The organism is Salinivibrio sp. ML198 (assembly GCF_001996015.1).
Taxonomy (GTDB): Bacteria; Pseudomonadota; Gammaproteobacteria; order Enterobacterales; family Vibrionaceae; genus Salinivibrio; species Salinivibrio siamensis.
The window spans coordinates 1-57,671 of sequence record NZ_MUEZ01000014.1 but is presented as its reverse complement, the minus strand read 5'-3'; the positions used below and the strand labels follow the sequence as shown (position 1 = coordinate 57,671).

General features: G+C 51.3%; 45 protein-coding genes, 1 CRISPR repeat array and 1 riboswitch. Of the genes, 25 read left to right on the top strand and 20 right to left on the bottom strand.

Translation table 11 applies throughout. The annotated features are described in order from the left end of the window. Positions 1–96: 96 nt before the first annotated feature. Genes BZG25_RS11095 through BZG25_RS11085 form a run of 3 tightly spaced genes read right to left on the bottom strand, consistent with a single transcriptional unit; the run spans position 97 to position 5,054 of the window. Positions 97–963 (bottom strand): peptidoglycan binding protein CsiV, encoded by an 867-nt coding sequence (locus BZG25_RS11095; protein WP_077639072.1) that lies wholly within the window; start codon positions 961–963, stop codon positions 97–99. A 28-nt stretch (positions 964–991) separates the two neighbouring features. Continuing rightward, positions 992–4,456, bottom strand: coding sequence for a transcription-repair coupling factor (gene mfd, locus BZG25_RS11090; protein ID WP_046073135.1), 3,465 nt, complete (start codon positions 4,454–4,456; stop codon positions 992–994). A gap of 4 nt (positions 4,457–4,460) precedes the next feature. Beyond that, a complete protein-coding gene (locus tag BZG25_RS11085) occupies positions 4,461–5,054 on the bottom strand; it encodes a hypothetical protein (protein ID WP_046073136.1) in 594 nt (197 codons plus the stop codon). Positions 5,055–5,248: 194 nt separating this feature from the next. Here BZG25_RS11085 and BZG25_RS11080 point away from each other — a divergent pair, with 194 nt between their 5' ends. The 3 genes from BZG25_RS11080 to lolE are packed head-to-tail and all read left to right on the top strand — an operon-like array spanning position 5,249 to position 8,353. Beyond that, a complete protein-coding gene (locus BZG25_RS11080; RefSeq protein ID WP_077639071.1) occupies positions 5,249–6,436 on the top strand; it encodes a lipoprotein-releasing ABC transporter permease subunit in 1,188 nt (395 codons plus the stop codon). Continuing rightward, positions 6,429–7,118 carry a lipoprotein-releasing ABC transporter ATP-binding protein LolD gene (lolD, locus tag BZG25_RS11075; protein ID WP_046073138.1) on the top strand — a complete coding sequence of 230 codons (690 nt, stop codon included), beginning with the start codon at positions 6,429–6,431 and terminating at the stop codon, positions 7,116–7,118. Before BZG25_RS11080 ends, lolD begins: the two co-directional genes overlap by 8 nt. Further along, positions 7,115–8,353, top strand: coding sequence for a lipoprotein-releasing ABC transporter permease subunit LolE (gene lolE, locus BZG25_RS11070; RefSeq protein ID WP_077577742.1), 1,239 nt, complete (start codon positions 7,115–7,117; stop codon positions 8,351–8,353). Before lolD ends, lolE begins: the two co-directional genes overlap by 4 nt. Positions 8,354–8,557: 204 nt before the next feature. Here lolE and BZG25_RS11065 read toward each other — a convergent pair whose 3' ends face one another. Next, positions 8,558–9,115, bottom strand: a complete 558-nt coding sequence (locus tag BZG25_RS11065; protein ID WP_046073140.1) for a DUF2062 domain-containing protein — start codon at positions 9,113–9,115, stop codon at positions 8,558–8,560. Positions 9,116–9,231: 116 nt separating this feature from the next. Between BZG25_RS11065 and BZG25_RS11060 the strand changes: the two genes are divergently transcribed. From BZG25_RS11060 to kdsB, 5 genes are read left to right on the top strand one after another with little or no spacing between them, the layout of a single operon-like run. Continuing rightward, the gene (locus BZG25_RS11060; protein WP_158010257.1) at positions 9,232–11,442 is read left to right on the top strand and encodes a DNA internalization-related competence protein ComEC/Rec2; all 2,211 of its coding nucleotides are present in this window, start codon (positions 9,232–9,234) and stop codon (positions 11,440–11,442) included. Positions 11,443–11,485: 43 nt separating this feature from the next. Then, on the top strand, positions 11,486–13,240 hold the full coding sequence (msbA, locus tag BZG25_RS11055; RefSeq protein ID WP_046073142.1) for a lipid A ABC transporter ATP-binding protein/permease MsbA: 1,755 nt from the start codon (positions 11,486–11,488) through the stop codon (positions 13,238–13,240). A 2-nt stretch (positions 13,241–13,242) separates the two neighbouring features. Then, positions 13,243–14,238, top strand: coding sequence for a tetraacyldisaccharide 4'-kinase (gene lpxK / locus BZG25_RS11050; protein WP_077639069.1), 996 nt, complete (start codon positions 13,243–13,245; stop codon positions 14,236–14,238). Between the two features lie 9 nt (positions 14,239–14,247). Continuing rightward, positions 14,248–14,430 carry a Trm112 family protein gene (locus BZG25_RS11045; protein WP_046073143.1) on the top strand — a complete coding sequence of 61 codons (183 nt, stop codon included), beginning with the start codon at positions 14,248–14,250 and terminating at the stop codon, positions 14,428–14,430. After that, positions 14,427–15,194, top strand: a complete 768-nt coding sequence (gene kdsB / locus BZG25_RS11040) for a 3-deoxy-manno-octulosonate cytidylyltransferase (protein ID WP_046073144.1) — start codon at positions 14,427–14,429, stop codon at positions 15,192–15,194. Before BZG25_RS11045 ends, kdsB begins: the two co-directional genes overlap by 4 nt. A gap of 86 nt (positions 15,195–15,280) precedes the next feature. Here the strand turns inward: kdsB and elyC are convergent, their stop codons facing one another. Beyond that, entirely contained in the window at positions 15,281–16,054 is a 774-nt protein-coding gene (elyC, locus tag BZG25_RS11035) for an envelope biogenesis factor ElyC (protein WP_046073145.1), read from the bottom strand. A 115-nt stretch (positions 16,055–16,169) separates the two neighbouring features. Here elyC and cmoM point away from each other — a divergent pair, with 115 nt between their 5' ends. Genes cmoM through mukB form a run of 4 tightly spaced genes read left to right on the top strand, consistent with a single transcriptional unit; the run spans position 16,170 to position 23,500 of the window. Further along, positions 16,170–16,979: a tRNA uridine 5-oxyacetic acid(34) methyltransferase CmoM gene (gene cmoM / locus BZG25_RS11030; protein WP_046073796.1), complete on the top strand. Its 810-nt coding sequence runs from the start codon at positions 16,170–16,172 to the stop codon at positions 16,977–16,979. Then, complete coding sequence (gene mukF, locus BZG25_RS11025) at positions 16,976–18,340, top strand: chromosome partition protein MukF (RefSeq protein ID WP_046073146.1); 1,365 nt, start codon at positions 16,976–16,978, stop codon at positions 18,338–18,340. The genes cmoM and mukF overlap by 4 nt, the downstream gene beginning before the upstream one ends. Then, positions 18,321–19,052 carry a chromosome partition protein MukE gene (mukE, locus tag BZG25_RS11020; RefSeq protein WP_046073147.1) on the top strand — a complete coding sequence of 244 codons (732 nt, stop codon included), beginning with the start codon at positions 18,321–18,323 and terminating at the stop codon, positions 19,050–19,052. The genes mukF and mukE overlap by 20 nt, the downstream gene beginning before the upstream one ends. Continuing rightward, a complete protein-coding gene (gene mukB, locus BZG25_RS11015; RefSeq protein WP_077639068.1) occupies positions 19,049–23,500 on the top strand; it encodes a chromosome partition protein MukB in 4,452 nt (1,483 codons plus the stop codon). Before mukE ends, mukB begins: the two co-directional genes overlap by 4 nt. A gap of 55 nt (positions 23,501–23,555) precedes the next feature. Here the strand turns inward: mukB and BZG25_RS11010 are convergent, their stop codons facing one another. The 3 genes from BZG25_RS11010 to BZG25_RS11000 form a co-directional block, all read right to left on the bottom strand. Next, on the bottom strand, positions 23,556–25,871 hold the full coding sequence (locus BZG25_RS11010; protein ID WP_046073149.1) for a methyl-accepting chemotaxis protein: 2,316 nt from the start codon (positions 25,869–25,871) through the stop codon (positions 23,556–23,558). Between the two features lie 185 nt (positions 25,872–26,056). Next, the gene (locus BZG25_RS11005) at positions 26,057–28,372 is read right to left on the bottom strand and encodes a methyl-accepting chemotaxis protein (RefSeq protein WP_077639067.1); all 2,316 of its coding nucleotides are present in this window, start codon (positions 28,370–28,372) and stop codon (positions 26,057–26,059) included. Between the two features lie 100 nt (positions 28,373–28,472). Continuing rightward, positions 28,473–28,970: a GNAT family N-acetyltransferase gene (locus tag BZG25_RS11000; RefSeq protein ID WP_046073797.1), complete on the bottom strand. Its 498-nt coding sequence runs from the start codon at positions 28,968–28,970 to the stop codon at positions 28,473–28,475. A 289-nt stretch (positions 28,971–29,259) separates the two neighbouring features. Between BZG25_RS11000 and BZG25_RS10995 the strand changes: the two genes are divergently transcribed. Further along, positions 29,260–30,120, top strand: coding sequence for an aldo/keto reductase family oxidoreductase (locus BZG25_RS10995; protein WP_046073798.1), 861 nt, complete (start codon positions 29,260–29,262; stop codon positions 30,118–30,120). Positions 30,121–30,405: 285 nt separating this feature from the next. Here the strand turns inward: BZG25_RS10995 and BZG25_RS10990 are convergent, their stop codons facing one another. Then, positions 30,406–30,903 (bottom strand): MarR family winged helix-turn-helix transcriptional regulator, encoded by a 498-nt coding sequence (locus BZG25_RS10990; protein ID WP_046073151.1) that lies wholly within the window; start codon positions 30,901–30,903, stop codon positions 30,406–30,408. A 413-nt stretch (positions 30,904–31,316) separates the two neighbouring features. On the opposite strand from BZG25_RS10990, the gene BZG25_RS10985 reads away from it, so the two are divergent. From BZG25_RS10985 to BZG25_RS10965, 5 genes are all read left to right on the top strand, one after another. After that, a complete protein-coding gene (locus BZG25_RS10985) occupies positions 31,317–32,573 on the top strand; it encodes an imelysin family protein (RefSeq protein WP_077577750.1) in 1,257 nt (418 codons plus the stop codon). A gap of 60 nt (positions 32,574–32,633) precedes the next feature. Then, positions 32,634–34,031: a di-heme oxidoredictase family protein gene (locus BZG25_RS10980; protein ID WP_077639066.1), complete on the top strand. Its 1,398-nt coding sequence runs from the start codon at positions 32,634–32,636 to the stop codon at positions 34,029–34,031. 25 nt (positions 34,032–34,056) lie between these two features. Continuing rightward, the gene (locus BZG25_RS10975; protein WP_158010256.1) at positions 34,057–35,070 is read left to right on the top strand and encodes an imelysin family protein; all 1,014 of its coding nucleotides are present in this window, start codon (positions 34,057–34,059) and stop codon (positions 35,068–35,070) included. Continuing rightward, positions 35,060–36,157, top strand: a complete 1,098-nt coding sequence (locus BZG25_RS10970) for a DUF1513 domain-containing protein (RefSeq protein WP_077639064.1) — start codon at positions 35,060–35,062, stop codon at positions 36,155–36,157. Before BZG25_RS10975 ends, BZG25_RS10970 begins: the two co-directional genes overlap by 11 nt. Before the next feature lie 150 nt (positions 36,158–36,307). Further along, positions 36,308–38,080: a murein L,D-transpeptidase gene (locus BZG25_RS10965; RefSeq protein WP_198535222.1), complete on the top strand. Its 1,773-nt coding sequence runs from the start codon at positions 36,308–36,310 to the stop codon at positions 38,078–38,080. 71 nt (positions 38,081–38,151) lie between these two features. Here BZG25_RS10965 and BZG25_RS10960 read toward each other — a convergent pair whose 3' ends face one another. Then, a complete protein-coding gene (locus BZG25_RS10960; protein WP_077639063.1) occupies positions 38,152–39,900 on the bottom strand; it encodes a GNAT family N-acyltransferase in 1,749 nt (582 codons plus the stop codon). 210 nt (positions 39,901–40,110) lie between these two features. Here BZG25_RS10960 and BZG25_RS10955 point away from each other — a divergent pair, with 210 nt between their 5' ends. Further along, positions 40,111–40,755: an MBL fold metallo-hydrolase gene (locus tag BZG25_RS10955; protein WP_077639062.1), complete on the top strand. Its 645-nt coding sequence runs from the start codon at positions 40,111–40,113 to the stop codon at positions 40,753–40,755. A 55-nt stretch (positions 40,756–40,810) separates the two neighbouring features. On the opposite strand, the gene BZG25_RS10950 is transcribed toward BZG25_RS10955, so the two are convergent. Further along, positions 40,811–41,497: a DUF2982 domain-containing protein gene (locus BZG25_RS10950; RefSeq protein WP_046073158.1), complete on the bottom strand. Its 687-nt coding sequence runs from the start codon at positions 41,495–41,497 to the stop codon at positions 40,811–40,813. 263 nt (positions 41,498–41,760) lie between these two features. On the opposite strand from BZG25_RS10950, the gene BZG25_RS10945 reads away from it, so the two are divergent. Together BZG25_RS10945 and BZG25_RS10940 are read left to right on the top strand one after the other, a co-directional pair. Then, positions 41,761–42,126, top strand: a complete 366-nt coding sequence (locus tag BZG25_RS10945) for a hypothetical protein (protein WP_046073159.1) — start codon at positions 41,761–41,763, stop codon at positions 42,124–42,126. Positions 42,127–42,418: 292 nt separating this feature from the next. Continuing rightward, entirely contained in the window at positions 42,419–42,850 is a 432-nt protein-coding gene (locus BZG25_RS10940; protein WP_077639061.1) for a hypothetical protein, read from the top strand. A gap of 35 nt (positions 42,851–42,885) precedes the next feature. Here BZG25_RS10940 and BZG25_RS10935 read toward each other — a convergent pair whose 3' ends face one another. Beyond that, a complete protein-coding gene (locus tag BZG25_RS10935; protein ID WP_131825382.1) occupies positions 42,886–43,284 on the bottom strand; it encodes a hypothetical protein in 399 nt (132 codons plus the stop codon). 207 nt (positions 43,285–43,491) lie between these two features. Here BZG25_RS10935 and BZG25_RS10930 point away from each other — a divergent pair, with 207 nt between their 5' ends. Then, entirely contained in the window at positions 43,492–44,112 is a 621-nt protein-coding gene (locus BZG25_RS10930) for a thiopurine S-methyltransferase (RefSeq protein WP_046073162.1), read from the top strand. A 124-nt stretch (positions 44,113–44,236) separates the two neighbouring features. Here BZG25_RS10930 and BZG25_RS10925 read toward each other — a convergent pair whose 3' ends face one another. The 6 genes from BZG25_RS10925 to BZG25_RS10900 form a co-directional block, all read right to left on the bottom strand. Then, positions 44,237–45,136, bottom strand: coding sequence for a DMT family transporter (locus tag BZG25_RS10925; RefSeq protein ID WP_198535221.1), 900 nt, complete (start codon positions 45,134–45,136; stop codon positions 44,237–44,239). Positions 45,137–45,234: 98 nt separating this feature from the next. Beyond that, positions 45,235–46,125, bottom strand: coding sequence for a cytidine deaminase (cdd, locus tag BZG25_RS10920; protein ID WP_046073163.1), 891 nt, complete (start codon positions 46,123–46,125; stop codon positions 45,235–45,237). 202 nt (positions 46,126–46,327) lie between these two features. After that, positions 46,328–47,062 carry an ABC transporter substrate-binding protein gene (locus tag BZG25_RS10915; protein ID WP_077577756.1) on the bottom strand — a complete coding sequence of 245 codons (735 nt, stop codon included), beginning with the start codon at positions 47,060–47,062 and terminating at the stop codon, positions 46,328–46,330. Positions 47,063–47,153: 91 nt separating this feature from the next. Further along, a complete protein-coding gene (locus BZG25_RS10910; protein WP_077577757.1) occupies positions 47,154–47,657 on the bottom strand; it encodes a hypothetical protein in 504 nt (167 codons plus the stop codon). Positions 47,658–47,927: 270 nt separating this feature from the next. Further along, complete coding sequence (gene sbcB, locus BZG25_RS10905; protein WP_077577758.1) at positions 47,928–49,349, bottom strand: exodeoxyribonuclease I; 1,422 nt, start codon at positions 49,347–49,349, stop codon at positions 47,928–47,930. 280 nt (positions 49,350–49,629) lie between these two features. After that, positions 49,630–50,214, bottom strand: a complete 585-nt coding sequence (locus tag BZG25_RS10900) for an FMN-dependent NADH-azoreductase (protein WP_077577759.1) — start codon at positions 50,212–50,214, stop codon at positions 49,630–49,632. A gap of 323 nt (positions 50,215–50,537) precedes the next feature. Here BZG25_RS10900 and BZG25_RS10895 point away from each other — a divergent pair, with 323 nt between their 5' ends. After that, positions 50,538–51,212, top strand: a complete 675-nt coding sequence (locus BZG25_RS10895; protein WP_231637370.1) for an HAD family hydrolase — start codon at positions 50,538–50,540, stop codon at positions 51,210–51,212. A 125-nt stretch (positions 51,213–51,337) separates the two neighbouring features. Here the strand turns inward: BZG25_RS10895 and BZG25_RS10890 are convergent, their stop codons facing one another. Continuing rightward, the gene (locus BZG25_RS10890; RefSeq protein WP_077577760.1) at positions 51,338–52,756 is read right to left on the bottom strand and encodes a sodium:alanine symporter family protein; all 1,419 of its coding nucleotides are present in this window, start codon (positions 52,754–52,756) and stop codon (positions 51,338–51,340) included. 73 nt (positions 52,757–52,829) lie between these two features. Next, positions 52,830–52,923: riboswitch (glycine riboswitch) on the bottom strand. Between the two features lie 342 nt (positions 52,924–53,265). Between BZG25_RS10890 and BZG25_RS10885 the strand changes: the two genes are divergently transcribed. Further along, positions 53,266–54,432, top strand: coding sequence for a J domain-containing protein (locus tag BZG25_RS10885; protein ID WP_046073169.1), 1,167 nt, complete (start codon positions 53,266–53,268; stop codon positions 54,430–54,432). Between the two features lie 194 nt (positions 54,433–54,626). Further along, positions 54,627–55,790 carry an amidase family protein gene (locus BZG25_RS10880; RefSeq protein WP_158075447.1) on the top strand — a complete coding sequence of 388 codons (1,164 nt, stop codon included), beginning with the start codon at positions 54,627–54,629 and terminating at the stop codon, positions 55,788–55,790. A gap of 335 nt (positions 55,791–56,125) precedes the next feature. On the opposite strand, the gene BZG25_RS10875 is transcribed toward BZG25_RS10880, so the two are convergent. Next, positions 56,126–56,392: a TIGR03643 family protein gene (locus BZG25_RS10875; RefSeq protein ID WP_077577762.1), complete on the bottom strand. Its 267-nt coding sequence runs from the start codon at positions 56,390–56,392 to the stop codon at positions 56,126–56,128. A 215-nt stretch (positions 56,393–56,607) separates the two neighbouring features. Continuing rightward, positions 56,608–57,475: direct repeats of the CRISPR family, unit length 28 nt; unit sequence GTTCACTGCCGCACAGGCAGCTTAGAAA. Between the last annotated feature and the right edge of the window lie 196 nt (positions 57,476–57,671).

Sequence of the window (57,671 nt, the reverse complement as noted above, 5' to 3'; positions counted from 1 at the left end):
ATTGATATCTTTATCTTTTACATGAAAGTGACGAATAGAAAAGCGCCTTGTCATCGTGAGTGATGACAAGGCGTGAGCGGATATCTGGTGAGCAGGCTAGTTCGCTTTGCGTACTTGAATAATCATTCCCATCATGGGGTTATCCAAATAGTGAATTTCGCCACTGCGCATCCGTCGTTTGTGCGTGAACGCGTAAGGCTGCAAAAAGCGCTCGATGTGGTACTGCTTCTTCACCTTTTCTAGGCCCGCGACTTGTACGTTATTCGTGTTTGATGAGGCCCCTTGCTGCGCATCTGTGGTTTGCAGTGGCATATTGACCACGTCTTCCACCAGTGCGCGCCGCTCGCTTGGCTCTCGTAGCACCATGTCGGCCTCGACGAACAAGTAATGCTGGACGTAGACGCGCAGTGTGCCATCTAGCTCATAGAGGGGCTGGCGAGGGGGCGCGGTTTCAAGCGCCTGCTCATCCCACGCTTGTTCGCTATCTGACGCTGTATTGCTTGACGGGGTGGCTTGCGCTGTCACCGGCGTACCGTCTGGATTAAAACGGTCGCGATAGTCTTTTCCGGCACTGACACGCAGCAAAGGCAGGGCAGCGCGGCCACTGTCATCTTGACGCCATGCAACATGCACCATGGGCGTAAAGCCCGCATGGTTAGACAGTTTGTTGTAGGCATTTGTCAGCTGCCATTGACTACGAGGTAGTGGGGTCAGTCCTGCATTTTGTAGTGCGCTGTTGTTCGTCACTGGCGTTGCACGACGTACCGATCCCATATCGGTTTGTGCTGGCCAGCTTTCCTCCACGCTAGCAGGGTCTTGGTTGCGCTTAAACACAATCAATTCGACATCATAAAGTCGCTTAGCTAAAACCGTTTGGCTAAGTGAGATCAGTAGCAACGCCCAAAGGCTCTGCTTGGTATAGCGTGCTAGCCAGCCTGGTGGGTGACATGAATGATTTTTCACAGGTTACTCCGTTTTCTTTGGCAAGCCATTATGCGACCAGTTGGTGACTTGCAAATTGAGTCAACAGCTCATCAATAAAGTTCATCCGCTCCCGTCGATCGGTGAGACTTTCGATAAACTTAATTTTGGTTGGCCCGTCAAATTTATACTTGTCTGGCCGCGATTGTAACAGCCCGACCAAGAATCCGGGATCAATTTGCGCGTCCTCATGAAACTCGACCATGCCGCCACGATCACTGGCTTCGATCTTTTTCACTCCTAATGCCGCGGCGCGTATCTTGAGCTGCTGGATATGAAGGAGGTTTTTGGTGGCGTCAGGCAGCAGGCCAAAGCGGTCTATCAGCTCAACTTGCAGCTCATTAATATCATCGTTGGACTTAGCGCTGGCAATGCGTTTATACATCGATAAACGCATATTGATATCGGGAATATAATCATCCGGTAACAGCGCAGGCAAACGCAGCTCAATGTCTGTTTGTTCATTCAGCAATACATCTAAGCTCGGCTCTTTGCCTTCTTTTAGTGCCTCGACGGCCTGCTCAAGCATATCCATGTACAGGGTGAAACCGACCGATTGGATTTGACCACTTTGCTCGTCACCGAGTAGCTCACCGGCGCCGCGTATTTCTAGATCTTGGGTCGCGAGGGTAAAGCCAGCGCCAAGGTCTTCGAGCGAGGCAATGGCGTCCAGTCGTTTCACCGCATCTTTGGTCATCCGTTTTGGATGGGGGGTCAGCAGATACGCATAGGCTTGGTGGTGCGAGCGACCGACACGGCCACGCAGTTGGTGGAGTTGTGCGAGGCCAAAGTGATCGGCGCGATCAATAATAATGGTGTTGGCTGAGGGAATATCGATACCGGTTTCGATAATGGTGGTACATACCAGCACGTTGTATCGTTGATGGTAGAAATCGCTCATGATCTTTTCTAGCTCACGTTCGCGCATTTGGCCATGGGCCACGGTCACGCGTGCTTCTGGGATCATTTCACTGATTTCATTCGCCGTTTTTTCTATGGTCTCGATATCATTGTGTAAAAAGTATACCTGGCCACCGCGCATAATCTCACGCAGCAATGACTCTTTAATTAGGGTATCTTCGCGTTCACGGACAAAGGTTTTTACCGCGAGGCGGCGTGACGGTGGGGTGGCGATAATCGAGAGATCGCGCATGCCACTCATCGCCATATTCAGTGTTCTGGGGATCGGCGTAGCGGTTAATGTGAGAATATCGACGTTGGCTCGCATCGCCTTAATTTTCTCTTTCTGGCGAACCCCAAACCGGTGCTCCTCATCAACAATCAATAAACCGAGGTCGCGTAGCTTCACATCCGATTGCAGTAACTTATGGGTGCCAATCAGAATATCGACCTTACCCGCTTCACAATCGGCCAAAATTGCTTTTTGCTCTTTTGCAGACTTAAAGCGTGACAACACCTCCACTCGGACGGGAAGGTTAGCAAAGCGGTCGCGGAAATTCTCGAAATGCTGTTGCGCCAGCAAGGTGGTGGGGACTAACACGGCAACTTGCTTGCTGTTATTGACCGCTAAGAAGGCGGCACGCATGGCCACTTCGGTTTTACCAAAGCCGACATCGCCACATACCAAGCGATCCATGGCAATGGGGCGACACATATCCGAAAGTACCGCGTTGATCGCTTGTGATTGATCACTGGTTTCTTCAAACGGGAAAGTCGCCCGGAAAGCGCGATACGCGTCTTTGTCATGGCTAAACGCAAAGCCAGGCTTGGTCTCTCGTTTGGCATACACATCGAGTAGCTCAGCGGCGACATCACGCACTTTCTCTGCGGCGCGGCGGCGTGCTTTCTCCCAGGCTTCTCCGCCAAGCTTATGCACGGGAGCGGCATCTTCTGCGCCGCCAGAATAGCGACTAATCAGGTGTAAGGCGCCAACCGGAACATATAACTTGGCGCCTTGCTGGTATTCGAGCGTCATGTACTCGGTTTTGAGCCCGCCCGCTTCCAGAGTTTGTAAGCCTTGGTAGCGTCCAATACCATGCTCGAGATGGACAACGGGCTGGCCGGGTTTTAGCTCCGCCAAGCTTCTGATCACCGCATCGCTGCTGACACTTTGCTTGCGTTTATCGCGCCGGCGCTGCTGCACCGCGCGCTCACCAAACATGTCGCTTTCACAAATCAGGGCAAATTGTCGGGTGTTATCAATAAAGCCTTGGTCTACCGGGCCGATGATTAAGCCAAATCGACCGGGTTGCGACAAAGCTTCTTGCAAGCCGTCGGCCACCATGGGACGAATTTTGGCTTGGGCGAGAAGATCCAGCAGAGCCTCGCGTCGTCCTTCCGATTCGACCGAGAAAACCAAGGTGCCGCTAAATTGCTCACTAAATTGGCGTAGCGCCGCGAGGGGCTCCTTGGCTTGGTGATTGACCGTCAACGTTGGCAGCGGCGCAATGTCGAGGTTTTCTCGCCCCGCTTTTTCTGTGACGCTGTCACTTTCTAGCTTTAAGCGAGGGTACTGCTTTAAGGTGGTGTGTAAGCGCTCTTTACTGAGCCACAACGCCTCGGGGGGTAACAGTGGGCGAAGCGGGTCGACACGTCGTTGATCATAGCGGGTTGCCACGTCGGCTTGGAAATGGTCAATCGCACTGTCAATATCCCCGACCGATAAAACCAAGGTGTTGTTCGGTAAGTAATCGAACAAGGTTTCGGTGTGTTCAAAAAACAGTGGCAGCCAGTATTCAATCCCAGCCGGCCAGGTTTTTTTACTCACTTGTTGGTAAATAGATTCTGGCTCTCGGCGCGCCTCAAAATGCTCGCGAAAACGGCCTCGGAAATATTCCACTGCCGCGTCATCGGTGGGGAATTCATGCGCGGGTAATAGCTGGATCTGTTCTAGCTCACCCGTGGAGCGTTGGTTTTCTGGATCAAATTGGCGAATGGTATCGACTTCATCATCGAAAAAATCGATCCGGTAAGGTTCGTCACTGCCCATTGGGAACAAGTCGAGAATCGAGCCTCTGCTCGCAAACTCGCCATGCTCCATCACTTGGTCAACGTGGCGGTAGCCGGCGTCTGTCAGCTGATCACGCAACTTCTCAAGCGATAAGATATCGCCTTTTTTCACCATTAAGGCATGTTGATGGAGAAAATGTCGCGGCGTCACGCGCTGTAATGCGGTGCTCGCGGGCGCAATGAGTACCCCGTCTTGTTGATGAGGAAGCTGATACAGGCAAGACAAACGCGCGGAAATAATATCCTGATGGGGAGAAAAACTGTCGTAAGGCAGGGTTTCCCAATCAGGCAGGAGGTCGCAGTTACCCTGGGTAAATTGACGAATGGCGGGCTGCAAACGCACCGCAGTCTGGTTGTCGGGCACCAAAAGGAACACCGGACCGGCGTGTTGCTGGGTGAGCGTCGCAATGGCTAGCGGTAACGCAGCCCCTGATAAATTGCCAAGATGTTTGACGTCGCCTGGCCCTGAGGGCAGGGTAAAAGCATAGAGCGGTTGTTGGGTCATGAGTTTAACTGCTTGATTGTTTTCGGTTTCGTGCACGCTTTTTTAGTAGTTTTTGCTGATGATGCAGCGCCGCACGAATGAGCGTGTCGCGGTCTTCTTCCAATAAACGCGTGTACTGAATTTGGATCACATAGTCAGGGTTTTCTTGATCGCTGTCGGTGTGAGGCTCGCATCTCGTCACGACGCCGTAGCAATAGATGGCCGTTGGCGGATAATCGAGAAACAACTTCACGCGCGCGTGCACGCCTTTTTTAAGCGGCGAATGACTATGATAAGAAAAACTGCTCGCCCCAAAGGCGTGTGTCACAAAGCGATGGTCGGGCTGATCTTCGTGGCTGAGCATATAGCCCATCATCAGTGTCATTTTTTCGTTTTGCGCCTGCAGCACCCGGAATAACGCAGAGGCATCCTCCGGATCGATCGCTTTAAGATCTTTTTCTACGTCGCTATCGAGCTGGCCGCATTGACTCGCCAGGCGAAAAGGTGCCGGGATTTCGGCGGTAAAAGCCTGCGCATCTGGCTGGGCTTGATTGTCAGCAAGAGGCTCAACATTAATGCGAATCGCCGCTCGCACAGAAAAATATTCGTCTTGGCTCATCACTGTGCCTTAGATTGCAGTTGTATTAATGATTATCACGCACCCTTGGCAAGAGGTAAAGATCAGTCGCAGTTTCTGGGGGCGGTGAGGCGTTAATTGGGGTGACAATGGTGCCTTTCGTACAAGGTCGGCTTGGCGTCCCCCCATTGGACAGGTATGCTTGCAGCGAATCAAAACAATAAGCTAGGTGCGCTATGTTTCAACCCTTGTCGGTGTTTATTGGCTTGCGATACTTACGCGGCCGCTCAGCCGACCGTTTTGGACGCTTCGTCTCCTCGATGTCGACGGCAGGCATTGCCATTGGCGTGATGGCGTTGATCACCGTCTCGTCGGTGATGAATGGCTTTGAAGCTCAGCTGAAAGGCCGAATTCTCGGCGTGTTGCCTCACGCGATTATTGCCAACGGGCAAGCAAACCCAGATCAAACCGCGATTGAGCGTTGGCCTCACGTGATTGATACGGCGCCGATACAAACCACGGATGCCGTGATTCAAAGCCGCAAAGGCTTAAGCGCCGGCTTGTTAGAGGGCATCGACCCCAGTGCACATGAGCCCTTGGCTTCCCACCTATTGCAAGGTGAACTGTCGGCACTGGCAGCCGGGCGCTATCAAGTGATCATTGGGCGTAGCATGGCCACTGAGTTACAACTTCGCGTCGGGGATGCTGTCCGCGTGATGGTAACCAGTGCGAGTCGTTTTACACCGATAGGTCGGATCCCCGCACAGCGCTTATTTACGGTGGCGGGTATCTTTCACACAGGGACGGATGTCGACGGGCAATTAATGCTGGCTAACATCGACGATGTGGCGAGACTCAGTGGGGTGTCACCGTCTCAAGCCAACGATTTACGCCTGTTTTTAGATGATCCATTTGCCATTACCCAATTAAAGGCAAACGCTGAACCCGATACATGGACGGATTGGCGTGTTTGGCGCGGCGAGCTGTTTCAAGCGGTAAAAATGGAAAAGAACATGATGAGCTTGATGCTCAGCCTGATTGTGATTGTCGCCGCGTTTAACATTATTTCCGCGCTGATCATGGTGGTCATGGAGAAACAATCTGAGGTCGCGATTTTAAAAACTCTTGGGATGCAAGATAAAGACATTGTTGCTGTCTTTATTGCCCAAGGCAGTTTGAGTGGTGTGCTGGGCGCCGCGGTAGGTGGCGTGCTCGGTGTGATCCTATCGGCATACATCAATGAAATCATGTCTATTTTTGGTGTGAGTCTGCTGGGTAACGGCCTAGCGTTACCTGTGGTTATTAATCCTTTTCATGTGGCGATGGTATTAGGCTTAGCGGTCGTGCTAAGTGTGCTAGCCACGCTATTTCCTGCGTTTAAAGCGGCATCTGTTCACCCTGCTGAGGCACTGCGTTATGAGTAAATCTTTGTTGTCCTGTCACCGCGTCAGTAAAACGTATCAAGAGGGCGGACAGCCGACCTGCGTGTTAAACGATGTTTCCTTGACCATTGCCCCGGGAGAGCTGGTGGCGATAGTGGGCTCCTCTGGCTCGGGGAAAAGTACATTATTACACACCTTAGGGACGCTTGATTTGCCCTCGGAAGGTGACGTGTGGATTGAGGGTGAGGCGGTCAATGCGATGACGGCCAAGCAGCAAGCAAAGCTGCGCAATCAAACGCTTGGGTTTGTGTATCAATTCCACCATTTGCTCGCCGATTTCACCGCGCTGGAAAATGTGATGATGCCGCTTTTGATCAACAAAATGAGCCACAGCGCCGCGTCTGAACGTGCGACGGCCATGCTCAACGCGGTAGGGGTCGGACACCGGCTCAGCCATCGCCCGGCAGAGCTATCAGGTGGCGAACGGCAGCGTGTGGCCATTGCACGTGCATTAGTCAATGAACCCAAGTTGGTACTGGCCGATGAGCCGACCGGCAACTTGGATCATACCACTGCGCTCGAAATCTACGATTTGATGCGCCAGTTAAATGCCCAACATGGCACGGCCTTTTTAGTGGTAACCCATGACGGTGAGCTGGCAGCAAAATTGGATCGTCAACTGACCATGCAAGACGGTCAGTTGCTGGGGCAGGAGGGAGCATGAAGCCTTTATCGTTGGCCATCGGTCGTCGTTTTAGTCGCGCCAGACAACGCAATCGCTTGGTCTCTTTTATTTCCTTATCGTCAGTGATCGGGATTGCGGTGGGGGTGATGGTGATCATTGTGGGTCTGTCTGCGATGAACGGCTTTGAGCGCGAACTGAATCAACGTGTGCTGTCTGTGGTGCCGCATGCACAAGTGTTTGGTGTCAATGGCCCTATCGATAACTGGCAACAGGTCAAACGTCAGACTGAGCAGCATCCCGATGTCGAGGCTGCGGCTCCCTATGTTGAGATGACGGTGTTGATGGAGCATGGCTCTGCGCTGCAACCTGCGCAAATTCGCGCTGTCGATCCGGATGATGAGCAAACCGTGAGTCGTATTGGTGATTATATTGAAGGTGGCTGGGAGAGCTTGCCAGCTGGGCAGTCGCAGATTGTGTTGGGACAAGGCGTGGCGGCGAAGTTGGGCGTCAGTCAAGGAGATTGGTTAACGGTCATGGTTCCCGCGGCGGATAGCCAGCTTGCATTGCGCGCCCCGAAGCGAGTGAGAATGCAAGTGGCTGGACTGTTGCGTCTCGGTGGACAAATCGACCATTCATTGGCCCTGATGCGACTTCAGGACGCGCAAACTATTATGCAAATAGGACAGTCAGTGACCGGTGTGTCTCTAAAGGTGTCTCCAGTGTTGCAGGCCCGTCAGATTGTGCATGAAGTCGGCCAAACGCTAACCACCTATGTGTATCTGAAAGACTGGACGAGTGAGTTCGGTTATCTATATCGGGATATTCAGTTGGTGCGAACCATCATGTATTTGGTGATGGTGTTAGTGATCGGCGTGGCCTGTTTTAATGTGGTTTCAACCTTGATGATGTCGGTAAAAGACCGAGCTGCTGACATTGCTATTTTGCGCACCATGGGGGCGGACGATCGACTGATCCGCCGCATCTTTATTTGGTATGGGCTCTTTTCTGGTGCCTTAGGCAGTGTGTTGGGCAGTCTATTGGGGGTCACCCTCGCCACTCACCTCACGGCGATATTGTCTCAGGTCGAACAGTGGCTCGGGCATCGCTTTTTATCAGGGGATGTGTACTTTATTAATTTCTTACCCAGTGAGCTGCATGCCGCCGATGTCATACTGGTGAGTACCACGGCCATACTGCTTAGTTTGCTTGCCGCATGGTATCCAGCCCGAAGAGCCTGTCAGCTCGAGCCAGCCGCGGTGTTGAGTGCCAAATAGTGGCCATATCGCTTGGTATGCTTTGGTCACTGATACGCTTTATTTTATAAAAACCAAGAGCCCGACAATGGGCTCTTTTTGATCTGCCTCGTTGAACCCTGCAGGGAATATCATGTGTATACGCGGCGCTGACGCCTGCATCGCACTTCTGCCTGACGGCGTTTGGACGCGTTTGGTGCCTCGCGTAGATTAAATCAGGACGATTTAAGAGGGCTTGTTTGGGTTAGGCAACACTTCTTTAATTTTCTTAGGCAAGCGTAACTTACGTTTTTCCCAGCTTCTGACCACAGAATAGCGCCAGATACCGCGTACGGTGAAATAGCCGATGACAGCCATCACCAGTCCGCTGGTGGCGCAGCCTAATAAAAACGGTGGGCCGATGTGGCTCATTTGCTCCGCCAAGTAATGCCACGATAGTTCAAAGTGGAACGGGTATGGGGGACTGTTCATCATCCAGGTGCCGAGCTTATAAGCAAGATAAAAAAGCACCGGCATGGTGATGGGGTTGCTTACCCATACTAACGCGACGGCAAGCGGCAGGTTGACCCCAAACAGAATCGCTAGGCCGGCAGCCATGATCATTTGGCTTGGTAGGGGGACAAATGCCATAAACAGGCCGACGGCAAAGGCACCGGAAGCCGACCGGCGGTTAAGGCACCATAAGTTGGGATCATGCAACAGGCTACCAAACACCCTGAGTGCCTTATTGTCGCGCAATGTTTCACGCTTGGGCATATAGCGTTGGAAAAACTTCTTAGGCATACCTGTTTACATTACCTGGAAATTACGCAATGACGCTGACCTTTACATTGACTGCCGCACTGGCCGTGCTGTCGCTACCTTGGTGGCCAATATTACCGCCAATTTGGGTCTGCATCATGACAGTGATCGTCTTCTTTGTTGGGTGGAAAAGACGTTGGTGGTGGCTTGCTGGAAGCGCGTTAGGACTCACTTGGACTGTATTGTCCGCAAACTTGTATCAAGCCGACGTGATCCACGTCATTTCACACCAAGAGGATACTACAATCAGTGGGACAGTGGGCACCCTTTTCAGCGCAAAAAAGGGGGCGCAAGCGATTATTTTTGACGCCGATAAAATTAATCACACAAGATTGCCGCCTTTTCGCTCAGCCCGAGTGCGTGTTTATTGGCAATCTCCCCCGTATCCTAAGCAAGGCGAGCGCTGGCAATTGGTGGTAACGTTTAAGCCGCCTTATGGGCGATTAAACGAGGCAGGTTTTGATGCTGAAAAATATTATGTTGCACGGCGAGTACATGCCAAAGCTCGGCTAAAAGAAGCAACGCAATTGACTGAGCAAGTGACTTGGCGTCAACAACTACTCGATACGCTTAGTCCCGCTTTATCAACACTGTCCTATGGGCCGCATTTATTGGCATTGAGCCTTGGCGAGCGAGGGTGGTTAACCCCAGCGCACTGGGACACGCTGACGCACAGTGGTTTGGCGCATTTGATGGCTATTTCAGGGTTGCATATTGGTTTGGCCTACGGAATAGGGTGGCAAATCGGCCGTTGGGCGCGCGTCTTTCTCCCGGAACGACGCCTGTTTTTATGGTTGCCTTTGTACGTTGCAGTTGGGGTGGCGTCGCTCTATGCGGCATTAGCCGGGTTTGCACTGCCCACTCAACGCGCGCTCATTGCCTTGATGCTGGTCTCGATCAGTAAACGCTTGGGAGCGCGGATTTCGCCGCTGAATCTGTTGCAGTTAACCTTATTATTGGTATTGCTCCGCGACCCTTTCGCCGGTTTCTCAATGAGTTTTTGGCTCTCATTTGCCGCCGTGGGGGCCTTATGCATGGCGCATTACACACTTGCTCACACCACCGAGGGTCGAAAACAAACACGGTCTTGGCTTCGCCCTATCAAGCAGCTTATCGGTATACAGTTGATTCTATTGGTAGGAATGCTTCCTTTGCAGCTAGGGTTATTTGCAGGGATCAGCGCCGCTGCCACGCCCATTAACCTCGTGGCGGTGCCTTGGGTGGGTATGGTGACCGTACCGCTGGTCTTTGTCGGCCTGCTGAGTGAGAGTTTATCGCTTTCCCGTGTCGCAGATTGGGTGTGGGACGGGGCAAATGCCAGCCTTCAACCGGTGATGGCACTGGCCGATCAGGCGGCGGACACCTGGTTACCCGCCCCAGTCGCTTCGGCAGGCTGGGCAATATCGGCGATGGTGCTCGCTTGGGGACTCTACGGGTGGCATTGGCATCGTTTAAAGGCGGTGATGCTGGTCCTTGTCGCAGCCGTGGTAGCTTGGCGAAACCCCAAACCGGTCAACTGGCAAATGGATGTGTTGGACGTCGGGCATGGGTTGGCGGTATTGATCAGTAAGAATAACCGCGCGGTGCTCTATGACACTGGCAACCGCTGGCAGGTGGGTGGCATTGCTCAGGCGGTTATCGCGCCGATTCTGACACATCGGCAAATCAGGCAGTTAGATGGCCTCATTCTCAGTCATGGCGACAGTGATCACGATGGTGGCGCGACGTTTATGTCTGATACCTATTCACCACAGTGGCGCCGCGCCAGTGAGCGGCGCGTTGGGTATCAAGCCTGTGTGGCCGGCGAGCGTTGGCGCTGGCAAGGACTCACCTTTTCGGTACTCTGGCCTCCGGCACAAAAGCGGCGTGCTGATAATGATGATTCCTGTGTGATCCGAGTGTCTGGCGATGGGCGTAGCGCGTTGCTCACTGGCGATATAGAAGCCAGTGGGGAGGCTGATTTGTTGGCGTCTCTGACCGACAAAAAGGCACTTGATAGTGACATCATTTTGGTGCCCCACCATGGTAGTGCGTCTTCATCTTCCTCCGCGTTTATTCGCGCCGTTGATCCGGTTTGGGGCGTGGCGTCAACTGGGCTTCTCAACCCATGGCAGCTTCCGTCACCAGAGGTGAAATTGGCCTATCAAAACGCCGGTATCACCTGGCTTGATACGGCGGCGAATGGCCAAGTGCGTTGGCAGAGTGTCGGCTCTGGTTGGCAGTTAACACGTTGGCGGCAGGATCGCAGCGATTATTGGTATCGTCAGATGTTTAAACGTCGGCCAGTATATTTGGACGCGGACTTGTAAAAGAGTAGAATGCCCGTCTGTTTAACACATCTAAACGATTTTAATGAGCGAATATCAAGATAAAACGACCTGGCAGACGTTTAAGCAGCTGTGGCCCTACATTGCCAACTATAAAGTAGGGCTCATTGTTGCCATTATCGCCTTGGTGATTAATGCCGCCAGTGACACCCTGATGCTCTCAATGCTGAAGCCGTTGCTTGATCAAGGCTTTACCTATGATGATGTCAAAGGCGATTTCCTCAAATGGATGCCTGTCTATTTGGTCGCACTCATGGTGATACGTGGCTTGTCGAGCTTTGTGTCCGCTTATTGCTTATCTTGGGTGTCGGGTCATGTGGTGATGACCATGCGCCGCCGGATGTTCAATCACTTTATGAAAATGCCCGTCAGCTTTTTTGACCAAGAGTCGTCCGGGGCACTGCTTTCTCGGATTACGTATGACTCAGAACAAGTGGCGTCAGCGACCAGTAGCGCGTTGGTCAGTTTGGTGCGCGAAGGGGCATCCATCATCGGTTTGATGGCGTTGATGTTTTGGTCAAGCTGGCAGCTCTCCGCTATTCTTCTGGTGATTGCGCCGGTGGTCGCGATTTCTATCCGCATCGTCTCTAAGCGCTTCCGTCGCATTTCTTCCAATATGCAAGATGCAATGGGGTCGGTGACTAGCTCCGCCGAGCAAATGCTCAAAGGGCACAAAGTGGTGCTTAGTTACGGTGGACAAGACGTTGAAAAGACACGTTTTGAGAAAGTCAGTAATCGTATGCGTCAGCAGACCATGAAGCTGGTGTCCGCACAAGCGATTGCCAACCCAGTGATCCAGTTGATTGCGTCAATGGCATTGGTGGTGGTGTTGATTTTGGCCAACACAGAGGCGATTCGCTCTGAGCTAACTGCAGGTACCTTTGCGGTGGTGTTTGGTGCCATGTTTGGTCTGATGCGCCCACTTAAATCCTTGACCAACGTGACCTCTCAGTTCCAACGCGGGATGGCGGCTTGCCACAGTTTATTTAATCTGATGGAGCTGGAGACCGAAAAAGACACCGGGACACACGCGGTGGAGCAAGTGAGTGGCGACATTAAGGTTGAGGATGTGGTCTTCACCTATCCCACTCGAGATGCGCCGGCCCTCAACCATGTGAGCTTTGAATTGCCAGCAGGGCAGACGCTGGCCTTGGTTGGGCGTTCAGGGTCAGGAAAAAGCACCATTGCTAACCTGTTAACCCGTTTTTATGAACTAGACAGTGGTGTGATTACGCTCGATGGCGTACCGATTGAGGACTATACCCTAGGTAATTTGCGTCAGCATGTCGCGGTGGTGTCGCAAAACGTTCATCTGTTTAATGACACGGTCGCGAATAACATCGCGTATGCCGCAGAAGACAAATATAGCCGTGAGCAAGTCGAGCACGCCGCGAAACTTGCTTATGCCGATGATTTTATCCGCGGGCTCGATCATGGCTATGACACCATGATTGGTGAAAACGGCGTCAGCCTGTCTGGCGGACAACGCCAACGTTTAGCCATCGCACGTGCCTTGTTACGTAATGCGCCCGTCTTGATCCTGGATGAGGCAACGTCGGCACTGGATACAGAGTCGGAGCGCGCTATTCAGGCGGCGCTGGATGAATTGCAAAAAAACCGTACCGTGTTGGTGATCGCCCATCGTCTGTCGACCATTGAAGATGCCGATCAAATTTTGGTTGTGGATGAAGGTGAGATTGTCGAACGAGGCAGTCATCAAGCGCTTCTTGAACGTGAGGGGGCCTATGCGCAGCTTCACCGTATTCAGTTTGGTGACTGAGCATGCTAGAGCAACTGTGGTTTGGTCATCAACGCCCGCTATGGTCGGTATTATTAAGACCGTTTAGTGCGTTGTTTGGCATGATAGCGCGCCATCGTCGGCGTCAATATCTGCGCGGCAAAACGCAGCGCTATTCGGCGCCAGTGCCGGTTATCGTGGTGGGGAACATCATGATTGGCGGCAATGGCAAAACCCCGTTTGTGATTTGGTTGGTGGAACAACTAAAAGCGAATGGTTACCGTCCAGGGGTGGTGTCACGCGGGTATGGCGGTAAATCTGAGCACTATCCACTCTTACTCAGCCAAACCACGCCACCGCGCACGGCGGGGGATGAGCCGGTTTTGATAGCACGTCGCACCCAAGTTCCTGTCTGTGTCGACCCCAACCGCAGCGAGGCGGTTAAACGTATCCTGCAAGAAGGTGTCGATATCGTGATCACAGATGATGGTCTCCAGCACTACCAGCTTGAAAGAGACATAGAGATCGTGATCATTGATGGCCAGCGCCGGTTTGGTAACGGTCATTATCTACCTTTGGGGCCGTTGCGCGAATCACTCGATAGGCTTGAGAGCGTCGATATGTTGGTCACTAACGGTGGGACACCACAAGGGCAAGAGTGGGGGATGCATCTGGTGCCTGGCTTGGCCGTTAACCTACGTACGGGACAACGCTGTCAAGCCTCAATGCTACCGCAAGTGGTGGCAGTCGCCGGGATTGGCCATCCACCACGCTTTTTTAATACCTTGCAGCAAATGGGCGTAACACCCGTTCACAGCCAAGGAATTAATGATCATCAAACCCTCAACGCCGACGAGCTGGACAGGTTGAGCAAGAAGGGGCAACATTTGCTGATGACAGAAAAAGATGCGGTAAAATACCAAGGGATCGCACAAGATAACTGGTGGTATTTACCGGTAGAGGCACGGCTGCCTGACGAGGTAGCTCAGGCCGTATTCACCAAGATAGAACGTTTGCGAACAAACGCGAATAAAAAATAAAGGAACGCTATGGATCACCGCCTGCTTGAAATTGTGGCCTGCCCATCATGCCAGGGCAAACTCTATTATCAACGCGATAACAATGAGTTAGTTTGTAAGTTTGATCGTGTTGCCTATCCGATCATTGATGGTATTCCCGTGCTGCTTGAATCAGAAGCTCGCGATATGTCATTGGAAGAGGTCCAGGGATGAGCCCGTTTTATGTGGTGATCCCGGCGCGGTTTGGCTCGAGCCGCTTGCCGGGTAAACCGTTGGCTGATATTGCTGGCAAGCCGATGATCCAACACGTTTATGAGCGCGCCCAAGCGGCCGGTGCCAGTCAGGTGATTGTCGCAACGGACGATCAACGTATTGAAGCGGCGGTACGGGCGTTTGGCGGTGAGGTGTGTTTAACACGTGCCGACCATGAGTCTGGCACTGAGCGCTTAGCCGAAGTGGTTGAACGCTATGGCTTTGCTGAAGATGACATTATCGTTAATGTACAAGGCGATGAGCCGTTGATCCCCTCTGCGGTGATTGGTCAAGTGGCGGAGAACCTCAGTCAGAATGACCAGGCACCGATGGCCACCTTGGCAGTTGCAATTGATGACAAAGAGCAAGTATTTAATCCCAACGTGGTCAAGGTAGTGACGGATCATAAAGGGTTTGCCTTGTACTTCAGCCGCGCCACCATCCCTTGGGATCGCACCCATTTCGAGGCTGACTCTCCCGACATCCCACAAGCATTGTTGCGGCACATTGGTATTTATGGTTATCGAGCGGGATTTATTAGCCGTTACATTCACTGGACACCGAGTCCGTTGGAGAAGATTGAATCGTTAGAGCAGCTGCGCGTATTGTGGCATGGCGAGAAAATCCATGTGGCGGTTGCCACACAGACGCCCCCACATGGCGTCGATACCCAAGCAGACTTAGAGGCAGTGCGTGCTTATTTAGCCGTAGATAGCAACGCATAGGCGCGGTTTTACGTCTACTGGGAATGGTAATAACAAAGCCGCGAATCAATCGCGGCTTTTTTGGTGGGTGATGTGCTGTGGGGACCTTAATTGGCCGGCTGAGCGATAAAATCACGGAGACGTTGCCACGCTTGTCCCAATCGCTCGTGCCAATAGCGTTCGAACTGCTCGAGGTATTGCGCACGTGGGCCGTATTTTATCCATGGCTGCTTAATTTGCTTTTGCGCCATGAAGTTAGTGGGAGCCGGGATGGGATCGAGTCCAGCGCTTTGAAACTCGTAGACGGCACGATCCATATGTGCCGCGGATGTGACGAGCACTAGGTTACTACTGCCAACCACCGATGCGGCTTGGTAGGCTTCCTCCCATGTATCCTTGGCGGTTTCAAGCAACAGGATACTGTTTTTATTGACACCCAACGCCATTGCGACGCGTGCCAACATACGCGCATGGCTGACTTCATAACCATGGTCATAGCCCGACAAAATTAGCTTGGAGGTGGGGTACATTCGGTGAATACGGATGCCTTCTGCGAGGCGCATTAACGCCGCACGAGAAAGCTCTGAGGTTGGGGGTATGGCGTCATCTACGACATGACTGTTGCCCAGTACCATTACAAAGTCTACCGGCTTTTCCGTGGGGAGAAACGCGGTGTATTGACGCTCAAGTGGACGAAGGAGTCCAGAGGCGACCGGTTGAAACGAAGTGAGAAAAATCCCAGCAAACGCAACGAAGATAACAAAAGATGCCAGCCTTTTACGCTGAGAGAACCAAAGCAGGCATAGCCCGAAAAGACCCAACAATAACAGCGCGGGCAAGGGCATTATCAAGGTTGAGATAAGTTTTTTTAATTCAAACATGCAATGTCGCCCGAAATATAGTCAAACGAGGCACAAATAATGCCATAAACCTTTATTAACGTAAGGCTTGTGACAGAATATGCCTTTCTACCACTCAATGATAACGAATGCCATTGTGACTGAGGATAAAAATTTCGACGACATTGCCCACAAATTTGTTAAAAACATTTATGGATCGGGCAAAGGCGAAATCCGCCAAGCGGTCGTTTGGCAGGACATCGAGCAGATCCTGCACTGTTTTCCGCCTGAGCAGACCCTGCATATTTTAGATGCCGGTGGTGGGGTTGCCCCTATGTCTCGGCACTTGGCGGCGCGCGGTCACAGGGTCACTTTATGTGATCTTTCTTCGCAAATGCTCGACTTAGCCCGTCAGGAGATTGAACAACAGGGCTTACTTGCGCAGTATCAGCTGGTTCATTCGTCGGTGCAGACGATTGGCGACCATTTGAGTGATCCGCCGGATGTGATTTTATTTCATGCGGTACTGGAGTGGACCGCGGAGCCGGAGCAGGTGTTGAAAGACTTGCTTAAGCAACTGCGCCCGGGGGGGATCGCATCGGTGATGTTCTATAACCAAACCGGGTTGCTCTTTAAGAACCTCGTGTGCGGTAACCTCACGCATGTTGAGGAAGGTATGCCGCATCGTAAGCGGTTTAAGCTTCAGCCACCTAAAGGCTTGCAACCAGAGAGCGTGTATCGATGGATGCAAGACAGTGACATTATCCTCAAAGGTAAAACAGGCGTACGCACCTTTCACGATTATATGCGTGATACCAATATTGGTGATTTTACCTTTGAGCAGGTCATGGCGTTGGAGCAACAGCTTTGCCGCCAAGAGCCATTTGTGTCTCTGGGGCGATATATCCATGTATGGGGACAGCACAGTGCCCCAAGCAATCAAGATAAAAACAAGGACAACGGATGAGTGATCAGGCTCAGTCTTCCCAGTCGTGGACAGACGACGCTCAGACAGTACCTGAGTTGGTCAGTTGGGTAAAACAAAGTGACTTAGGGTTAAACCTGCCGCCAGAGCGCTTGGCATTCTTGCTGGCAATGGCGGTGATGAGTCAAGAGCGGTTGGAGGACGAACTGAGCGAGCATGAGCTCGTGGATGTCTTTCGACTGGTCAGTGAGCAGTTTGTTAGCGGTGAAGGTGCCACGCTTGGCAATGTCGCTTTTCGCGCCAACAATGCGATCAACGAAATGGTGCAAGCACGGTTGCTAAGCCGGTTTACCAGTGAAATGACCGATGGTGATAGCATTTACCGCCTCACGCCATTGGCGCTAGGTATTGCGGACTATTACGCCCGTCATCGTGAATACTCAACGCTAAAGCTGTCGGTACAACTGTCTATGGTGGCTGACGAAATCGCTAAGGCGCGCCGTGCGGCGGAAGAAGATGGGGATGCGACCTTTTGGCGTCATAACGTCTATGGTGTGTTGAAGTACTCGGTCGCCGAGATTTTTGACCGCATCGATCTTAATCAGCGCGTGATGGATGAGCAGCAACAACAGGTAAAAGAAGATATTGCTGCGCTCCTCACCCAGGACTGGCAAGCCGCAATCGCTAACTGTGAATACTTGCTCAACGAAACCTCGAGTACCTTGCAAGAGTTACAAGAAACGCTGCAGGCCGCGGGGGATGAGCTTCAGAGTCAGCTGCTTGAGATTCAAGAAGTGGTGCGGGGGCGTGATGATCTTGAGTTCGTCGATCGCATGGTATACAGCTTGCAAATGAAGCTGGATCGTATCGTGAACTGGGGACAGCAAGCGATCGACCTATGGATAGGTTACGACCGCCATGTGCATAAATTTATTCGCACCGCGATTGATATGGATAAAAACCGTGCATTCAGCCAGCGTTTACGTCAGTCGGTATCGGACTACTTTGACGCGCCATGGTTTTTAACGTATGCCGATGCTGAGCGACTGCGTGATACGCGAGATGAAGCCTTGGTGTTACGTGACGATGAAGTCACCGGAGAAATGCCAGAAGAGGTGGCGTTCGAACAATTAAGTGTGGTTGACGATGGCCTTTCACAGAAAGTGTCACAGATGCTCAACCGCCATCGAGAAACCGGACAAGCGATCGACTTAGGTCGTGTCCTGAAAGATTACTTAGCCGAGCACCCACAAGCTCGCCATTTTGATCTCGCGCGCTTAGTGATTAACCAAGCGGTCCGCATGGGCTACTCCCAATCTGATCTTAACGCGATTCAGCCTGATTGGCAGGCGATTAACGACTTCGGAGCTAAGGTACAAGCGAATGTCATCGATAAATACTGAACAGCCAATGCCAGAAGGGCTGGCCAAAGCCATTGCTAACCCTTTGTTCCCGGCGTTGGACAGTGCACTGCGTGCTGGCCGCCATATTGCCAGCGACGATCTGGATAACCACGCCTTGCTGATGGAATTTGAGCAAGAGCTGAATATTTTTTACCAGCGTTATAACGCTGAATTGGTCCGCGCGCCAGAGGGCTTTTTCTATCTTCGTCCTCGCTCAACCAGTTTAATTAGGCGTAGCGTGCTATCTGAACTGGATATGCTGGTTGGCAAAGTCCTTTGTTTTCTGTACTTAAGCCCAGAGCGCTTGGCCCAAGAGGGGATCTTTACCACCCAAGAGCTTTTTGATGAGCTATTAGCGTTGGCTGACGAGAAGAAACTGATGAAGTTGGTCACGCATCGCGCAACAGGCTCAGATCTTGACCGTGAGAAGCTTTTCGACAAAGTGAAAACCTCGCTGCGACGTTTGCGTCGTCTCGGGATGATCTTACCCATTGGTGAGGGAAGTAAATTCCGTGTCAGTGAAGCAACGTTCCGTTTTGGTGCCGATGTACGAAGCGGTGACGATCCACAAGAAGCCCAATTGCGTCTGATTCGTGACGGGGAAGCCGTGGTGCATAGCCAAGCGCACATTCAATCAAGCTTGCTCGATGAGCACTCGGATGAAGACGCAGACAATGCCGATACAGAGACAACAGAGGAGCCGACAGTATGAGCCAGCGCGGTAAGTATCACTCACTCACCATGGTGAACTGGAACGGCTTTTTTGCACGAACCTTTGATATTGATTCCCTCGTCACCACCTTATCAGGCGGGAACGGCGCGGGTAAGTCGACCACCATGGCGGCGTTTATCACCTCGTTGATCCCTGACCAAACCCTGTTGCATTTCCGTAACACCACAGAGGCAGGCAGCTCAAGTGCTTCTCGTGATAAGGGGTTGCACGGTAAATTGCAGCCAGGTGCCTGCTATGCCGCCTTGGATGTAGTGAATTCACGCCAACAGCGGGTGCTGTTTGGTGTGCGCCTTCAACAAGTGGCAGGGCGTGATAAGAAGGTGGATATCAAGCCGTTCGTTTTACAAGGCTTGCCTTCTTCTGTGGCCCCAACCGATGTCTTGGTCGAGACCTTAAATAACGGTCAAGCGCGTGTACGCCAGCTGAACGAGGTAAAAGAGGCGGCGAGCGCCTATGAAACCGCGCACTTTAAAGCTTTTAACTCGGTCACCGACTATCACGCGCAAATGTTTGAATTTGGCGTGCTACCGAAAAAGCTGCGCACCCAGCAAGATAGAGGCAAGTTTTATCGATTAATTGAAGCGTCACTCTACGGCGGCATTTCTAGCGCAATCACCAAGTCGTTGCGCGAGTATTTGTTGCCACAAAATGGTGGTGTGAAAAAAGCCTTCCAAGACATGGAAGTGGCGCTGAAAGAAAACCGTATGACGCTTGAGGCGATTAAGCTGACGCAGCGCGATCGTGACTTGTTTAAGCATTTGATCACGGAAGCGACCCATTATGTGGCCTCGGACTACATGCGTCATGCCAATGAGCGCCGAAGCAAGCTGGAACAAGCGCTGTCGTTGCGGGCGGAGCTGAACGCCGCACAACAGACATTGCAGCAAAAGCAGCAGCATGCGGAAACCATGCGCGCAGAATTAGCCGAGCTGGAAGCCGGGCAAGATCATCTCGAGCAAGATCACCAAGCGGCGGCCGATCATCTGCAGTTGGTGCAATCGGCGATGCGCCAACAAGAAAAAATTGAGCGTTATGAGGAAGATTTGCTCGAGTTGTCGGAGCGACTCGAAGAGCAAATCATGGTGGTGGAAGAGGCCACAGAGCAGCTTGCTGACGCCGAATTGCGCGCGGCGCAGAGTGAAGAGGAAGTGGATAGTCTGAAGACTCAGCTTGCCGACTACCAACAAGCGCTCAACACGCAACAAACGCGCTCCCTGCAGTACCAACAAGCCCTTAATGCCTTGGAGACGGCCCGTCGCCTCACTGACGATGAGACCCTCAGTGCAGACGAGGCCACGACACGCTTACACGCGTTGAAAACGCAAGAGTCAGAACAAACGGATCGGGTTTTGTCCCTCAAACACAAACGCGATCTTGCTTCGGCCACGGCCAATCAGTTTGAACAGGGCTTACGTCTTTTGCACCGTCTTGATCCATCCGTGCACCGTGCTGAGGCTGGCAAGGCCGCCAAGCGTTGGGTTGAACAGGGTAGAGAGCGTCGTTATCTGGCCGATAGCCTGACGCAGCGCCAGTATGAACAGCGCGAATTGAGCCAACGGGCTGAGCAGTATCAGCACGCGAGCCAGTTAGTGTCGGAGTATCAGACGTTAACGGGCGAAACGCTGGCTAACAGTGAAGCGGTCGAGCAAGCCGTGGCGCTGCAGCAAGCGCGACGTGAGGCGCTGCAAGAGGAAAAAGACACCCAAGCCGAACAACTGCGTGAGCTCGCGCGGACACAGGACGCGGTGGACGCACAAATCCAAGATCTTGAGCTCAAAGCACCGACTTGGTTTGCGGCCAATGACGCCTTGACCAAACTGGAAAGCCAAACTGAAAAAAGCTTGGTGGACAGTCAAGCGGTCATGGAGGCGATGCATGCGACGCATGAGGCGGTACGCACGCGCACGCAGCACCAAGATCAGCTGGGCAAACAAAAAGCAGACATTGAACAAGCGATTGAGCAATTGGCGCAGCCTGGTGGCAGCGACGATGCACAATTGCAAGGTCTCGCCGATACCCTTGGTGGCACCTTACTCTCTGAAATTTATGATGATATTACCCTAGATGACGCCCCTTACTTCAGCGCACTCTATGGCCCGGCGCGGCATGCCATCGTGGTGCCCGATCTCAAAGGCGTAAAGGATAAGCTCACGGATTTGGACGCTTGCCCTGATGACTTATACATCATTGAGGGGGATGCCGATGCGTTTGATGATAGCGTGTTTGATGCACAAGAGCTGTCGGGTGCCGTGTGTGTACATCTAAACGATCGGCAAATGCGTTATTCTCGCTTCCCGGCCACGCCACTGTTTGGTCGTGCTGCGCGTGAGCACCGCCTTGAGCAGCTACGTGAACAACGGGAGGCCTTGGTTGAAGAGCACGCCAAAGCGTCCTTTGATGTACAAAAGTGGCAACGCCTGTCACACGCATTTAGCCAATTTATTGCCGAGCATCTCACGGTGGCGTTTGAGCCCGATCCTGAGCAGGCGATCGCCGCTTGCCGCGAAAAACGCGCACAGACTCAGCGAGCGATAAACGATGCCAAGCAAGTGTTGGCACAACACGAGGCGGAGGTGGCGCGTTGTCAGCAAGCGCTACAAATCCTCGATAAGCTTCGCTACTGTGCCGAGGCGCTCACAGAGGATAATCTTGAGGCACGCTTGCAAGCGGCTATGGCGCGCGTAGAGACGGCGAAAGAGGCACAAGGCTTTATCCAGCAACATGGAGAAACCTTAGCGGCATTGGAAACCAGCCTGGCAACACTCGACAGTGACCCTGAGCAATTTGATAAGCTGGAGCAAGCCTACCAAGAGGCGGATAACGCCTTGCAGGCGATTAAGCAGCAAGTGTTTGCTGTTGCCGATTTAGCGGAGCGTCGTCCGCATTTTGCCTATCAAGATGCGTCAGATATGCTGACGCAAAGCAGTGAGCTTAACGAACAGCTTAAAGCCAAACTGAAAGATGCCGAGCAGGTGCGCCAACGTGAACGTGAATCGCTCAAGCAAATTCAGTCGCAGACGAGTCAATATCACCAGGTGCTTGCCTCACTCAAAAGTGCCCATCAGTCTAAGCAAGAGACGCTGAACGAGTTTAAGCGAGAGCTCGGTGAGTTAGGTGTGCAAGCGGATGAAGACGCCTTAATGCGCGCACAAAGCCGCCGTGATGCCTTGTACGAGCAAATGCATCAGGCCCGGCAGCGTCACAGTGAACTCTCGCGTGGCATTACGTCACTGGACATGGAAACCAAGTCGCTCACCAAGGAGTTGCGTAAACTGCTCAAGCAGTACCAAGCGCTTCGTCAGTTTGTGGTCAACGCCAAAGCGGGTTGGTGCAGTGTCCTGCGTATTGCGCGCGATAACGGGGTGGAAAAACAACTGCATCGTCGAGAAATGGCGTACATGTCAGCTGACGAGCTTCGCTCTTTGTCGGATAAATCCTTGGGGGCATTGCGCCTTGCGGTCGCTGACAATGAAACCTTGCGTGATGCCTTGCGTGCGTCGGAGGATGTCGGACGGCCTGAGCGTAAAGTCTTATTCTATGTGGCTGTGTATCAGCATTTGCGCGAGCGTATCCGTCACGACATTATTCGCACCGATGATCCGGTCGAAGCGATTGAGGAAATGGAAGTCGAGCTGGCAAGGCTCACTGAAGAGCTCACGCAGCGTGAACAACGTCTGGCGATCAGCTCCGAGTCGGTAGCCAACATTATTCGCAAGACCATTCAGCGCGAGCAAAACCGGATCCGTATGCTCAACCAAGGGCTACAGAACGTGGGCTTTGGTCAAGTGCAAGGCGTGCGCCTCAATGTGTCTATCCGTGAAACCCATGCACAGTTGCTGATGGGCTTGGCTGAACATGCTGACCAGCACCAAGATTTATTCGGCAATCCAAATCTCACGTTTTCAGAAGCGATGGCCAAGTTGTTCCAACGTTTGAACCCGCATATTGAAATGGGACAACGTGCCCCGCAGACACTGGGCGAAGAGCTATTGGACTACCGTAACTATCTGGACTTGGGCATTGAAGTCAACCGTGGAACGGATGGTTGGCTGAAAGCGGAATCCGGCGCGTTGTCGACCGGTGAAGCGATTGGTACCGGCCAAGCAATCTTGCTGATGGTGATCCAAAGCTGGGAAGAGGAGTCACGCCGACTGCGTGGCAAAGATGTGATCCCATGTCGCTTACTTTTCCTTGATGAGGCGGCCCGTCTGGATGCCAAATCGATCTCGACCTTGTTTGAGTTGTGTCATCGTTTAGATATGCAGCTGTTGATTGCGGCACCAGAAAACATCAGCCCAGAGCAAGGCACGACGTATAAACTGGTCCGTAAAATCTTCAATGACCGCGAGCACGTTCATGTTGTGGGCTTGCGCGGGTTTGGTGAAGAGAAGCGTCGGGAGCTAGAGCGTGAGCCGGTGATGGAATAATCGTCAGACAAGGCGAAAACGAAGGGGTCGACCTTGAGGCCGACCCCTTTGGGTTTTAGTCGGTTTTAAAGTGACTGATCCGCGCTTCCAGGGTACGGGCATGTTCACGTAAGTGATTGACGGTTTGTTCAGTGTTGCGCGTACGCTCTGAAACATGATCCGCCGATTGTGCCATCGTGTTGACATTTTGGCTGATTTCATCGGTCACCTGCGTTTGCTGGTTGGCTGCGGTGGCAATTTGCATGTTCATCTCGTTGATTTGCTCAATCATGGTTTTGATTTGCCCCAGCTTGTCGTTGTTTTCGTGACAATGCTCAACGCTTTGGGTCACCGCGTCATTGGCTTGGGTCATCCCATCGGCGGCACCGCGCGTCTCCTGTTGCAAGGCGTCGACCTTGGCACGAATTTCCTCCGTAGAGGATTGGGTTCGTGTCGCCAAAGAGCGCACTTCGTCAGCGACCACAGCAAATCCGCGTCCTTGCTCACCAGCACGGGCCGCCTCAATCGCCGCATTGAGGGCTAACAAATTGGTTTGCTCGGCAATTTCTTGAATCACATCCAACACCGACCCAATGGACTCACTCTCGTGTGATAGCTTCTCCATCGAGCGGGTGGCTTTGTCCATATGATCTTTGAGTGTTTGCATTTGGCTGACCAAGGCTTCGCCTTTTTGGCTGCCTTCATTGGCGGTTTGGGTAATCGTGTCAGACGCTTCAGAGGCATTGCTCGCATGCTCTGATACTTCGCTGATGGAGGCGGCCATCTGTGTGGCAGCGGTAGCGACCTGGTTCGAGCTTTTGGCTTGCTCGTCCACTTGCCCACGTACAGCCACTACGTCATCACTGATATCGTTGGCTGATGACAACAAGGTTTTTGACGCGTCGTGTGTTTTTTGAATCACGTCTCGGAAGCTTTGGAACATTTCGTTGAGGCTGTCAGCCAACGTAGAGAGCTCATCTTTACTGGTATGGTGCAACGTGATCGTCAAATCTTTACTATCTGCCACCTGTTTGATATTGGTGGCGAGTTTTAAGATAGGCGCGCCAATGCTTTTACCCAACCAATACGCTGCTAGTGCGGCGAGACTGCCTAGCAGCACTGCCGTAAACGCGGTCACAACGCCGATGTCTGTGCGTAATTTGGTAATGGCTGTAAAGACTTCATCGGTGTCTTGCTGACTGATCACCGCCCATGTCACCCCGTAGACGTCAATGGGCGAATAAGAAGCCAGTACCTCAGTATTACGATAGCTCGTTTGCGTGACAAACCCTTGCTCTCCCCGTAGCGCTCTTTTTACCGCAGGGTTATCGAGGGGTTGGTTACCAGCGGCGGAGTTTTGATAATCAATGCGGTGAATGGTATCGGCATTAAGCCCTTGGCTTTCTAGTGCACTGAGGTAGGCGTCTTTATCATCACTCAACAGACGTGGCTGCGTGCGTAATAGGTTATCGGGACCAACTAATAATATTTCACCACTGGTGCCCATCCCTGACTCTGCCCATTGACCATTATTACTAATGAGCTCACTGATACGATCGATCGGCATTTGAAATATCAACGCCCCGATCTGCTGACCATTTTTATAAACTGGACTCGAGATAAATGAAGCTGGACTGTCGTAGGAGGGATAGTAAGGGCGAAAGTCTATAAAGCCCAGCTCACCCTGAGGCGCTTTGCGTACCGCTTTATAGGCATCAGCCAAGCCACTGGTTGAATACGGGCCGGTTAACAGGTTGGTCGCGTAATCCAGCTCTTTGTAAACGCTATAGACAATATTGCCCTGATTATCGACCAGGAAAATATCGTAGTAGCCGAAGGTCTTTAAATAATGCTGAAAGTTGGGATGAAAGACGCTGTGGATCTCACTGTAGACACTGCCGTCGTTGGCTTTCGCCATGGCATCTTTACTTCCTAATGGATGGGGGTTGCCGCTGATATACGCGTGTTGCAGCCGTTTAGCTACATCAGGTAACTGATTGTACCTTCCCATTACGTCGGTGGATGTATCGTTAATCTCTTGATAGGTCGCGCCGAATTGATTGCGATAATAACTGGCCAGTTGGCTCTCTTGGCTAGGGGAGTTGGCAGTGTCTGCGGCGATGGTGTTAAACGCTTGTGCCAATTGTGCCAGTGCATCTTCTGTCATGGTGGAGTCTGACAGCGTATTAATTTGATCACCAATGAACTTGAAGTAATTACTTATTTCCGACTTTTTCGACGCTTTCACCGCCGTTAGTTGCGATTTTACTTTCTTATCAAGTGCTTGTGATGATAAGCCGATGGTTCTAAACGCTAAGATAGCCGCAATAGTTAAAACACAGGTTAATGATGCCGCAACGATTGCGAGCGTGATCTTATTACTGATTCTCATCGTGACACTCCTTCCTACCTCACGTTTTGAATCTAGTCACGGCGGATAAAAAGTGCGTAGAAAAGGGGATGAAATTTGAACAAATGGTGAGCGTGTGTCTAGCTAATCAGTCGTAATGGGTGGTTTCTAGACAGGCAGTGAGAAAAGCAGGGAGGTGCGATGACCTCCCTAAGTAGCGTGAGTATTTACTCAGTTTTGAAATGACCGATAGTATCAGCCAGACGTGCTGACCGTTGGCTTAAGCCGGTGACGGTTTCTGCGGTGTCATGCGTGCGTTGTGAGACGATTTCAGCCGATTGCGCGATATCAGAGATGCTTTCGCTGATTTCTGTCGTCACTTGCGTTTGCTGCTGGGTGGCATTGGCAATGTGTGAGGTCATCTGATTGATTTCGGTGACCATGTTGGCAATATCAACCAGTGCGGCGTTATTTTGCTGACAATAATCCACACAAGCGTCGACGGTTTGGCTGGTGGTATCCATATCTGCCACCGCTGACTGCGTCTCTTGACGTAATGCGGCAATTTTATCGCGGATACTTTCGGTCGAGTCTTGGGTACGTGAGGCGAGGGTGCGCACCTCTTCGGCAACCACGCTGAACCCGCGGCCTTGCTCGCCCGCGCGCGCCGCTTCAATCGCCGCATTCAGTGCCAACAAGTTGGTTTGCTCGGCAATGGCTTGAATCACATCCAGTACGGTACCGATTTCTTTGCTCTGTTGCGATAAGCGACCCATGGTCGCTGTTGCAGCATCCATGCTCGATGACAAGGTGCGGATTTGCTCAACCAGGTCGTCACCAATTTTTGAGCCCGTGTTGACGGCTTGCGTGATGTCATCAGACGCGGTGGAGGCTTGGTCTGCATATTGGGCAACGTCCGTGACGGAAGTGGCCATTTCTGTCGCTGCCGAGGCAACTTGATGGGTATGCTTGACTTGGTCGGCGACCCTATCGCGCATAGTGACCACGTCTTGATTAATGTCGTTAGAGGCTTGGCCGAGTAACCCAGAAGCTTGATGCGCCTCTTGAATCACCTGTTGGAAACTGGCGAACATGTCATTGAGCGAGCGGCCGAGCAGTGCCATTTCGTCTTTACCGCTATCAGGTAAGCGTTGGGTTAAATCTTTATTTTCTGCAATGGTTTTGATCCGTGTAGTGACCGCAATCATTGGTTTGGCAATATTGCCACCGAGAATATAGGCAATTACGATCGCCACGCCAACAAGTACCAACGAGGTAATAACCGTCGCTTTTAAAATAGTGTCTTGCATGGCAGCGACTTGTGATAGCGCCTCTTGCTGACTGATTTGATTGACCAGCGCCCAACGCTTGCCGAAGACATCAATCGGTGAGTAAGCGGTATAGACGGTTTGGTTGCGATAACTCTGCTCTTTGCCAGTACCCGTTTCGCCCGCCAGCGCTTGCGCAATGCTTTGGGATGCCATCGGCATTTGGCCCGCTGCGGTATCGGTGAACTCAATGCGGCGAATCAAGTCGGGTTTGACGCCATTGGTGCGCAACAAGTGTAAATACTCAGATTTGTCCTCTTGTAAAGCGCGCGCTTCGGTGCGGAGGACTTTATCAGGCCCCACCATAAACATTTCGCCGCTTTGTCCAAAGCCTGCGGATTGCCATTGGCCTTGACCGCTGATCACGCCACTTAAACGCTGAATCGGCAATTTAAAGATGAGTACACCCTGCGTTTCGCCGTTTTCGACGATAGGGGTGGCGATAAATGAGGCCGGTTCATCGTAGCTGGGAAAGTAAGGGCGATAATCCACAAAGCTGATGTCGCCGGCTTTTGCATCAATCGCCTCTAAGAAGGCGTCACCCATGCCGCTGGTAGCGTAGGGACCAGCAAATAAGCTGGTTCCAAAGTCAATCTCTTTGGCCACTGAATAGACGATACGGCCATTGGCATCGGCTAACACGATGTCTTGGTAGCCAAACGTTTCGGCAAAGCGATGGTAGTTGGGGTGATATTGAGTGTGCACCTTGTCATACGTGGAGCCATCATTGGTTGTCACCAACTTGTCTTTCTCGCCCAAAGGATGGGGGCTGCCGCTGATATAAAATTGCTGCAGTGTCCGCGTGGCAGGGGCTAGCGCTGCGAGGTTGGAGCGTGCATTGGCGTTGGTATCATTGCGCGCTTTGTAAACATCGCCGAAGGTGTCGGTGTAGTAGTCTTGCAGCGCGCGCCGGGCCGCTCTATCGGTGCGGACTTCACGACTGTAGCGTCGATAAGCTTGGCTAAAAGAGGTCACCGCATTTTCGGTCATGGTGGAGTCGGCCATTGAGGTTAATTGCTGGCCGATAAATGAAAAATAACTGGTTAATTCAGAGTGCTTGGCTTCGCGTACTGCTTTAAGCTGGCTAATCGCCTGCTCTCGCATTTCATCGCCAAACAGTGTGGTGGTTCGGTTTGCCAACACCGCGGCGGTGGCGACAATACAAATAACACAGGCGGAGATGATCGCCGCAGAAACCTTGGTGCGAACTTTCATACTACTAAACTCCTGAAACGTCGTTATGACGGCATCAAATCAAGGCACCTTACTGGCGTAAAGTGGAGGTGGGGGCTTATTCGATAGGGAAATAACATGCTCAAACCGTTAGGTCGCACTCTAGCATTGCCACACTGTGGTATTGGCCAAATTTTTCACCGACATCATTTAGCTGTCCAACTTGTTGGAAGCCAAAGCGACGATGCAATGCCAATGACGCTGGATTGGGTAGCGTGACGAGAGAATAGGCGCGGCGCAGGGCCTTATCGCGCATTCCGTCGAGCAAGGTTTGCATTAATGCCGAGCCAACCCCACGGCCACCGGCATCGGGGGCCGCATAAATGGTGATTTCTGAGGCGATGTGGAAAGCCTGCTTGGGATTGAAAGGCGTATTGTAAGCAAAGCCAAGGATTTGTTGGTCTTGCTCTGCCACCCAGGCTTGATAGCAGGAGGACGGATCAAACTGAGCGAACCATTGTTTACGTTCAGCTAATTGCCATGGGCACAAGTCAAACGTAATGGCAGTGTGTGTAATGTAATAATTATAAATCGTATTGATCGCGTCACAATCACGCAATTCCATGCGTCGAATAAGCATTTTCGCTTCCTTTTCGCTTTTTTTGCGCGACATAAGATAACGAAGTTCACCGCATTCGCCAAGTGTTGGTGATAAATTAAACACTTGTTGTACATTTAACACCCAAACAGTGCTGCCCTTTGCGCGAAAACAAACGAACGCACTGTTAGGCTAACAAAATGCTCGATAAGGCATTGAGGGTGGCGGGAGATAGGATTAGCATGATAGCTCCACTTCTCGGCATAAAGGATCCGTTTTGTCAGAGTTTAAAGCGACATCTATTTCTCCGGTCGGTCCGTTTTTCTCGCCCATGGTGCAAGGTTACTGGCGACTGGATGATTGGCAAATGACACCGCAGCAGCGTTTAAGCTTTCTTAAGGCGCATATCGATTTGGGGGTGACGACGGTCGACCATGCGGATATTTATGGTGACTACCGCTGTGAAACACTGTTTGGCCAAGCGCTGAAGCTTGATCCCAGCGTGAGGGACGATATCCAAGTGGTGTCGAAGTGCGATATCAAGTTGGTCAGTGAAGCGGCTCCAAACCGCAAAATCAACCATTACGATACCAGTTACCGGCATATTTTGGAGTCGGTAGATAACTCATTGTCTCGTTTGGGCGTGGAAAAACTGGATGTGTTACTGATCCACCGTCCTGACGCGTTGATGGATGCGGATGAAGTGGCTGAAGCATTCACCACGTTGCGTCATCATGGCAAGGTGGCTCACTTTGGCGTGTCTAACTTTACGCCTGCACAGTTCGACCTGCTTCAGTCTCGTTGGGATGAATCCTTGGTCACCAACCAAGTTGAAATCAACCCGCTACGTTTTGATGTGGTCCATGACGGGACCCTGGATCAGTTACAGCGCTTGCGTATTAAACCGATGGCGTGGTCTTGTCTTGCAGGCGGTGAGATGTTTAACGGCGAGTCTGAGCAGGCTGTGCGGGTACGTGATACCTTGCATGCTATTGGCGAAGAGCTCGGTGGTGCGACGATCGATCAGGTTATTTATGCTTGGGTGATGCGTCATCCGTCTCAACCTTTGCCGATCATTGGCTCGGGCAATATTGAACGTGTCAAAGCAGCCAAAGCGGCTTACGACCTCAAACTCACGCGCGAGCAATGGTATCGGATATGGGTAGCGTCAAAAGGACACAATGTACCTTAAATAACAGCGTGTAACTGACTGACTCTCAAGCCATAAGGCGGCTATTAGCCGTCTTTTTTTGTGGATTGTCTGGGGACGGAATAGGGGCAATATGGCGCATTGATAACGGATGAGTGGAAACTGCTATACGGTAAATGGTGCGACTGGGTGTCGCATGCAGAGCCAGTGCATGACTGATGGCGACAAAAAGCGAACGTCCTTTGCTTTTAATACGCCACTTGCTTTTAATACGCCGTAGTAGGCAGGTGGACCGGTGGAGACATCCTGTTTACCCGCCGGAGACCATTATTTTTTTGCCTGGAATTGCGAATTATGTGAGGTGAGGGCAGACACTTCTAGCATCGGTGCCGCATCAATATCATCGGCGTTCATCATCGAAGATATACGTTGTACCGATGACAGCAATAACGATTGCTCCCACTCATCTAAACTTTGAAAGCGTGAAATAAAGTTTTCTTGTAGGGGCTTGGGTGCTTGTTCTAACGCCGCTTCCCCTTGCTCGGTCAAGTGGGCATGCACTTTACGCTTATCAAGCTCACTGCGAACACGCAAAATCAACCCGCGCTTTTCTAGACGATCAAGAATGGTCGTTGCCGTTGCCTGACTCATATTGGTATGGGTCGAGAGCTTACGAATGGTCACTTGGCCCAGCTCTTTAATCGCACGCATTAGGACAAGTTGGGGGCCAGTGATCCCGGATACTTTGTTAAGTTTTCGTGAATGCAGGTCTATTGCGCGGATGATTTGCCGCAGCGCAACCAGTACTTCTTCGTGTTTTTCCATTTACTCACCTCCACCAGAAAAAATCGCCAACGAAACTTACAATACCCGCGGTTGGAGTGCAAAGGCATCGAGAGAAAAATCGACTTTTTATGGTTTTTTTCACTATCAAATAATCAATGTGCTTTCAGTCTATTATAACCCTTAGAGTTCAAATTAAATCTAATTTATTGTTATTTTTAGCTGTTTCAGTGAGCAGGCGCAAAAAGTGCCACATAGTCATCAATTTAAGCAGTCAAGAGGTCGGATCAGCGTTGCAACAAGTTGCATTAAACCATGCTTAGAGTGTGGAGATCACAGCTTTGATAATAGCCTCAATTCTTTGTTGCATTTAGTAACATAATGCTTAGAATCTCTCGCATACAAACGATAATAGTTCTCATAACTGTTCATATCAAAGCGAAGGACAAAGTACTATGGAAATGACCCCTTTTAAGCGTAACCTTATCGCGCTTTCCTTATTTGCCGCACCTCTGGGTGTTAATGCGGCGACGCAAGAAGACGTTGTTGAACATTACGCAGATATCGCGCATGCGGTATTCGCAGACTCCCACGCGACAGCGGTCGCGCTCGATGAGGCTATTGAGGCTTTTACTGCCAGCCCCTCTCAAAAAACCTTTCAGGCAGCAAAAAAAGCATGGTTAGACGCGCGAGTCCCTTATCAGCAGTCAGAAGTGTTCCGTTTTGGCAACGCGATTGTTGATGATTGGGAAGGACAGCTGAACGCGTGGCCATTGGATGAAGGTTTGATTGATTATGTGGCAGACGGTTACCAAGCAGAGCTGGGGAATGCCGGTGCGACAGCAAACATTATTGCCAACCAGAGTATTCAAATTGGTGCGACCGATTTAGACGTGGCTGACATTACGCCAAAACTGTTGGCAAGTCTCAATGAGGTAGGTGGGTCAGAAGCCAACGTTGCTTCCGGTTATCATGCGATTGAATTTTTGCTGTGGGGGCAAGACTTAAATGGCACTAACCCAGGTGCGGGCGAGCGCCCATACTCTGACTTTGCTTACGGGGAAGACTGCACGAACGGCCACTGCGACCGTCGCCGCGAGTACTTGAAAGCGGCCGCCGATCTTTTGGTGGATGATTTAGCCTGGATGCGCGACCAGTGGGCGGAAGGTAATAAAGATAACTATCGCGCGACGCTATTGGCGGATTCGAGCGAGAACGGTTTACGTAAGATGCTGTTTGGTATGGGGTCACTCTCGTTGGGCGAGTTGGCCGGCGAGCGCATGAAGGTGGCATTGGAAGCCAACTCGACCGAAGACGAACACGATTGTTTCTCTGATAATACCCACAATTCGCATTTTTATAACGAGCAAGGCATTTATAATGTCATGATGGGAACCTATCAGCGTGTTGATGGCAGCAAATTGACCGGGCCATCAGTGCTCGACTTGGTCAAAGACAAAGATACTGACGCGGCAAGCGCGATCAAGACAAGCTTTGACCAAGCGCGTGAGCAAGTCAAAACGCTGGTTGTGTCAGCGGAAGAAGACAATGTGCATTTTGATCAATTGATAGCGGCGGGCAACAATGACGGTAACCAACTCGTCAATGCATCCATTACCGCACTGGTTGACCAAACCAAACACATTGAGAAAGCCGCTCAGATCATCGGCATTGATAATCTCAACCCAGATACCGCGGACCATCAATTCTAATTGTCCGCTAATGATGTTAAGCCCCGTGCCGCGGGGCTTTTTGCTTTGTCAGGATACAACATGAAGTCCAAAGTCATTGTTTACCTCGGTGCAATCGGCATCAGTGCCTTGGTGAGCGCGTCAGCGGTTGCTTTTGAACGCACCTCTGGTGGCCGCACCACGGTGATTAAAGAAGGTGCCAACGCTTTCTCCCAACCTGCCGCTAACCTACCCATGAGCGAGCGCATCGACTTCAGTGTCGGGAACAGTTTTTTTCGTAACCCCTGGGTGAGTTCGCCGGCTTCAACCGATGCGCGTGATGGGCTTGGCCCTTTGTTCAATACCAATGGCTGTCAAAATTGTCATATTAAAGACGGCCGTGGGCATCCGCCTTCTCCTGGCGATACCAACGCCGTGTCTATGTTGGTGCGATTGAGTGTGCCGGCAATGAGCGAAGCAGAAAGGCAGAAATTGATCCAATATGGCAATATTCCCGAGCCAAATTATGGGGGTCAGTTGCAAGACTTTGCACTGCCAGGCGCGAAGCCAGAAGGAAAGGTCGCCATTACCTATTCTGCGGTCCCCGTGACCTTTGCCGATGGTGAGACTGTCACTCTGCGTCAGCCACATTTAACGGTCACCGATCTTAATTATGGGCCGATGGCAGAAAATGTTCAGATGTCGGCGCGGATTGCGCCTCCGATGATTGGATTGGGGCTGTTGGAATCCATTCCTGCGGAAGACATTTACGCCCTGGCTGATCCTGATGATGCCAATGGCGATGGGATCTCAGGACGACCAAATCAAGTGTGGGATATCGAAAAACAACGCACTGCGCTTGGCCGGTTTGGTTGGAAAGCAGGATTACCCACGGTTAACCAACAAAACGCCGCGGCCTTCAATGGCGATGTGGGATTAACCACCTCCATGTTTCCTCATCATAATTGTATGCCGTCACAGTCTGTGTGCGACGAGATGCCCAATGGTGGTGATCCAGAAGTCAGCGACAATATCCTCGGGTTTGTAGAGTTTTACGCCCGTCATTTGGCTGTGCCAGCACGTCGCAATATGCAGGATCCGGCAGTGAAAAAGGGACAAGATACCTTCGTTCAAGCCGGCTGCAATGCGTGTCATGTGGCGTCTTTTACCACTGCAAAGCGTCCAGCGCTTCAGGCGCTCAGCGAGCAACGTATTCACCCCTATACAGACTTGCTTTTGCATGACATGGGAGCGGGGCTAGCGGATCATCGTGGAGAGTTTATCGCCAACGGCAGAGAGTGGCGCACACCGCCTCTATGGGGCATTGGGTATACCAAAGAAGTGAATGCGGATGCCACCTACCTACACGATGGTCGCGCGCGTACCCTCATGGAAGCCATTTTATGGCATGATGGCGAAGCCGCCAGTGCGAAACAGCGTGTGCTGGCGATGCCGAAAGCTGAGCGTGACGCCTTGATCGCGTTTTTACGTTCATTATAACAACAATATGCTGGAGTCTTGTCGCATGCGTTTTCGACTCAATCCTATCGCCGCGCTCTCTCTGAGCGCCACGGTATTACTCGGTGGGTGTTTATCTCAAGCCGAGACTGGGCCTAATCACGGCCTATGGCAACTACAAAAGCAGCGAAGTGAGCAGTTCCTTTCTGCGACCGCGGATCTGGCTAAGACCACGCAATCGGTCTGTACTCAGGATACGCCCATTGAGGATGCGCGCCAAGCGTGGAAGACGGTGATGGCCAATTGGATGCCGTTACAAGGGGTAGAAAAAGGGTCTGAGGACGCCTTGGCGCAAAGTTGGCGTATTCAGTTTTATCCTGACAAAAAAAATACCACAGGGCGAAAAATTAATGCCTTGCTGGCCAGTGATACACAGTGGACCGCGGAGGCATTGGCCGAGCAAAGTGTGGCCGTGCAAGGCGTCGGCGCGATGGAGTGGTTGCTTTATGATCAGCAAGCTGACTTAAGTCAACCGAAACACTGTGAAGTGGCGATGGCGGTCAGTGCTCGCTTGCAACAAACGGCATCTGCGCTCAATGCGGCTTGGCAGCAAAATCCTTGGCATGGCATGCCGCCTTCGATGGCGGTATCAGAAAAGCTCGGTGCGTTGACCCATCAGCTGGATTATGTGCTGAAGAAACTGTCTGGCCCTCTGGGTAAACCGGGCTTTCCTAACCCTTACCAAGGTGAAGCGTGGCGCTCACGGCACTCTCTCACATTGTTACGCCAAAGTATCAAAGCGATGCAAACCCAATATCACGCTGAGGGTGGCATTGAACAATCCCTCCGTGAGCGAGGTTATGATGAGGTCGCGGATCGTGTCAGCGAGCATTGGCAGTTGGCATATAACAGCGTGCCACAAGATGGCGAACCCTTATTTGACAGGCTAAATAGCGTCGCAGGGTATCGAGACATGCTCACCGTCTACAACAATCTAGAATATCTCAAGTTGGTGCTAGGCGGTCAGGTCGCGCAAGATTTAGGTATTATCGTCGGGTTTAATGCATCAGATGGAGACTAGTTTAAAGCGACGCCGTTTATTAAAAGCGGCACTGATGGGAGCGGCGCTGCCTACAGTGGTGAATGCGTTGAGTGGTTGTCGTGGCAACAGCACGTCAGCGCGTTGTGAGCTACTCGGCTGCGCGCTGAGCAGTGATGGAACGTTCGCGGTTGTCGGCGCTGACCGTATGGGACAGCCCGTCTTCCGTCTTCCGTTACCCGCGCGCGGTCATGGTGTCGCCGCCCAACGTCGCGAGGTTGGGACACTGGGTGTGGCATTTGCGCGTCGGCCCGGTCATTTTATGCAGGTGTTTGATTATCAACGTGGCGTGACGTTGTCACAGGTGGCGGCCAGCGCAGAACGCTACTTTTACGGTCATGGCGTGATTTCTGATGATGGTCAATGGTTATATACCACTGAAGGAAAACGTCAAACCAGCGAGGGCGTGGTCGGTGTTTATCGACTGAGCGAGCACGGCCAGGTGAAAAAAGTGCGTGAGATAAGCGGCTTTGGGATTGGTCCTCATGAAATCGCGCTGGCGGATGCGAACACACTGGTGGTGGGGGTCGGTGGCATGCATACCGATGGCCGCACCGTGCTAAACATCGATTCAATGTCACCGGCGTTGGTGTACATCGACATCGACGCGGGTGAGGTGGTTGAGCGTGCTGAATTAGCCAATAAAAAGCTGAGTATTCGTCATTTGATGGTGTCAGATGAAGGCTATGTGGTGACGGGGCAGCAATACCATGGTCAGGATAATGCCCCCTTGGTGGCCATTCACCGTCGTGGTGAGCCGATGAAAATGCTCAATGCCACCCCTGAGCAATGGGCTCGATTTAACAACTATGTGGCGAGTATCGCGACACTCAATGGCTGGGTGGTGGCGACCTCACCCAGAGGCAATTGCTACGGTGTCTGGTCATTAGACACGAAAAAAATGATAGGTTTGCATCCATTAGTGGATGCCTCTGGTGCCAGTCGTGACGGTGATGTGATCAACTTAAGTTCAGGGGGCGGCAAAATGGTGACCCTTGATAGCGCACATCATCCCGATTATCAGATGACGCCAGTACGATGGGATAATCATTGGATAACGCTGGTGTAATGAAAGCATGGTAGCGTGAAAAGCGGTAGTCTGGAGAGGCTGCCGCTTTTTGTTTCATTGCGGGTTGGGGGGCGAGAAAAAATCAGGCGATGATTTTGTCGAGACGGGGGCAAAATTTGCCATAATTAAAGCATGGATGAGGAGGGGCGTATGGTGAGAAGGCACGGTGCCTGGTTGGCTAACCTTCTGATAGGATGTTGTTTTTGGGTAAACCCCGTTGTGGCAAATGAGGCGATCGAGGCCGGTGGCATGCGGTTTTTGGCACCATCCACCTCGGCGCATTCGGCCTCAGATCAAGCGGCGTCGGCTGAGCAAACCCTGTCGGCTGACGATCATCGTCAACGCGCCTATCAGTATGCGCGCGATTGGTTGGAGTCGGCCGCCCCCGATGCCACTGTTTTGGCCTATCCCTCAGCGCTGACTCAAGACTATCTCGATAATGGGTTTTCTCTGCTTTGGACCCAGGATACAGCGCGGGACGAGCTTGCAACGCAAGTTAATGTGATTTCATTGGCCAGCTTCAGTCCGGAATTTGAGTGGCGCGCGTGGCAACTTCGCCAACTCCGCCAGCAGGGTAGCGACACCGCGTATGATATTTTTGCTACCGACACCGCGTATGCCTTGATGAGTTACCTGGATGCGGTGTCCGATAAAGGTATGCGTTGGTTTTTTGGCTCTTTGCATCACACGCCACTGCCCGAGCCCTCCGAGTCTCAGCGAGCGTCCTTTTTTCAAGCAGGTTTGGGGCCGGCGTTGCCCGCTTTTCTGCGCAAGCTTCGGCCTCAGCATCCGCAATATACCGCGCTGATTAAGCAGATTGTTCGCTTGCAACGTCAAGCCCGCTCAGTGTGGCCCAGCGTGACCAGCGATGGATTGATTTACCCTGACCAAGCGGTAGCGATCCCCTTGGCGCTCAACTTAGTTGATAACCTGCGGGTGCAGGGATATTGGGGGAACAGTCAACGGTTAGAGGCACTGGATGGTAAAACGGTGCAATATGGTGGCGATCTACTCGATGCCGTTAAACGGTTTCAGTCACAACACGGACTGAGTGTGGATGGCATCATTGGCCCGTCAACGTTGAAATGGCTTAATTTAGATGCGTCGGCGCGGATCCGGCTGCTGGCGCTTAATGCGGAGCGGTTACGGTTATGGCCCCAGCAACAACCGGATCGCATTGTGGTCAACATCCCGGATTATCGTATGCGCCTGTGGTCTAACGATCAGAATGTGTTCGAGAGCAAAGTGGTGGTCGGACGCCAATCTAGACGCACGCCCTTGTTCTCGTCACGACTCGACTCTGTGGTACTCAATCCAAGCTGGAATGTGCCTCGGAGCATAGTGCAAAAAGATATCCTGCCCAAACTGGTAGATGGGCACGAGTATTTGTCTCAGCATCAATATCGTATTTTGCCCAATTGGCAAAGTGACACCCAGATTGACCCTAGCTCGATTGATTGGCAAAAAGTGTCAGTCGACGGGTTTCCCTATCGGCTTCAGCAGGCACCAGGTCGAGGGAACGCCCTCGGAAAATACAAATTCAACACGCCCAATCGTAATGCTATCTACTTGCATGATACGCCAGCGCAAAGCTTATTCAGCCGGTCACGGCGTGCATTTAGTTCCGGCTGTATCCGTGTCGAGCAAGCGGAGCAACTGGCGGACTTATTATTGGATTTATCGGGTAAGCAGCTGACCGACTACCAGTACTATATTGATAAAACCCAGACCAAGTGGGTACCGCTCAAAAAACGTTTAGCGGTACAGACCATTTACCAGACGGCTTGGGTCACTGATGAAGGGGAATTGGCCTTTCGTGATGACGTGTACGCCTATGATGTTCCCGCAAAACGTAAGATCACCACACAAGAGCCCAGTTATTTAACCCAGCAGCGTCATTCTGTGCAGATGCAAGCGCAATAGCCACCAGGAAGCCGCGTATAACCGCGGCTCTCTTCATGTCGGTATAGGCGAGTCACGCCATTGTCGTTAGCTCAACGAGATGTATCAGCGTTAGGCTGGTGGCTCAGGTGAGGGGCAATGTAGCGTTGATAGCGTTTGGGTTTTAAGCGCTTAAGATCGACCAAAACAAGACCATCAATACAATCGGCAAAGTCAGGATCCACGCCGAAGTCGAGGAACTGGACACCACCTGGTTCGCATAACTCACTGTACTGTTTATACAAGGTCGGGATCCCGACGCCCAAGTGATCGAGTAGCATTTTAAGTTGTTTAAGGTCTTTGGCGTAATCGTTCCCGCAGAAGTGACCCAGAAGCTCACTTTCTTTACTGTCTGCCAGTTCAAAGGGGCGTTTAGAGCGTGCACACTCGCTCTCGCCAGTAAAGTAGGTACGGTAAAAGAAAATGAGCAATTCTTTAGCCGCCTGTGGCATGGCGTTGCTGATGGTGACTGGACCAAACAGATAACGGTATTGTGGCTTCTGCGCGAGCAGAGCGCCAATACCAAGCCATAAATAGTCCAAACTCCGTTTGCCCCAATATTTAGGTTGCACAAAACTACGTCCCAGCTCCAGCCCCTGTGCAAGATACGGCTGCATGCCTTGCTCAAAATCGAATAAACTCGCGCTATAGATCCCATCAATCCCTTGGGCGGTGAGCGTCGCTTGGGTGTCACATAAGCGGTAGGCGCCCACAATATCGAGTTCGGCGGGGTCCCAAAGGACCAAATGCCAGTAATGCTGATCATATTTATCGAGATCACGTCGCTGACCTGTGCCTTCTCCCACAGCACGAAAAGCGACTTCACGTAATCGTCCAATCTCGCGCATGACAGGGGAGTCTGCTTGATAGTCGAGTAAGTAAATCAGTTTACCATCCGGTGTTTGTCCGAGTTGCTGGCCAGCATTGAGGGCTTGTTTAAGCGCTAAACGAGGCTCGGGAGAGGCGATGGCTGTCTCTGTGGGAAACAAGCCAGGCTTGCGTTTGGCAATACGATACAAGTGCTTATGGAATAACTTAACGCGTGTTTTGACGGGCAGGGAGGCAGTAGCACTGTAACTGTGGTGTGGGATTAATTCGCCGACGGTAAAAGCAATGGTATTGTTCTCTTGGCGAAACATTTCCTCGACGAGCAACAGGGTAGAGAGCGGCTTATATACCATGGATGCGCCATAAAAACGGGCTGAATTACGGCCCTGGACGTGAATTGGGAGAATGGGCGCTTTTGATTTGGTTGCCATGCGTAAAAAGCCAGGGTGCCAGGCGCCATCACGGATCCCGGTTGGCGCAACCCGTGACACTTCACCGGCGGGGAAAATGATGATTGCTCCGTCATTTTCCAGCCACTGAGTCATGTTTTGTAGGTTCTGTTTCGGGGTATATCCCCCCATATTGTTGACGGGCAACAAGCAACCGTGGAGCGGTTTAACCTGCATTAATAAATCGTTAGCAATCACTTTGACGTCCGGTCGGACAGAGCGCACCAGTTTTAACAGCGCTAGTCCATCCAGCGAGCCGATAGGGTGATTGGCGATAATCACGACACGTCCTGATTCGGGAATTCGCTCTTTCTCGCGATCACTCACCCGATAGCTAAAGTTAAAGTAATCGAGCACTTGCTCAACAAACTCAAACCCTTGCAGATGAGGATACCGCTCAGCAAAGGCTTGAAACTCCTGCTCATGAAGTAACCGTTTAAGGGTTTTACTGACGGGACGTTTTAGCCAGTCACGCTGTTCTAGTTGGGGATAATGAGACGATAGAACTTTATCAACATCTAACATAAGCAACCCTGCATGCAAAAATGCGCATCTGATTTATCCAGATATCCTGACGTTAGCCTAGATAGTAAAAGTGACACCTCCTTGGCAGCATAGTTGCAAACTGATGACAGCGTGGCATAGTGAGGCGCATATTGACGATTCAAAACCTGAGGGCGTGTCACGGATTACGTGTTATTGCGTCGCTGAACAGACAAAGAGAAGGTTAACTCCATGGCGTTGCATTATGAAATTGTGCCAGTCACGGCATTTCAGCAAAATTGCTCCATTATTTGGTGCGACCAAACGCAACAGGCGGCTGTCGTGGATCCCGGTGGGGATGTTGCTAAAATTCGCCAAGTCATTCATTCGCTCGAAGTGACGGTGACGAAAATCCTCCTAACGCATGGCCATTTAGATCATGTTGGCGGCACTGTTGAGCTTGCTAGCGCGTTGAATGTCCCTGTGGTGGGACCGCACAAGGAAGATGCTTTCTGGCTACAAGCGTTGCCGGCACAAGCCCAAATGTTTGGTTTCGCGCACGCTGAGCCGTTTGACCCTGATCAGTGGCTACAACAAGGTGATACCGTATCCGTGGGCAATAGTACGCTCTCGGTGTTGTTTGCCCCTGGACATACCCCTGGCCACATTGTGTTTGTCGATTTGGAAGGGCGAACCGCTTGGGTAGGAGATGTGCTGTTTAACGGTGGTATCGGGCGAACTGATTTTCCCAAAGGGGATCACGCCACCTTGATCAACGCCATCAAACACACCTTGCTGCCGGTTGGGGATGATGTGACCTTTATCCCTGGTCATGGCCCTACATCGACCTTGGGTCACGAGCGGAAAACGAACCCCTTTTTAACGGGAGCGTTCTAACCTACCGTTGAGAACAGCCGGCCTTTTGCTGCTATCTGATGCTAAAGGCGGGTCTTTAATCATCACCGCTGGCAGCGGCCAAATAGCGCCGGGCGACACCAACAAAGTCCTCGAGGGGCCTATCGAGCAAGTCTTCGCTGACAAACAAATCGTACCCGAGTAACTCTCTGGTATAGCGCATACGGTTTGCCAGCATGGCCATCAATCCTTTGTATAGCACGCCGTTGCTTCCCCGATACGGCGTGTCATCAAACATCATGTCTTCTAGCGGTTTACTGGGTTTATGGTCTCCACGCCGATACGCAGTGATGAGTAACGCGCGTTGCGTCATAATAATGTGGGTCACCATTCGCAAGCTGATACTGTCTAAGAGCGCATCGTAACGCTTAATTTTTATTCCAACCCATGGAAGCGGTTCACCTAACCCTTGCCGGTGGAGGTGCGGGATGCCAATGGCTTCAATGTTTCGCCACTTAAGCGCCCAGCCACCACGAAAACTATGGTGCTGTAAGTGCATAAATGACAATGAAAAAGAGAGCTGAACACGTTGAAGCAACTGGTTAACGGCATAAAAAATGGCAATTATGGCCGCCAAGCCCAATAAGCCCTGGCCAAGCGAGAGCGTCGGTTGGACGAGGAAAAAGCAGATCAAAAGAAACGCCACCGCCATGGCGGCTAACATGCTCCAGCGCGCCGCTTCAAATTGAGGAGGATAGATTTTGATCGTCTTTAAAGCATCCATGATCATCCATTCTTCGCAAGAGGTGGCAAAACCGCCCCGTCTTTTTTACAAATTACCCGTTAAACATACGCGCATAGTGTCTGATTAGTTTGCCTAAGAATCACTGGATTGGTAAACATTTATCGCTGAATATCACGATCTTTGCGCCTATTAGGGGGCGGTTACCTACAAAAGTGGCTGGAAATTTGGTATAACACGCGCTTTGTTTTTCACCCGCTGCATTCAGCAAGCCTGAACGTAGTGCGTCGGAGTAGGATGATTGAATGAAAATCTCTCACAAGCGTAAGGTACAACTTAAACTCAACAAACGTGTTAAGGCATCATCGCCAGCACGTCAGCGTCCGGTTAAATCAAAACCGGTTGCCGCTGCGAAACCAGCAGCAAAACCAGCCGCTAAGGCACCGGTGGCGAGCTCAGCCTCTTCATTGACGCCAAAGCAACAACAAGTACTCGAGATTGTTCAAGCAAACCCTGACGGCATTAATCCAAAAGGGATTGGCCTTGCGGCTGGTCAAGAAGACACGAAAGCGGCTTCTTGGGCGACAGGTGCATTGAAAAAATTGACTGAAGAAGGCGCCGTTGAGCGCGTTCAAGTCGCCGCCAACAAGGTGATTTACAAAGCTTGTTGATCCCTTTGCGCATCCGCTTACGTGTTTGATGATGGTATTTGATACGTAAGCGGATGTTCACTCGACTCACCAATATTCTTGTCTGATTTTCTCCCCGCATTGTGATGCTAGGGTAAACAAACTTTTCTATTATCAACCATTTGTTTTTATTGTGTTAATAAAGTTTGTCTTTATTGCGCATTCCCTTAGCTAAAGCATGATCAAGCGCAAAATACTGTACGATCTTCCAGACATACGTTTAAAACTGCCTATAGTGGGAGTGTCTATTTCATTTTCTGTCTGGAGGTAAGCCATGGATGTGCTGTCAACCCAGCTGAAAGCGTCCACAGAAGTCGTTTTCGACTACACCCACTTTTTATGTGAGAGTCAGCAACCAAACTGGACGTTTACCGATATTTTTCGCAGTTTATTACCCATCTTTACGACTGTGCTTGAACACCAAGCCAGTGATGGAGCGTCTCCGCTTTCTGCACAAGAGCAGCTATACCAGCAAGCCACTCGCGTGATGTCGGTGCGTAACACCGATACGGCCAATTTGGTGCAGCTGGCACGTCTTGCGCGTCAACAAGGCATTGAAGAGCTAACGATTTTAATGCCTTATGCCCTTGAATATCGACAAATGGAGGCGATTAGCCAGCAAACCGATGCGCAAATTGAGTACAGCAATGAGAACCGTGAATGGGTTCGCCTAACGCTATCCTCAGGTCTTAATCCTCAATCCTAACCAGCCATGCTCCCAACTTATTGATGCTGCGTGAATTAATGACGCTGAATAAAGGCGGGATCGACGCGCGCGATCCCTTGTTTGTTTTGCTCACAGTAATTGAACGGCTTGTCTGTTGGGGTAAAGGCGATAATGGCACATGAGGTGTCAGCCGCTAACGCCGCATCAATAAGCGCTTCATCATCGTACCCTGCTTGGCGATGGACCACGCGTACCTGATTCGCATTAATGCCCCAGAGGCTAAGCTGTGCCGCATTTAAAGCGCGAGGTGGATTAATGATCGTGACCCACTTGGGCTGGCGTGCTTGCAGTGCAATCGCGCGTAAGGTCGCTTGCCAGTGTGCGTTTACCTGTGTGGCGGCGGTAAAAGCAGCATGATAGCAAGATGATGGCGTGACACGCGCGGGAGACTGAACCTTAGCTTGATTTGACACATTAGACGTCACGTACATAAAAAACCTGTATATATAATCAATACTGTATGCTTAAACAGTAATGTTTTGTGGCGTCACTCGCAAGTCACTTAGTGGCTAGTTTGTGATCAAGATCGATAATAGCGTCTAACGCGCCTGAGTCTCGACGTTAGTGAGTTTGGGGAAATAACTTGCTAAAATCACCGTTTTCATCACGTTGGAGAGAGCATGGAACAAGCGTTCTGGCATCAGCGCTGGGCTGAAAACCAAATAGGCTTTCATCGCGATACGGTACACCCGATGCTTATCCGCCACTGGTCATCACTGGCCCCACAAAGTGACGAAACGGTTTTGGTGCCCCTTTGCGGAAAGTCGATCGATCTCAACTGGCTTGCTGAAAAACATCAGCATGTTATTGGCGTCGAGCTTAGTGAGATCGCAGTGCGTGCCTTTTTCTCGGAAAACTTATATACCCCTCAGGTTTATCGCGCACCGTCAGGGCATATGCACTATTGTTTTGATGAACTGGAGCTGATCAATGGCGATTTCTTTACCGCGCGCCTGAGTCCTATGCCATTGATTTATGATCGCGCCGCCTTGGTGGCCATGCCGCCTGCTATGCGCGCGCAGTATGTCAGCCATATTCGAACCTTGCTGGCACCTGGAGGGCGTTTGCTGCTGATTACCTTATTTTATCCGCAAACGGATGACACGCCGCCATTTTCCATTGATGCGTCGGTGGTAGAAGAGGCGTTCCAAGGCTTAGACATCAGTTTGCTCGAGACACACACGGAACCCGACGGCGAGCGTGGTGAACAAGTGTGGTTAATCAAAGCAGCGGCGTCGTAGTGGCCGATGTGGGTGAGAATGTGTCAAGGGGCCATGACGGCCCCTTTTCTTTGACGTCGCACGCTCTTTGACGGCGTAAGCAGCCGTCTTAGTGGGCAAGAAAGCGTAGAAACTGGCAAACCGACTATGCGAGCTTATTTTGTGCCTGCGTGTATTGGCGTGATTCCCAGTGAGTAATAAAAAAGACCGCTGCAATAATAATACCTGCCCCTAACCACAGTCGGCCGGGTGGAACCCAACTAAACACCAGCCAACCAAAGAGGACGTTAAGAGGGAGTTTAGCGTGATCAAAAGGCTGCACAAAAGAGGCATCGGAAACAGCATATGCCTTGGCAATGGCCCACTGTGCGAGGGCCGTCAGTATGCCGGCGCCAAATAACATCCACCAAGCAGTGGATGTCTGAGGGAGCGTCCAATCAGGCACGGCGAGTAGCAAATTAAAGGGCGTGATCAACAAAAGTAGATATACCACCATGGTGGTGGGAGGGTCATAAGCGGATAAACGTTTCACCATCAGCGAGTAGGTGGCCCAGAAAAACGCCGCACCAACAGGCAATAACGTTGCCCAAGTGAACGCATTTGACCAAGGCTCGAGGATAATCATGGCGCCGCAAAACCCAGCGAGCGTCGCAAGACCGCGCGCGATCCCCACTCGCTCTCGTAAAAACAGCCCAGAGCCTACCGTTGCGAATAGCGGTGAGGTCATTAATAGCGCAATCCCTTGCCAAATGGGCACTGGGTAGGCCAGCGCCCACAGCCACAGTTGAATGCCAATCACGGAGATAAACACCCGCAGACAATGCTGACCAAGGTGTTGGGTTTTGAGTGCTTGACGGATCCCGAGTTGCTTCAACCAGGGGATCATCGCAACCAAGGCGATGGCGTATTGAATGAAGGCAACCGTGGTAGAGGGTAAGCCCATTTTAAAACTAACGTACTGAGACAGGCTGTTAACGAGGGCAAAACACAGGCCTGCGGTCAGCATCCAGGCCGCACCTTGGAGTGGATTATGAATCTGTTTCATTGCCGTGACTATCCGAAAAAAGACGCACGGATAGTAGCGCAAATCCGACCTCAGGGCGACCTGAAATCCCCTGAGGGCCGGACAAATAAGGAGCGCGCTTAGCGGGTTGAATACACTAAGGGAATATCTGGGTCAATGGCATCCAGTGTTGCCTGGGTATCGGCTAGGTGACTGACTGTACTCGTTGCCATTTCGGCCAGCGCAACAGAGCGAATGTCTGTCCAATGGTAGCCCGCCATATTGACCGCAATTAATGCAACCTGAAGAGGCGGAAGACTTGGGTTAAAAGCCGCGTTCTCGGCATACATGCCAGAGAAAAATTCGCCATCATTGGTTTCAACCGCTGCCCCGCTATAGTTACCTGAGTAGGGCGCGTGACTGCGGTTAGCGGCGTCAGCGGCGGCTTTTAGCAATGGGATATCGATATCATCCGTTGATAATTGATTGGACTCGTCAGTCAATAAACGAGAGTCAATCCCCAAATCGGCAGGACCAAACGGCTCGGGTAGATAGGTGTGCAAATCTTTCGGATCGGATTGTGGCAGCTGGATGATCAAGGACTCAGCGCCATTGAGCTCATTCATGAACTGCCGACAGTGACCACATGGGCTGTAATTGATCGTAATATCGGTGAGGCGTTTTGCCCCTTTTGTCCAAGCATGGCTGATAGCGCATTGCTCGGCATGCACTGTCTGCCCTAGCTGCACCCCGGTGAATTCAATGTTTGCGCCTAAATACAGGGTGCCACTTTCATCACGGACAATAGCACCAACATTAAACTGAGAAATGGGGGTAACCGCATAGGCCGCCGCCAAAGGCAATAAAGCAAGACGCAGTGCGGCGCCGTTAAGGCCACTGGCGGATTCCATCTGCGCCACCTGCTCTGGTGTGAAGGTAGCACCAAAGTTTGCGTCATTTATCCAATCAGAGACAACGCTTTGTAGGGCGTCGGGTAATTGTGTCAGTGCGTCAGTTAGTGCGGTTCGCATAGCATCTCTTCTTTATCGTTAACGGGAGGACAGTGTAGAGAAGCCTTTTCAATAATTGTGTGAGTAATGTCACGCATGTTTTGCAAGAGCGGATTTGTTGCTGAAAGTTAGAGTGACATCAATATTTTTATGCCTCTTAATGTGGCCATCATGACGACGTGCGTAGGCAGACACGTCCGCGAGCCGAAAGACGGTTGATGCATTATGGCTGCCAATCGACATAGGGGCGATGTACCTTACGATACTCACGCGTGAGATCGCCCTGGTCACGCAAGCGAGTAATCAGTCGTGTGAGATACGCATCGATTTCTCGGCCCGCTTCGCCTTTAGGAATGATGAAGACATCGTGGAAGTCAGCAAAGTGTGCGCGTTTGATCATGGTTAAACCTAGCTCTTTAAGTGCCATGTCAGCTTCCTCTTGCGCCCAAACGAAACCATCAATTCTCCCCGCGGCCAAGCGCAACAAAGATTGTTTAATACTGTGCGAGCGTTGCACCTTAAAAGGCATATAGTAGGGGACGGCTTCAATGGTATAGCGTGAGGGGGTTGCCCACAGCGCTTTGACCGAGAGCGGGAGCGCTTTATTGGTGTAAAGGACATGCGTGACCTGGCCAAATGACACCTCGCTAAAGTCGAAAGGCAAGGTGAACACTTCCCGCGTCGGACGCACCGCGGGTAAACCAAAGTCGGCTCGCCCTTGTGCGACACTGTTTATCGCGCGATGAATAGGGAAAACCTCGATAATAATCTTGGTGCTAGGGTCTTGCGCATCAAGGTAGCGGACGAAATCGACAAACGCGCCGCTACCGTCCAAATTGATCAAGCCAGGTAGTTCGCCAAGGTGTGCGACATAGGTTTGTTCAATGGTGGCTCGGGTAGGGGTGGAGAGGCTGAGCAGCGTGATAAACAACAGAAGCGGTAAATAGCGGCGTGGCATTATCTCTCTCTCAGATTTTAAAGCCGATGGACAAAGCAAAAACGACGACCTAACACGACACGCCCGTGGCGCACCACGGGCATCAAACACGCTAAGCTTGAGTCAATAATGCTGTCATGCCAATAATGACCGCCGCTGCCGTGACCAGGATCGTGAGTGGTTTAGCGATACTAAACGACGACTCTTCAATGGTCGTTGAGTGCGTTAAAGACGGTGGAGGCGTCTGTGATGCAGCGTTTGCTGCTCGTCCTGGACGCTTGGCAAGTGTTTGCTGCGGAAGCGACACACGAAAACCAAATTCACCGACTACCTCAAAGGGAAGGCACTTTTTGCCGTTGCGGTAGGATTTGGCCATTAATGATGTCACCACACTTTGATGCTGGGCAAATGAGCTGTCGGGCAAGGCCACTTGTTTGAATAAGGTGCGGCTAGAGAGTACCTCTCCGGCATAGTAGCAAAGCATCTCGAGTAAACGAGACTCTTCGTAAGAGAGAACCGTGATCGTGTCATCGGCCCAATATAACGTACGGCTTTCTGGTTCAAAATCAACCTCGGGAAAGCGGTAACAGCGCGTATCTACTTTTGTTGTCATCATTGCCCACACTCCAAACAACATCCTTTTTAAAAGTGTGGACTCAAATCACAGAACTGCAACTGGTCAAGCTATCTTTTTTTTGGTAGGACAAAGTGGGCAGTGTGTCAGCATTGCTAGTTAATAACTTAAAAAACATGACGTTAAAAACAAAAGGCGACCAAACCTGTCCACCACCGCTACCTGATAGGTAGACTAAGGTCGGAGTGATGGTCGGTCGCCTTACTGACCGGACGGTGTATTCGCGATGCGTCTTTAGCAACCGTGCCAGTGTTAGCCAACCAGTGATTCCACATAGTGGTAAATCGCTTTTAAAACGCGAACTTTATCCTCCTCAGCTTGGTGCTGTTCAGCGAGATGCTGCAAGTTATCCATATAAGCAGGAAGGTGTGTTTCAAAGTAATCACGTCGATGCATAAACCATTTTTGCTGCTCGGCTTCGGTGAGCGTCCATGGGTAATTGCGCGCGCGATAACGGAATAACAGCGGCTTAATGCGCCAGTCATCAACACTGAGATCCAGGGCTGCAAGATTCTCAGGATCGCGTGCACGGATGATGTCCATCGCACTGCGGTCGCTTTTCGAGAAAAAGCCCGCATACAGGGCCGTATCCACGTCCTGATCGTTGAAAGGCTTGGCATCGGCAAACACGGCAACGAGCTTTTCGCGTAATTCTGGCGCGGCTTTCAATGCTTTTAGGTGTTGTAAGCACGCTTCGCGATCCACACCGAGTCGGGCAGCATCCTCTGGTCGTAATGTTTTTGCATCGGCGAGAACGGGGCATTTATTGATATGCACCAGTTTAAGTGGTGCCGGTAACTGTCCTTCCGTGAGGTCGTGGTGCGGGGTATACAGGCGCTCGCGTAACGTATCAGCGTCCAATTCAAACAAAGGGGCCGGGTCACGGGCCAGATCGACAGTAATCACGGCATTGGGGTTATCAGGATGCCAAACAACGGGCACAATCCAGCTGGTGTTGCCTCGCTCGGTGCCGAACATGCCAGAGACATGCACGAGAGGCGTCATATTCACCACATCGATCAGGTGCTTGATTTTGTTTTTATTCCGATGTTTTAACAAATAATCAAATAGCCGTGGCTGTGCCGCCTTAACCTTTTTCGCCAGCTCTATGGTCGCGTGCACATCCGCCATCGCATCGTGTGCGTCGCTATGTTCTATACCATTGGCAACAGAAAGGTTTTCTAGTTTAAAGCTGGGTTTACCGTTGTCATCGTGGGGCCATTCAATACCATCCGGACGCAGTGCGTAGCAGGCGCGCATTACATCGAGCAAATCCCAGCGCGAATTACCGTTTTGCCAACTCCATCCGTATGGGTCAAAAAAGTTGCGGTACAGCGTGTAGCGCGTGACTTCATCATCAAAGCGCACGTTGTTATACCCGACAATGCAGGTATTGGGTTGCGAGAAGGCTGTATGGATCTGCGCGATGAACTCCGGCTCGGATAAGCCTTTTTTCAGTGCCAGCTGCGGTGTAATCCCGGTGACCAAACAGGCTTCCGGAGCCGGTAAGTAGTCATTGGGTGGTTGGCAGTACAGGACTAAGGGTTCACCGATGACATTAAAGTCACTGTCGGTACGAACGCCAGCAAATTGGCAAGGTCTGTCTTTACCTGGATGGGTGCCGAATGTTTCAAAGTCGTAGAAAAAAAAGCTTGGCTGGTCGGCGTCTGTCACAATCGAATCCAACTTGGTCAATAAGAAAGCAGGCGCAAAATCCTGCGATAAACCAGTATGGTAACACTGGCATCGCGTATCACCAATCCTGAGCTAACCGGCGCAATATTGAAGCGCTGATGCGTATAAAAACAGGCAGTCAGCAGTGAAGATCGATAATGAGAGCCTGCACGCAGGCAGGCTATCGTGATAAGGCAGGTGGAAAGGTCGGTTCGTTCACGTCGCGCGAACACTCAAAAGCATGCGTTATCCGCCGCTAAGACGCTAAGACGCTAAGACGCTAAGACGCTAAGCGTTTCAGTGTTTGCTTGGCCTCATCAATGGCTTGGCTTGCAGTGTCTTCGCCCATTGCCAGCCCCTCGGCGTAAACAAACTCGACGTCGGTGATCCCAATAAAGCCAAGTACGGTCTGCATGTAACCCGTGATATGGTCGGTCGTGCCCCCTTTGTGCATCCCACCGCGTGTGGTGACCACAATGGCACGCTTGCCTTTCAGTAGACCTTCGGGACCATTTTCAGTGTAACGGAAAGTCACCCCCGCACGGGCAACGAGATCAATCCAAGCTTTGAGTTGCACGGGGATAGTGAAGTTGTACATAGGCGCAGCAATCACTAGGGTATCGCTTTGCTGAACTTCTTCAATCAACTGATCTGAAGCTTGCTGCACGTGCTGCTGGGCATCAGTGAGTTCACCTGTACCGCGTAGGCCGCCTACATTGTCCCCAGTGAGAATCGGCAATGGGGTAGAAGCAAGATCGCGCTCAATCAGCGTGTCTGGAGACAGCTCATCCACCACACTGTTAATCACAGCGTTTGAGCTCGAGTAGGGGCCAAGAATACTTGATTTCAGTACCAGCGCTTTCATGCGTCTCTCCTTACAGTTTATGGCGTTTTGCCCATGAGGTTGTTTTGTTGACTCGATGTAGTCTAGAGACTTTCACAATGAACACCAGCGTACAGATTCGTTAAACTTGTTCAAAATTTTTGTTGATGTCGCTGCACGTGGCGTGGTCAGTTGCGCTGCGTGAGCATGGGCGTATGATAGCGGCCGATAGTCGTTCAAAATGTAAAAATAATGTTATAATGCCCGTTGTGTTGGCTAGGGATCCAAGACAAAGAACGGCAAAGCGCCAGATCAAATCACAAGTCGGTCGCTTGTGGGACGCAACGGGGTTTGAGGAAATGCGCGTGAAAAATTTATTTATGTTAGACGTGGATGGCACGCTGGTCGATAGCTGCCAAATGGACCACGAGTGTTTTAGTCAAGCTGTTTATGAAGTCACCGGTTTAACGGTGCCGGATGATTGGGGTGGCTACACCAATGTCACCGATGCGGGGATCATTGAAGAGCTGATTGATAGTCATGATCTTCAGCGCGAAAAGATCATGTTGTTTCGAGAAATTAAGCGCGTGTTTACGCATAAACTGGCCAGCGCAATTGCTAACCACGGATTAAAGCCGTTGCCAGGTGCGGTAGCATTTATTGATGAGATGCGTCATATGCCGACCGTTGCCTTGGCGATAGCAACAGGAGGCTGGGAAGAGACCGCACGGATGAAGCTTAAAGCCGCTGGTTTTAATATTGACGGTATTGTTTTTTCTTCGTGTTCAGATGCGATGAGTCGTAGCGAAGTGATGGCATTGGCTGCGTTCCGTGCCAAACAAGATTACGGTGTCCATTTTGAGCGGCGCATTTATTTTGGTGATGGGGTGTGGGATAAACAAGCCACACAGTCGCTAAACTACGAATTTGTCGCCGTGGGCGATAAAGTCGAGCACGACGTAAGCGTGAGCAATTTTGTCAACCCGCGTGCGATTTTAGGCAAACTGGGTATTGATGAAGCGCAGCGTCAATACGCCTAATCGTTTTATGCGTAAACGCGATGCAATGCGTGAACGCGAACAATGAGCAGAAAAGAAAAGCCGACGCGTCGACACGTCGGCTTTTTTATCCGCTGTTCAACTTCTTAGCGAGTCGCTAATCACTTTCACTGTGCATCAACAACGGCGTTGTTTTCTTGGCTCGTTACATTGGTTGCGCGAGTCCGGTTGTCTAGTGTGGCAAAGTAAGCTTGGGTTTCCGCAATGACCACCTTGCGCAGCAGCAATAAACCAATCAAGTTAGGAATCGCCATTAAGCCGTTGACGATATCGGCCAGTATCCAAATCGTATTCAATTGAATAAAGGCACCGGATGCAATTAAGCCGATAAAGAATAGCTTATAGATATAAATGGCTTTTTTGCCAAACAGGTACGCGACGCAGCGCTCGCCGTAATAGTGCCAACCTAAAATGGTGGTGAAGGCAAAAAACAGTAGGCCAATGTTGACCAGCACCGGACCAACACTGCTTTCCATCCCTACCGCAAACGCATGTGAGGTCATGGCGGCGCCTGCGAGCTCCCCAGACCAAGATTGCGTTAGGATCAAGGTCAGTCCTGTCATGGTACAAATCACCAGCGTATCGATAAAGGTGCCAGTCATTGATACTAAGCCTTGCTCAACACAGGAGTCCGTTTTTGCTGCGGCCGCGGCGATGGGCGCACTCCCGAGGCCTGATTCGTTAGAGAATACCCCACGTGCAATACCCGATTGAATCGCAAGCATCATGCCGGCACCCGCAAAGCCTCCGGTTGCGGCCATGCCGTTGAAAGCAGATTCAAACACCAGGCTGACTGCTTGTGGTAGTTGTGCGGCGTTTGCCACGAGGACCCATAAGCACGCGCTTACATAAAGCACTGCCATAACAGGCACAATTTTGGCGGCGACGGCGGAAATGGATTTGACGCCACCCAAGGTGACTGAGGCGACGAGCACGGTTAACAGGGCTGCAACAACGGCTGTTGGGATATTAAATAAGTGGGTCGCCGCGCTGCTAATCGCGTTCACTTGTGGGAAGGTGCCTATGCCAAAGCATGCCACTCCCAGTCCAAATAAAGCAAAGAGCTTGGCGAGAATGGGTTTACCGGCACCTTTAGAAAGGTACATCATGGGGCCACCAAGCATGTTGCCTTTATGGTCGACCTCACGGTATTTCACCGCGAGTAGACACTCGGCGTACTTAGTCGCCATGCCCAAAAAGGCGGCGAGCCACATCCAAAACAGTGCCCCTGGGCCCCCAAGAGAAATGGCGGTGGCCACGCCGATGATATTTCCGGTACCTATGGTTGCGGATAAGGCTGTACACAGTGCCGCAAACCCTGAAACATCCCCTTGGGTTTTGGCGTTCGACGGCTTAAAGATTTGCTTGAGCGCAAACGGCAGGCGACGGAGTTGGAGTAGCCCTAACCGTACTGTAAAAAAGAGCCCCGTACCGGTGAGTAGCAAAAGAAGCGGTGGCCCCCATATCCAGTCGTCAATGGTGGCTAGAAGTGTTTGTATATCTGGTAGTTGCGAAAAAAATGGCATTCATTCCCCCTTTAAACATCAAAGGAGGAGATAGACCACACTAATATTAACAAAAGTGCTACATATTGGGGTGGGTATCTCCTCTGTCCTTTTGCCTGAGAGTTTCACTTGAAAACAAGCTTGCTCCTTCGGCGCCCGAACTAACGGGTCTCTCCAGAGTCTCCTCCAACAGCAGTCCATACAATTAAGTGCCTGAAAGATTTACTTCTTCGGCGGATGGCGTCAGCCACCTCTCTCCTGCTGTCTTCATCGGAACGTCGTCATGACGGAAAGTATGATAGATCACAGAAATATGAATGCAATGCAAAAATCAGTGAATGGGGAATAATTCTTTCTTAATGGCAAAAAACACAAACTTTTAGTATTTCTTTCTAACAACAGAGATGTCGACGCATGCCTTCGCCGAGTTTGTTAACTTGAAAACAAGATGAAAGGGGTTAATTTTTTCCCACATTGGCCGATAAATTGGCTAATCTGGACAGGCAACGAGTAGGATAACGAGCAGCAGCATGACCACGTGGAACGAACTTTTAGGCGTGAACGCTGGCGACAATGCCGAGCAAATAAAACAGCGCTATAAGCGACTTTCTAGCCGCGTACATCCAGATAAAGGAGGCAGTACGGGGCTAATGCAGCTGGTCAGTGAAGCCTATCAAGCGGTTAAGTCAGGTAAAGGCGAGGGCAGTGCGCTGGGTCAGTCGCTAAGTGGTGCCAGTCAGGCAGCATTGCGTAGCCAAATTGCGCATCTACAAAAAGAACTGGCGGCGCTACAACAAGAAAATCGGACATTGAAGTCTCGCCAAGCCAATACTCAAATCCCCGCACACTTGACAGCCAAAATTGCCAAACTCGAATTTGATAATCGCCAATGGCGCGAGCAATACCAAAAGCTTGAGCGACAGCATCACTCATTGGAATCTCAGCATCACGCGTTACAGCGCGAGCAGGACCAACGTAAAAAAGACCTGGTACAGGTGAACCGTGAGTTAAAAGAAGCGCTATCGCGCGCAGAGCAATTGGAAACTGATCTCACTCGCAAAGCGACACCAGTGACATTAAAGCCAGCCAAACCTGGTTTATCTTGGCGCTGGGTGCTTGTGTCTTGGGCCATGATGGCGCTGCTGATAAGCCCATTGGGCCAATGGCAGCAATGGGTTGACCGCTTTTGGGGGCAAGATCAGGACCAGACCGCACAACGTGTACGTATTATCGACCCAGCGCCCTCAGAGTCTCAGCCCACGCAAGCGAATAATGAGCCTCAGCCTCAGGCGGCGCCTGCACCAGCGATACCCGTTGCCCCTATGATTCAGCTTAACCCTGACGCGAATCAGTGGCACATCAATCAATATGCAGAGACCGCACGGCCTTACTTGGCCTTACGCAGTGAGCAGGGGTCATATGTGGTCGCGAATTGTATGGGCGAGTTTTATATCTACCTTAATCAGGGCTATCAGCCGCTTCGTGTGCCACCAAACTTGGATTACGTAGCACAGCGTCAGCACTTTCATGTTTATGCCATTCCTTACGGGCAGGGGGCGTCGGTGGATAGTTGGCAGTTGGCACGTAAGGTACAAATACTCGAACACACCTTCGTTAGTGCTGACTTGGCGCCCAAACTCAGCGCTTTTGAACAATCCTGTCGACAAGTACCAGGTTTAACCGCGGTAAACTTATAAACAATATCGTGACTAGGCACGCATCTCACATCGCTTTAATCATTGCCTCGCACGGAAATCGATAGCGAGATCGCAGACCGCGAGTGGACACGCTCAAGATATCAGAGCGGAAAACCGTGAAATAGCGTCTGATTTCACGCACATGTATTACACTGATCAATAAGTAATAAGCGTGACTGATGAGGCCTGTGTACATGCTCGATCAAGCGATGTTTGCGCACCCGTTCGATCCACCACGTCAAGACAGCCTAAATGGGGTATTTCGGCGTTATAAACTGGCAGTTTCCCACTCGGTGTCTGTTGAGGAACATGTCGCTGGTATCGGGATCCCCTCATGGTCTGAGGGACGCACCGCCGCCAGCCAAGACGCTGCGGTTGTCAAAACCATGATGGCCCAGGGCGCCAGCTTGATTGGGCAGCTGCAAATGGATCCTTTAGGCTTCAGTATTACCGGTTTTAATCCGTTTTATGCGGAGCTTCGCAACCCTCACTTCCGCCAATACCGCGTCGGAGGGGCAAACGCAGGTATCGCAGTGGCGGTGGCAAAAAAGCTGGCGGATTTGGGCATTGGTAACGATGCATTTGGCGGCGTACGGATCCCTGCTGCACACTGTGGACTGTTCGGATATCGTCCCACGCCAAGCCTTATCGATACCCAGGGGATCATCTCTGTCGCAGAAACCTTTGATAATGTAGGTGTGTGCAGCGCGGCACTTGGCCCGCTAAGTCAGTTCCAAGAGTTGGTGGCCAAGCCGTCCTCCGCCGTGACGAATATCCAAGGCGTGGTCATCGCCGAGGCGGTTTTTGCGTTATTCTACAGCGATGAAGCGATGGCGCAGGTCTACCAGCACCTTGAGCATTTAAGCTTACCGCAAGAGTCGACGTTGACCATGAACAAACTGGTGCTGTCGCGGCTTGAAAATGCGCAGGTGTCAATTGCCAGCCAAGAGTTTCTGTTGATGTACGGCGCATGGTTGAAACAGGCCAAGCTTGATTTGCCCACCTCAACGCAACAGTATTTAGACCGCTTACAAGCTGTCGACTACAAAGCGCATTATCAGGCGAAGAAAACCCGCAAGCAGTTGAGAGATACCGTTTGTGCCATGTGGCCAAGCGATAAGGTATTACTGATCCCATCCACACCGGGCGCCATTTTACCTCGTGATGCGGATGCATCAGACGGTGATGCGTTTAATTTATCCCAGCGACGACTCATGGCGCTGGCGGATGTATGTGGCTTACCCCAGCTCACTATCCCGTTATTTGAGCATCAAAACACACCTTATGGCGTGACATTATTGGCTCACCCTTTTAAAGATAAGTTATTGATGGAAGTAGCACGCCGTTGGCTCGATTAACCGTATGGATTGCACCTTTATCCGCCCAGCCGTCAAGAATTTTCTATAAAAAACCGTTTTTTGTGTTTAAAGTTCTGATAATAAAATAAAAAATAAGTTTATCGTTCCGCGTTTACTATCAACAGAAACTGTGGATAACCGGTTGGATTAGTCGGTGTTTAACTTGGTAAATTATTGAAAATAAAGATTATAGTATGGGCCTGTTGAGCTTGGGACGGGGTGGGTGAGTGTTACAAGAAAGTGACAAATTGGCTGTCACTTTGGTTTAACACCGCGTAGAGACTGTATTCGCCCATATTCCGATGCGGTGATGCTGTCACTTATCGTCAATATGGTCACTTTTTGGCGGCTTTAAACTTGTATTGTGTCTTACAATGGCTACGCACCACGCTCCTGGAACGCAGGGCTGTGTGCTTGGTTTTGCGACCACGTGTACGCGTACGCCATACTTTGAAACTACGCGGTTTTAATTCACGTCGCATTAAAGCAATCACATCATCTTGGCGTAGCCCATAGAGTGCTTCAATCGCCTCAAACGGGGTCCTATCTTCCCACGCCATTTCAATGATCCGGTCTAAGTCACCAGGCTCAGTCAGTCGCATAGTCTCCTCCTCGCATTGGACTAATAATTACGTATACGTTGAGCAACGCGGATCAATAAGTGGGGATGCCTAAACCCCTTATGACCCTTATTTTTTGACTTTTTAAAAATAAACAATAAATACAGCTAGTTAAGAAAGGCCATTTTAAACAAGGGTAAAAGGCCATTTTTATCCTAACGGCCTGTTGTTCCGAGCTATTATTACGTTATTCTATTGTTCACTGCCGCACAGGCAGCTTAGAAATCGCTGAAAGGCATCCTCGGCCCTGGCGCCGAGTTCACTGCCGCACAGGCAGCTTAGAAATTGCGCACTTTGCCTGCGACAATCGGGTCGATGTTCACTGCCGCACAGGCAGCTTAGAAATTTCGCCATTTTCTGGACCATCTGCCCCGCGTGTTCACTGCCGCACAGGCAGCTTAGAAATAGCGTCAAAATACGAATATGTCGTCGTTGATGTTCACTGCCGCACAGGCAGCTTAGAAACCTCCCCCTACTGTGCACGTCAGGAAACAAACGTTCACTGCCGCACAGGCAGCTTAGAAAGTGAGCCTCAGTGTCGTGTAGTAGCTGGACATGTTCACTGCCGCACAGGCAGCTTAGAAATAGACAATCAGTGTATTTTTACTCGGTTGGTAGTTCACTGCCGCACAGGCAGCTTAGAAATATAGTTAGAGAAAGTAACTCGTTTGCTCGATGTTCACTGCCGCACAGGCAGCTTAGAAATGGCGTTGTCGACCTGGCCACCGCTTCCGGCCGTTCACTGCCGCACAGGCAGCTTAGAAAAGACGCAGACAATGGTGACGCGTCAAGATATGGTTCACTGCCGCACAGGCAGCTTAGAAAAAGCGGCGACCGGCTCGCGCCAGCCGTACATGGTTCACTGCCGCACAGGCAGCTTAGAAACGATGCAATCATCCGGGTGTTTTCCATTTAGCGTTCACTGCCGCACAGGCAGCTTAGAAAGTTTGCGCTTGCTCAATATGACATTGTTCATGGTTCACTGCCGCACAGGCAGCTTAGAAATTGGCGTAGTTGTTTTGCTTGTAGTACTCCAAGTTCACTGCCGCACAGGCAGCGTAGGTGACACAAGCCCCAGCACTATGTTGGATAGGGGACATTGCTAACGGGCGCCTATCACGATCGAGGTTAATCGTTGGCGCCGATGTCGGAGGCGCGCAGTCCGCTTGGATAATAGATGGCTGACATTGCACTGGCGCTTGTCCGACCTACGCACAGGCAGCGTAGGTGACACAAGCCCCAGCACTATGTTGGATAGGAG

Excerpts from the sequence above, each read along its gene's own strand:
- mfd (WP_046073135.1), bottom strand. The coding sequence starts at position 4,456 with ATGACCCAACAACCGCTCTATGCTTTTACCCTGCCCTCAGGGCCAGGC.
- BZG25_RS11085 (WP_046073136.1), bottom strand. The coding sequence starts at position 5,054 with ATGAGCCAAGACGAATATTTTTCTGTGCGAGCGGCGATTCGCATTAAT.
- BZG25_RS11080 (WP_077639071.1), top strand. The coding sequence starts at position 5,249 with ATGTTTCAACCCTTGTCGGTGTTTATTGGCTTGCGATACTTACGCGGC.
- lolD (WP_046073138.1), top strand. The coding sequence starts at position 6,429 with ATGAGTAAATCTTTGTTGTCCTGTCACCGCGTCAGTAAAACGTATCAA.
- lolE (WP_077577742.1), top strand. The coding sequence starts at position 7,115 with ATGAAGCCTTTATCGTTGGCCATCGGTCGTCGTTTTAGTCGCGCCAGA.
- BZG25_RS11065 (WP_046073140.1), bottom strand. The coding sequence starts at position 9,115 with ATGCCTAAGAAGTTTTTCCAACGCTATATGCCCAAGCGTGAAACATTG.
- BZG25_RS11060 (WP_158010257.1), top strand. The coding sequence starts at position 9,232 with ATGACAGTGATCGTCTTCTTTGTTGGGTGGAAAAGACGTTGGTGGTGG.
- msbA (WP_046073142.1), top strand. The coding sequence starts at position 11,486 with ATGAGCGAATATCAAGATAAAACGACCTGGCAGACGTTTAAGCAGCTG.
- lpxK (WP_077639069.1), top strand. The coding sequence starts at position 13,243 with ATGCTAGAGCAACTGTGGTTTGGTCATCAACGCCCGCTATGGTCGGTA.
- BZG25_RS11045 (WP_046073143.1), top strand. The coding sequence starts at position 14,248 with ATGGATCACCGCCTGCTTGAAATTGTGGCCTGCCCATCATGCCAGGGC.
- kdsB (WP_046073144.1), top strand. The coding sequence starts at position 14,427 with ATGAGCCCGTTTTATGTGGTGATCCCGGCGCGGTTTGGCTCGAGCCGC.
- elyC (WP_046073145.1), bottom strand. The coding sequence starts at position 16,054 with ATGTTTGAATTAAAAAAACTTATCTCAACCTTGATAATGCCCTTGCCC.
- mukF (WP_046073146.1), top strand. The coding sequence starts at position 16,976 with ATGAGTGATCAGGCTCAGTCTTCCCAGTCGTGGACAGACGACGCTCAG.
- mukE (WP_046073147.1), top strand. The coding sequence starts at position 18,321 with ATGTCATCGATAAATACTGAACAGCCAATGCCAGAAGGGCTGGCCAAA.
- mukB (WP_077639068.1), top strand. The coding sequence starts at position 19,049 with ATGAGCCAGCGCGGTAAGTATCACTCACTCACCATGGTGAACTGGAAC.
- BZG25_RS11010 (WP_046073149.1), bottom strand. The coding sequence starts at position 25,871 with ATGAGAATCAGTAATAAGATCACGCTCGCAATCGTTGCGGCATCATTA.
- BZG25_RS11005 (WP_077639067.1), bottom strand. The coding sequence starts at position 28,372 with ATGAAAGTTCGCACCAAGGTTTCTGCGGCGATCATCTCCGCCTGTGTT.
- BZG25_RS11000 (WP_046073797.1), bottom strand. The coding sequence starts at position 28,970 with ATGCTTATTCGACGCATGGAATTGCGTGATTGTGACGCGATCAATACG.
- BZG25_RS10995 (WP_046073798.1), top strand. The coding sequence starts at position 29,260 with ATGGTGCAAGGTTACTGGCGACTGGATGATTGGCAAATGACACCGCAG.
- BZG25_RS10990 (WP_046073151.1), bottom strand. The coding sequence starts at position 30,903 with ATGGAAAAACACGAAGAAGTACTGGTTGCGCTGCGGCAAATCATCCGC.
- BZG25_RS10985 (WP_077577750.1), top strand. The coding sequence starts at position 31,317 with ATGGAAATGACCCCTTTTAAGCGTAACCTTATCGCGCTTTCCTTATTT.
- BZG25_RS10980 (WP_077639066.1), top strand. The coding sequence starts at position 32,634 with ATGAAGTCCAAAGTCATTGTTTACCTCGGTGCAATCGGCATCAGTGCC.
- BZG25_RS10975 (WP_158010256.1), top strand. The coding sequence starts at position 34,057 with ATGCGTTTTCGACTCAATCCTATCGCCGCGCTCTCTCTGAGCGCCACG.
- BZG25_RS10970 (WP_077639064.1), top strand. The coding sequence starts at position 35,060 with ATGGAGACTAGTTTAAAGCGACGCCGTTTATTAAAAGCGGCACTGATG.
- BZG25_RS10965 (WP_198535222.1), top strand. The coding sequence starts at position 36,308 with ATGGTGAGAAGGCACGGTGCCTGGTTGGCTAACCTTCTGATAGGATGT.
- BZG25_RS10960 (WP_077639063.1), bottom strand. The coding sequence starts at position 39,900 with ATGTTAGATGTTGATAAAGTTCTATCGTCTCATTATCCCCAACTAGAA.
- BZG25_RS10955 (WP_077639062.1), top strand. The coding sequence starts at position 40,111 with ATGGCGTTGCATTATGAAATTGTGCCAGTCACGGCATTTCAGCAAAAT.
- BZG25_RS10950 (WP_046073158.1), bottom strand. The coding sequence starts at position 41,497 with ATGGATGCTTTAAAGACGATCAAAATCTATCCTCCTCAATTTGAAGCG.
- BZG25_RS10945 (WP_046073159.1), top strand. The coding sequence starts at position 41,761 with ATGAAAATCTCTCACAAGCGTAAGGTACAACTTAAACTCAACAAACGT.
- BZG25_RS10940 (WP_077639061.1), top strand. The coding sequence starts at position 42,419 with ATGGATGTGCTGTCAACCCAGCTGAAAGCGTCCACAGAAGTCGTTTTC.
- BZG25_RS10930 (WP_046073162.1), top strand. The coding sequence starts at position 43,492 with ATGGAACAAGCGTTCTGGCATCAGCGCTGGGCTGAAAACCAAATAGGC.
- BZG25_RS10925 (WP_198535221.1), bottom strand. The coding sequence starts at position 45,136 with ATGAAACAGATTCATAATCCACTCCAAGGTGCGGCCTGGATGCTGACC.
- cdd (WP_046073163.1), bottom strand. The coding sequence starts at position 46,125 with ATGCGAACCGCACTAACTGACGCACTGACACAATTACCCGACGCCCTA.
- BZG25_RS10915 (WP_077577756.1), bottom strand. The coding sequence starts at position 47,062 with ATGCCACGCCGCTATTTACCGCTTCTGTTGTTTATCACGCTGCTCAGC.
- BZG25_RS10910 (WP_077577757.1), bottom strand. The coding sequence starts at position 47,657 with ATGATGACAACAAAAGTAGATACGCGCTGTTACCGCTTTCCCGAGGTT.
- BZG25_RS10900 (WP_077577759.1), bottom strand. The coding sequence starts at position 50,214 with ATGAAAGCGCTGGTACTGAAATCAAGTATTCTTGGCCCCTACTCGAGC.
- BZG25_RS10890 (WP_077577760.1), bottom strand. The coding sequence starts at position 52,756 with ATGCCATTTTTTTCGCAACTACCAGATATACAAACACTTCTAGCCACC.
- BZG25_RS10885 (WP_046073169.1), top strand. The coding sequence starts at position 53,266 with ATGACCACGTGGAACGAACTTTTAGGCGTGAACGCTGGCGACAATGCC.
- BZG25_RS10880 (WP_158075447.1), top strand. The coding sequence starts at position 54,627 with ATGCTCGATCAAGCGATGTTTGCGCACCCGTTCGATCCACCACGTCAA.
- BZG25_RS10875 (WP_077577762.1), bottom strand. The coding sequence starts at position 56,392 with ATGCGACTGACTGAGCCTGGTGACTTAGACCGGATCATTGAAATGGCG.